This window comes from Xanthomonas sp. GW (assembly GCF_014236815.1).
Taxonomy (GTDB): Bacteria; Pseudomonadota; Gammaproteobacteria; order Xanthomonadales; family Xanthomonadaceae; genus Xanthomonas_A.
On record NZ_CP051189.1, the window covers coordinates 3,121,365 to 3,177,876 of the forward strand.

The 56,512-nt window shown below is 69.6% G+C and carries 51 protein-coding genes and 1 tRNA gene (2 of these 52 only partly in view); 32 read left to right on the plus strand and 20 right to left on the minus strand.

What is annotated here, in order from left to right; genetic code table 11:
* From ccmA to HEP73_RS13475, 11 genes are all read left to right on the plus strand, one after another.
* A protein-coding gene (gene ccmA / locus HEP73_RS13425; RefSeq protein ID WP_047324868.1) for a heme ABC exporter ATP-binding protein CcmA crosses the window boundary here: on the plus strand, window positions 1-430 show its 3' portion. It extends 218 nt beyond the left edge of the window; only the last 430 of its 648 coding nucleotides appear in the window; its start codon lies beyond the left edge, outside the window; its stop codon occupies window positions 428-430.
* On the plus strand, window positions 427-1,122 hold the full coding sequence (gene ccmB / locus HEP73_RS13430) for a heme exporter protein CcmB (RefSeq protein ID WP_179563973.1): 696 nt from the start codon (window positions 427-429) through the stop codon (window positions 1,120-1,122). Before ccmA ends, ccmB begins: the two co-directional genes overlap by 4 nt.
* Before the next feature lie 115 nt (window positions 1,123-1,237).
* The gene (gene ccmC / locus HEP73_RS13435; protein WP_185820359.1) at window positions 1,238-1,987 is read left to right on the plus strand and encodes a heme ABC transporter permease CcmC; all 750 of its coding nucleotides are present in this window, start codon (window positions 1,238-1,240) and stop codon (window positions 1,985-1,987) included.
* Window positions 1,984-2,157: a heme exporter protein CcmD gene (locus HEP73_RS13440; protein WP_003474125.1), complete on the plus strand. Its 174-nt coding sequence runs from the start codon at window positions 1,984-1,986 to the stop codon at window positions 2,155-2,157. The genes ccmC and HEP73_RS13440 overlap by 4 nt, the downstream gene beginning before the upstream one ends.
* A complete protein-coding gene (ccmE, locus tag HEP73_RS13445; protein ID WP_185820360.1) occupies window positions 2,154-2,606 on the plus strand; it encodes a cytochrome c maturation protein CcmE in 453 nt (150 codons plus the stop codon). The genes HEP73_RS13440 and ccmE overlap by 4 nt, the downstream gene beginning before the upstream one ends.
* A 120-nt stretch (window positions 2,607-2,726) precedes the next feature.
* Entirely contained in the window at window positions 2,727-4,661 is a 1,935-nt protein-coding gene (locus HEP73_RS13450; RefSeq protein ID WP_185820361.1) for a heme lyase CcmF/NrfE family subunit, read from the plus strand.
* On the plus strand, window positions 4,661-5,263 hold the full coding sequence (locus HEP73_RS13455; RefSeq protein WP_185820362.1) for a DsbE family thiol:disulfide interchange protein: 603 nt from the start codon (window positions 4,661-4,663) through the stop codon (window positions 5,261-5,263). The genes HEP73_RS13450 and HEP73_RS13455 overlap by 1 nt, the downstream gene beginning before the upstream one ends.
* Complete coding sequence (locus tag HEP73_RS13460) at window positions 5,260-5,706, plus strand: cytochrome c-type biogenesis protein (protein ID WP_185820363.1); 447 nt, start codon at window positions 5,260-5,262, stop codon at window positions 5,704-5,706. The genes HEP73_RS13455 and HEP73_RS13460 overlap by 4 nt, the downstream gene beginning before the upstream one ends.
* A gap of 4 nt (window positions 5,707-5,710) precedes the next feature.
* Window positions 5,711-6,787 carry a tetratricopeptide repeat protein gene (locus HEP73_RS13465; protein WP_185820364.1) on the plus strand — a complete coding sequence of 359 codons (1,077 nt, stop codon included), beginning with the start codon at window positions 5,711-5,713 and terminating at the stop codon, window positions 6,785-6,787.
* Between the two features lie 188 nt (window positions 6,788-6,975).
* Entirely contained in the window at window positions 6,976-8,088 is a 1,113-nt protein-coding gene (metX, locus tag HEP73_RS13470) for a homoserine O-acetyltransferase MetX (RefSeq protein ID WP_185820365.1), read from the plus strand.
* A gap of 26 nt (window positions 8,089-8,114) precedes the next feature.
* Window positions 8,115-8,741: a cold shock and DUF1294 domain-containing protein gene (locus HEP73_RS13475; protein WP_185820366.1), complete on the plus strand. Its 627-nt coding sequence runs from the start codon at window positions 8,115-8,117 to the stop codon at window positions 8,739-8,741.
* Between the two features lie 105 nt (window positions 8,742-8,846).
* On the opposite strand, the gene cydC is transcribed toward HEP73_RS13475, so the two are convergent.
* Both cydC and HEP73_RS13485 read right to left on the minus strand, forming a co-directional pair.
* Window positions 8,847-10,526 (minus strand): thiol reductant ABC exporter subunit CydC, encoded by a 1,680-nt coding sequence (gene cydC / locus HEP73_RS13480; protein ID WP_185820367.1) that lies wholly within the window; start codon window positions 10,524-10,526, stop codon window positions 8,847-8,849.
* Window positions 10,523-12,442, minus strand: a complete 1,920-nt coding sequence (locus HEP73_RS13485) for an ABC transporter ATP-binding protein/permease (RefSeq protein WP_185820368.1) — start codon at window positions 12,440-12,442, stop codon at window positions 10,523-10,525. Before HEP73_RS13485 ends, cydC begins: the two co-directional genes overlap by 4 nt.
* A gap of 201 nt (window positions 12,443-12,643) precedes the next feature.
* Between HEP73_RS13485 and HEP73_RS13490 the strand changes: the two genes are divergently transcribed.
* The 4 genes from HEP73_RS13490 to HEP73_RS13505 all read left to right on the plus strand — a co-directional run bounded on the left by HEP73_RS13490 (window position 12,644) and on the right by HEP73_RS13505 (window position 15,686).
* Complete coding sequence (locus HEP73_RS13490) at window positions 12,644-14,233, plus strand: cytochrome ubiquinol oxidase subunit I (RefSeq protein ID WP_185820369.1); 1,590 nt, start codon at window positions 12,644-12,646, stop codon at window positions 14,231-14,233.
* Window positions 14,234-14,252: 19 nt separating this feature from the next.
* Entirely contained in the window at window positions 14,253-15,404 is a 1,152-nt protein-coding gene (gene cydB, locus HEP73_RS13495) for a cytochrome d ubiquinol oxidase subunit II (RefSeq protein WP_185820370.1), read from the plus strand.
* Window positions 15,405-15,438: 34 nt separating this feature from the next.
* Window positions 15,439-15,549, plus strand: a complete 111-nt coding sequence (cydX, locus tag HEP73_RS13500) for a cytochrome bd-I oxidase subunit CydX (protein ID WP_003470310.1) — start codon at window positions 15,439-15,441, stop codon at window positions 15,547-15,549.
* 60 nt (window positions 15,550-15,609) lie between these two features.
* Window positions 15,610-15,686, plus strand: a tRNA-Pro gene (locus HEP73_RS13505).
* A gap of 374 nt (window positions 15,687-16,060) precedes the next feature.
* Here the strand turns inward: HEP73_RS13505 and HEP73_RS13510 are convergent.
* A complete protein-coding gene (locus HEP73_RS13510) occupies window positions 16,061-17,977 on the minus strand; it encodes a CocE/NonD family hydrolase (RefSeq protein WP_185820371.1) in 1,917 nt (638 codons plus the stop codon).
* 170 nt (window positions 17,978-18,147) lie between these two features.
* On the opposite strand from HEP73_RS13510, the gene HEP73_RS13515 reads away from it, so the two are divergent.
* Complete coding sequence (locus HEP73_RS13515) at window positions 18,148-19,371, plus strand: GGDEF domain-containing protein (RefSeq protein WP_185820372.1); 1,224 nt, start codon at window positions 18,148-18,150, stop codon at window positions 19,369-19,371.
* 47 nt (window positions 19,372-19,418) lie between these two features.
* Here the strand turns inward: HEP73_RS13515 and HEP73_RS13520 are convergent, their stop codons facing one another.
* The 13 genes from HEP73_RS13520 to HEP73_RS13580 all read right to left on the minus strand — a co-directional run bounded on the left by HEP73_RS13520 (window position 19,419) and on the right by HEP73_RS13580 (window position 32,558).
* A complete protein-coding gene (locus tag HEP73_RS13520) occupies window positions 19,419-20,666 on the minus strand; it encodes a glutamate-5-semialdehyde dehydrogenase (RefSeq protein ID WP_185820373.1) in 1,248 nt (415 codons plus the stop codon).
* A 177-nt stretch (window positions 20,667-20,843) separates the two neighbouring features.
* The gene (gene proB / locus HEP73_RS13525; protein ID WP_185820374.1) at window positions 20,844-22,034 is read right to left on the minus strand and encodes a glutamate 5-kinase; all 1,191 of its coding nucleotides are present in this window, start codon (window positions 22,032-22,034) and stop codon (window positions 20,844-20,846) included.
* Window positions 22,035-22,053: 19 nt separating this feature from the next.
* Complete coding sequence (locus tag HEP73_RS13530; RefSeq protein ID WP_185820375.1) at window positions 22,054-22,308, minus strand: YciI family protein; 255 nt, start codon at window positions 22,306-22,308, stop codon at window positions 22,054-22,056.
* A gap of 88 nt (window positions 22,309-22,396) precedes the next feature.
* Window positions 22,397-23,194 carry a hypothetical protein gene (locus HEP73_RS13535; protein ID WP_185820376.1) on the minus strand — a complete coding sequence of 266 codons (798 nt, stop codon included), beginning with the start codon at window positions 23,192-23,194 and terminating at the stop codon, window positions 22,397-22,399.
* A 170-nt stretch (window positions 23,195-23,364) separates the two neighbouring features.
* On the minus strand, window positions 23,365-23,742 hold the full coding sequence (locus tag HEP73_RS13540; protein WP_185820377.1) for a cupin domain-containing protein: 378 nt from the start codon (window positions 23,740-23,742) through the stop codon (window positions 23,365-23,367).
* A 1-nt stretch (window position 23,743) separates the two neighbouring features.
* Window positions 23,744-25,039 carry an argininosuccinate lyase gene (argH, locus tag HEP73_RS13545; RefSeq protein ID WP_185820378.1) on the minus strand — a complete coding sequence of 432 codons (1,296 nt, stop codon included), beginning with the start codon at window positions 25,037-25,039 and terminating at the stop codon, window positions 23,744-23,746.
* Between the two features lie 55 nt (window positions 25,040-25,094).
* Window positions 25,095-26,063, minus strand: coding sequence for an N-acetyl-gamma-glutamyl-phosphate reductase (gene argC, locus HEP73_RS13550; protein ID WP_185820379.1), 969 nt, complete (start codon window positions 26,061-26,063; stop codon window positions 25,095-25,097).
* Window positions 26,060-26,671: a GNAT family N-acetyltransferase gene (locus HEP73_RS13555; protein ID WP_185820380.1), complete on the minus strand. Its 612-nt coding sequence runs from the start codon at window positions 26,669-26,671 to the stop codon at window positions 26,060-26,062. Before HEP73_RS13555 ends, argC begins: the two co-directional genes overlap by 4 nt.
* 5 nt (window positions 26,672-26,676) lie before the next feature.
* A complete protein-coding gene (locus tag HEP73_RS13560) occupies window positions 26,677-27,993 on the minus strand; it encodes an acetylglutamate kinase (protein WP_185820381.1) in 1,317 nt (438 codons plus the stop codon).
* A gap of 59 nt (window positions 27,994-28,052) precedes the next feature.
* A complete protein-coding gene (locus HEP73_RS13565) occupies window positions 28,053-29,150 on the minus strand; it encodes an acetylornithine deacetylase (RefSeq protein WP_185820382.1) in 1,098 nt (365 codons plus the stop codon).
* Between the two features lie 236 nt (window positions 29,151-29,386).
* Complete coding sequence (locus HEP73_RS13570) at window positions 29,387-30,628, minus strand: argininosuccinate synthase (protein WP_185820383.1); 1,242 nt, start codon at window positions 30,626-30,628, stop codon at window positions 29,387-29,389.
* Window positions 30,629-30,701: 73 nt separating this feature from the next.
* Window positions 30,702-31,727 (minus strand): N-acetylornithine carbamoyltransferase, encoded by a 1,026-nt coding sequence (locus HEP73_RS13575; RefSeq protein ID WP_185820384.1) that lies wholly within the window; start codon window positions 31,725-31,727, stop codon window positions 30,702-30,704.
* Window positions 31,728-32,030: 303 nt separating this feature from the next.
* Entirely contained in the window at window positions 32,031-32,558 is a 528-nt protein-coding gene (locus tag HEP73_RS13580; protein ID WP_185823420.1) for a hypothetical protein, read from the minus strand.
* Window positions 32,559-32,944: 386 nt separating this feature from the next.
* Here HEP73_RS13580 and cysS point away from each other — a divergent pair, with 386 nt between their 5' ends.
* The 3 genes from cysS to HEP73_RS13595 all read left to right on the plus strand — a co-directional run bounded on the left by cysS (window position 32,945) and on the right by HEP73_RS13595 (window position 36,258).
* Window positions 32,945-34,372 (plus strand): cysteine--tRNA ligase, encoded by a 1,428-nt coding sequence (gene cysS, locus HEP73_RS13585; protein WP_185820385.1) that lies wholly within the window; start codon window positions 32,945-32,947, stop codon window positions 34,370-34,372.
* Window positions 34,373-34,576: 204 nt separating this feature from the next.
* Window positions 34,577-35,014, plus strand: coding sequence for a SufE family protein (locus tag HEP73_RS13590; RefSeq protein ID WP_185820386.1), 438 nt, complete (start codon window positions 34,577-34,579; stop codon window positions 35,012-35,014).
* Window positions 35,011-36,258: an MFS transporter gene (locus HEP73_RS13595; protein WP_185820387.1), complete on the plus strand. Its 1,248-nt coding sequence runs from the start codon at window positions 35,011-35,013 to the stop codon at window positions 36,256-36,258. Before HEP73_RS13590 ends, HEP73_RS13595 begins: the two co-directional genes overlap by 4 nt.
* Before the next feature lie 25 nt (window positions 36,259-36,283).
* On the opposite strand, the gene HEP73_RS13600 is transcribed toward HEP73_RS13595, so the two are convergent.
* Window positions 36,284-37,405, minus strand: a complete 1,122-nt coding sequence (locus HEP73_RS13600) for an alpha/beta hydrolase (protein WP_185820388.1) — start codon at window positions 37,403-37,405, stop codon at window positions 36,284-36,286.
* A gap of 629 nt (window positions 37,406-38,034) precedes the next feature.
* Here HEP73_RS13600 and HEP73_RS13605 point away from each other — a divergent pair.
* The 9 genes from HEP73_RS13605 (at window position 38,035) to HEP73_RS13645 (ending at window position 48,229) form a co-directional block, all read left to right on the plus strand.
* A complete protein-coding gene (locus tag HEP73_RS13605; RefSeq protein ID WP_255423494.1) occupies window positions 38,035-39,309 on the plus strand; it encodes an HlyD family efflux transporter periplasmic adaptor subunit in 1,275 nt (424 codons plus the stop codon).
* On the plus strand, window positions 39,306-41,519 hold the full coding sequence (locus HEP73_RS13610) for a peptidase domain-containing ABC transporter (protein ID WP_255423495.1): 2,214 nt from the start codon (window positions 39,306-39,308) through the stop codon (window positions 41,517-41,519). Before HEP73_RS13605 ends, HEP73_RS13610 begins: the two co-directional genes overlap by 4 nt.
* Window positions 41,520-41,659: 140 nt before the next feature.
* Window positions 41,660-42,235, plus strand: coding sequence for a 2OG-Fe(II) oxygenase (locus tag HEP73_RS13615; protein WP_185820390.1), 576 nt, complete (start codon window positions 41,660-41,662; stop codon window positions 42,233-42,235).
* 26 nt (window positions 42,236-42,261) lie between these two features.
* On the plus strand, window positions 42,262-43,161 hold the full coding sequence (locus HEP73_RS13620) for a dienelactone hydrolase family protein (RefSeq protein ID WP_255423496.1): 900 nt from the start codon (window positions 42,262-42,264) through the stop codon (window positions 43,159-43,161).
* On the plus strand, window positions 43,158-44,858 hold the full coding sequence (locus tag HEP73_RS13625; RefSeq protein ID WP_255423497.1) for an outer membrane protein assembly factor BamB family protein: 1,701 nt from the start codon (window positions 43,158-43,160) through the stop codon (window positions 44,856-44,858). Before HEP73_RS13620 ends, HEP73_RS13625 begins: the two co-directional genes overlap by 4 nt.
* A gap of 104 nt (window positions 44,859-44,962) precedes the next feature.
* Entirely contained in the window at window positions 44,963-45,826 is an 864-nt protein-coding gene (locus HEP73_RS22640) for a hypothetical protein (RefSeq protein WP_255423498.1), read from the plus strand.
* Between the two features lie 68 nt (window positions 45,827-45,894).
* Window positions 45,895-46,278 carry a hypothetical protein gene (locus HEP73_RS13635; RefSeq protein WP_185820391.1) on the plus strand — a complete coding sequence of 128 codons (384 nt, stop codon included), beginning with the start codon at window positions 45,895-45,897 and terminating at the stop codon, window positions 46,276-46,278.
* A gap of 351 nt (window positions 46,279-46,629) precedes the next feature.
* On the plus strand, window positions 46,630-47,484 hold the full coding sequence (locus tag HEP73_RS13640; protein ID WP_185820392.1) for a hypothetical protein: 855 nt from the start codon (window positions 46,630-46,632) through the stop codon (window positions 47,482-47,484).
* Between the two features lie 70 nt (window positions 47,485-47,554).
* On the plus strand, window positions 47,555-48,229 hold the full coding sequence (locus HEP73_RS13645) for a secreted signal peptide protein (protein ID WP_185820393.1): 675 nt from the start codon (window positions 47,555-47,557) through the stop codon (window positions 48,227-48,229).
* Between the two features lie 293 nt (window positions 48,230-48,522).
* Here the strand turns inward: HEP73_RS13645 and dksA are convergent, their stop codons facing one another.
* Window positions 48,523-49,611: an RNA polymerase-binding protein DksA gene (gene dksA / locus HEP73_RS13650; protein ID WP_185820394.1), complete on the minus strand. Its 1,089-nt coding sequence runs from the start codon at window positions 49,609-49,611 to the stop codon at window positions 48,523-48,525.
* A 131-nt stretch (window positions 49,612-49,742) separates the two neighbouring features.
* Between dksA and yidD the strand changes: the two genes are divergently transcribed.
* From yidD to HEP73_RS13665, 3 genes are read left to right on the plus strand one after another with little or no spacing between them, the layout of a single operon-like run.
* Entirely contained in the window at window positions 49,743-50,015 is a 273-nt protein-coding gene (gene yidD / locus HEP73_RS13655; protein ID WP_185823424.1) for a membrane protein insertion efficiency factor YidD, read from the plus strand.
* Window positions 50,016-51,350, plus strand: coding sequence for a dihydroorotase (locus HEP73_RS13660; protein WP_185820395.1), 1,335 nt, complete (start codon window positions 50,016-50,018; stop codon window positions 51,348-51,350).
* Window positions 51,350-52,210, plus strand: a complete 861-nt coding sequence (locus HEP73_RS13665) for a M23 family metallopeptidase (RefSeq protein ID WP_185820396.1) — start codon at window positions 51,350-51,352, stop codon at window positions 52,208-52,210. Before HEP73_RS13660 ends, HEP73_RS13665 begins: the two co-directional genes overlap by 1 nt.
* 555 nt (window positions 52,211-52,765) lie before the next feature.
* Here HEP73_RS13665 and HEP73_RS13670 read toward each other — a convergent pair.
* Together HEP73_RS13670 and HEP73_RS13675 are read right to left on the minus strand one after the other, a co-directional pair.
* Window positions 52,766-53,722 carry a C40 family peptidase gene (locus HEP73_RS13670; RefSeq protein WP_255423499.1) on the minus strand — a complete coding sequence of 319 codons (957 nt, stop codon included), beginning with the start codon at window positions 53,720-53,722 and terminating at the stop codon, window positions 52,766-52,768.
* Complete coding sequence (locus HEP73_RS13675) at window positions 53,719-55,404, minus strand: sensor domain-containing diguanylate cyclase (RefSeq protein WP_185820397.1); 1,686 nt, start codon at window positions 55,402-55,404, stop codon at window positions 53,719-53,721. The genes HEP73_RS13670 and HEP73_RS13675 overlap by 4 nt, the downstream gene beginning before the upstream one ends.
* A gap of 489 nt (window positions 55,405-55,893) precedes the next feature.
* On the opposite strand from HEP73_RS13675, the gene eat reads away from it, so the two are divergent.
* Window positions 55,894-56,512, plus strand: the 5' end (the start) of a protein-coding gene (gene eat / locus HEP73_RS13680) for an ethanolamine permease (RefSeq protein WP_458309622.1). It continues 749 nt past the right edge of the window; only the first 619 of its 1,368 coding nucleotides appear in the window; it begins with the start codon at window positions 55,894-55,896; its stop codon lies off the right edge, out of view.

Genomic DNA, 56,512 nt, shown 5'->3' on the forward strand with positions numbered 1-56,512 from the left:
CCCGGTGCGCCGCGGCGACCGCGCGCGCTACATGGCCTACCTAGGCCACCTGGGCGCGCTGAAGGCGGACCTGAGCACCCTGGAGAACCTGCACTACCTGTGCGGCCTGCAAGGCCGCCGCGCCAAGCAGATGCCGGGCAGCGCGCTGGCCATCGTCGGCCTGGCCGGCTACGAGGACACCCTGGTGCGGCAGCTGTCGGCCGGGCAGAAGAAGCGCCTGGCGCTGGCCCGGGTGTGGCTGTCGCCGGCGCCGCTGTGGCTGCTCGACGAGCCCTACGCCAACCTCGACCTGGACGGCATCACCCTGGTCAACCGGATGATCGCCGCGCACCTGCGCAGCGGCGGTGCGGCGCTGGTCACCACCCATGGCGCCTACGCCGCGCCGCCGGTGCGCACGCGCATGCTGAGCCTGAGCGGGGTGGCCGCATGAGCCTGGCCGCACCGGTGCCCTCGTTGTGGCAGGCCACCCGCGCGCTGCTGCTGCGCGACCTGCGCCTGCTGTGGCGGCGCCGCGGCGACGCGCTGCAGCCGGCGCTGTTCGCGCTGCTGATCGTGGCCCTGTTCGCGCTGGCGCTGGGCAACCAGCCGCGCCTGCTCGGCGAGGTCGCCGGCGCCGCGCTGTGGCTGGCGGCGCTGCTGGCCGGACTGCTGGCGCTGGACAGCCTGTTCCGCGGCGACGCCGAGGACGGCTCGCTGGAACAGTGGCTGCTGGCGCCGGTGCCGCTGGCCTGGCTGGTGCTGGTGCGGGTGCTGCTGCACTGGCTGACCACCGCGCTGCCGCTGATCGTGGCGACCCCGCTGCTGGGCGAATTGCTGCACCTGCCGCATGACCGCATGCCGGTGCTGCTGGCATCGTTGGCGCTGGGCACGCCGCTGCTGAGCCTGATCGGCGCGGTGGTGGCGGCGCTGACGGTGAGCATGAAGCGCGCCGGGATCCTGGTCGCGCTGCTGGCGCTGCCGCTGTACGTGCCGGTGCTGGTGTTCGGCGCCGGCAGCGTGGCGGCCGCGGCGCAGGGCCTGGATCCCAGCGGCGGCCTGCTGCTGCTGGCGGCCGGGCTGGTGCTGGGCTTGGTGCTGGCGCCGCTGGCGGCGGCGGCGGCGATCCGCATCTCGTTGAGCTGAGCGCATTTGGCGCAGCGCCGGCGCGGCGCGGGCCGTACCATCGTATTGTCCAGGTCCATCGTCGCACCGCTGTCGCCGCACCGTAGCAAGCCCCCCGCCCGCTAGAATCGACCGCATGTCCTCCGTCGTCCGCTGGTTCCACCAACTCGGTTCGCCCCCCGCCTTCGACCGCTTCGCCGCGCGCTGGACGCCGTGGTGCTATCTGGCCGCGCTGCTGCTGGGCGGGCTGGGGATCTGGCAGGCGCTGTTCGTGGTGCCGGCCGACCGCCTGCAGAGCGACGCCTTCCGCATCCTCTACATCCACGTGCCCAGCGCCTGGATGAGCCTGTTCGTGTTCGGGCTGATGGCGCTGTACGCGGCGATCGCGCAGGTGTGGCGGATCAAGCTGTGCGAGGTGCTGGCGATGGCCTGCGCGCCGATCGGCGCCGCCTTCACCGTGATCACCCTGCTGACCGGCAGCATCTGGGGCAAGCCGATGTGGGGCGCCTGGTGGGACTGGGACCCGCGCCTGACCACCGAACTGATCCTGCTGTTCCTGTACATCGGGGTGATGGGCCTGTACCTGGCGATCGAGGATCGCCGCAACGCCGCGCGCGCGGCCGGGCTGCTGGCCATCGTCGGCGTGGTGCTGCTGCCGGTGATCCGCTATTCGGTGGTGTGGTGGAACTCGCTGCACCAGGGCCAGACCATCCGCCTGTTCGGCCAGTCGAGCATGGACCCGAGCATGCTGCCACCGCTGTGGCTGATGGTGGCGGCGACCAAGTTCTGGTTCGCCGGCTCGCTGCTGGCGCGCGCGCGCGCCGACAACCTGCGCCGCGAGGCCGGCAAGGGCTGGGTGGCGAAACTGGCGGAGGCGCGCGGATGAACTACCTGCCCTACGTGATCGGCGCCTATGCGGTGTTCGTCGGCGTGCTGCTGGCCGACTTCGTGCTGGCGCGGCTGCAACTGCGCGGCGCCCTGCGCGCGGCACGGCTGCGCGCGCAGCGCAAGCAGCAGCCCAAGCCCGACCCGGCCACGCTGGACCTGAGCCGATGACCCCGCAACGCAAGCGCCGCCTGCTGCTGTTGATGGTGCTGGTGCTGGCCGCCGGCCTGACCACCACGCTGGTGGCGATGGCCCTGCAGCGCAACACCGCCTACCTGTACACCCCGGCCGAAGTGCTGGCCGGCAAGACCGCCGAGCACGCGCGCTTCCGCCTCGGCGGCATGGTCGAGAAAGGCTCGTTCCAGCGCGCGCCCGGTTCGCTGCTGGCGCGTTTCCGGGTCACCGACGGCGATGCGCAGCTCACCGTCAGCTACGACCGGATCCTGCCCGACCTGTTCCGCGAAGGCCAGGCGGTGGTGGCCACCGGCCGCATGCACGACGGCGTGTTCGTGGCCGAGGACGTGCTGGCCAAGCACGACGAGACCTACATGCCCAAGGAACTGGAAGAGAAGATGGGCAGTGCGCATCGCAAGCACGATGTGGCGGAGGCGGCGCGGTGACTGGAGCTTTTTGCGGGACGCGGGACTCGGGACTGGGGACTCGTAACAGCCGACGCCCAGGCCGCGCGCGGTCCCGCTTTTCCGGGTCCCGAGTCCCGGGTCCCGAGTCCCGGCCCCGCCATGCTCCCTGAACTCGGCCAGATCCTCCTCATCCTGGCCCTGCTCGCCGCGCTGCTGCAGGCGGCGGTGCCGCTGGCCGGCGCGCAGCGCGGCGACGCGCGCTGGATGGCGGTGGCGCGGCCGGCCGCGTTCGCGCAGCTGGCGCTGGTCGCCGGCGCCTTCGCGGTGCTGACCCATGCGTTCCTGGTGCAGGATTTCTCGGTGGCCTACGTGGCCGAGAACTCCAACTCGCTGCTGCCGCTGATCTACCGCTATTCGGCGGTATGGGGCGCGCACGAAGGCTCGCTGCTGCTGTGGACGCTGATCCTGGCGCTGTGGACCGGCGCGGTGGCGCTGTTCTCGCGCAGCCTGCCGGCGCCGGTGGTGGCGCGGGTGATCGGCACGCTGGCGCTGGTCAGCCTGGGATTTCTGGCGTTCCTGCTGTTCACCTCCAACCCGTTCGCGCGGCTGCTGCCGGCGCCGCTGGAAGGCCGCGACCTCAATCCGCTGCTGCAGGACCCGGGCCTGGTGATCCACCCGCCGCTGCTGTACGCCGGCTACGTCGGCTTCGCGGTGCCGTTCGCGTTCGCCATCGCCGCACTGCTCGACGGCCATGTCGATGCGCGCTGGCTGCGCTGGACGCGGCCGTGGACCAACGTGGCCTGGGGTTTCCTGACCATCGGCATCGCGCTGGGCAGCTGGTGGGCGTACTACGAGCTGGGCTGGGGCGGCTGGTGGTTCTGGGACCCGGTGGAGAACGCCAGCTTCATGCCGTGGCTGGCCGGCGCGGCGCTGCTGCATTCGCAGGCGGTGACCGAAAAGCGCGGCAGCTTCACCGCATGGACGCTGCTGCTGGCGATCGCGGCGTTCTCGCTGTCGCTGCTGGGCACGTTCCTGGTGCGCTCGGGGGTGCTGACCAGCGTGCACTCGTTCGCCGCCGATCCTGGCCGCGGCCTGTTCATCCTGGTGTTCCTGAGCCTGGTCTGCGGCGGCGCGCTGCTGCTGTACGCGCTGCGCGGCGGACGCGTCGGCGCCAGCGCCGGCGACGAACGCCAGCGCTTCGCCGCGTCCTCGCGCGAAACCCTGCTGCTGGCCAACAACCTGCTGCTGACCTGCGCCTGCGCGATGGTGCTGCTGGGCACGCTGTATCCGCTGCTGGCCGACGCGCTGGGACTGGGCAAGCTGTCGGTCGGCCCGCCCTACTTCGGCACCCTGTTCTTGGTGCTGATGGCGCCGCTGGTGGCGCTGCTGCCATTCGGCCCGCTGACCCGCTGGCAGCGCGAACAGCCGTCGCGGCCGCTGGCGCTGCTGGCGCCGTGGGCCGGGCTTGCCTTGCTGGCCGGCGTGCTCGGTTTCTTCCTGGCGCCGCAGGGACCGTGGAAGACCGCCGCCGGCGTGGCCGGCGCGGCCTGGGTGCTGCTGGGCACCGCGCGTTTCGTGTGGAGCCGCTTCCAGCTCAAGGGCAGCCGCTTCACCGCCGAGATGCTGGGCATGACCCTGGCGCATGCCGGCATCGCCGTGTTCCTGACCGGCGCGCTGCTGGTGGAAGCGCTGGACCAGCAACGCGAAGTGGCGCTGGCGCCGGGGCAGAGCCTGCAGATGGGCCACTACCGCTTCCAGTTCCAGAGCCTGGACGAGATCCGCGGCCCCAACTACGTGTCCGAACGCGCGCACGTGCAGGTGCTGCGCGACGACCGCCCGCTGGCGCTGCTGCATCCGGAAAAGCGCGTCTACGCCAGCGGCGGGCAGAGCCTGAGCGAGGCCGGCATCCATCCCGGCCTGTTCGGCGACGTCTATATCGCCCTGGGCGAACCGCTGGGCGGCAACGCCTGGGCGATGCGCCTGCATGTCAAACCGTTCGTTCGCTGGATCTGGCTCGGCGCGGCGCTGATGGCGCTGGGTGGCTTCGTCACCGCCGGCGACCGGCGCTTCCGTCGTTCCCCGGAGAAATCCTGATGTCCGCTCCTGCTCCACGCCGCCTGCCGCTCGCCGCCATCGTGCTCGGCGCCCTGTTCTTCCTCGGCCTGCTGGCGCTGATGTTCTATGCGGTGCAGCGTTCCGGGGTGGCCGATCGCGATGCGCTGCCGTCGGCGCTGATCGGCAAGCCGGCGCCGGCGTTTGAACTGCCGGTGCTGCACGATGCGTCGATCCATGTGCGCAGCGCCGAACTGCGCGGCGCGCCGTACGTGCTCAACGTGTGGGGCAGCTGGTGCGCCACCTGCCGCGAGGAACACCCGGTGCTGACCCGCTTCGCGCTGACCAAGCGCGTGCGGGTGATCGGCTACGACTGGAAGGACACCCGCGAAGACGCGCTGCACTGGCTGGAGCAGTTGGGCAATCCGTTCTTCGTGGTGCTGTTCGATCCGGAAGGACGCACCGCGATCGACTGGGGCGTGGCCGCGGCGCCGGAGACCTTCCTGGTCGACGCGCACGGCGTGGTGCGCTGGAAGCATTCGGGCGCATTGACCGACCAGATCGTGCAGGACGAACTGCTGCCGGCGCTGTTGCAGGCCGAGCGCGACGCGCCGGCCGCCAAGCAGGGCCGGGCTGCACCGTGACGCGCCGTTGGCTCGCGCTGCTGCTGGTGCTGCTGGCGTGCGCCGGGCACGCCGGCGCGCAGCCGGTGGCCGATCAGACCCCGCTGGCGTACCGCTCGGCGGCCGAGGAAGCGCGCTTCCATGCGCTGACCGCCGAACTGCGCTGCGTGCAGTGCCAGAATCAGTCGCTGGCCGACTCGCATGCGCAGATCGCGCTGGACCTGCGCCGCGAAGTGCTGCAACTGATGCAGCAGGGGCGTTCGGACGCGGAGATCAAGCGCTTCCTGGTCGATCGCTACGGCGAGTTCGTGCTGTACCGGCCGCAGGTGGAAGCGCGCACCTGGCTGCTGTGGTTCGGGCCGTTGCTGCTGCTCGGCGCCGGTGCGCTGCTCGTGGTCTGGGTGGTGCGCCGCCGCGCGCCGGCCGCCGCTGCGCCGCCGGCGCAGGAGGAACAGGAATGGTGAGGCGATGCTGAGCTGGGGCATGCATGCCGCCGCGGCGGCCCTGGCCGCGCTGGTGTTCGGCGCGGTGTTGTGGCCGTTGCGGCGCAGCCGCGGCGGCGCGCCGCTGCTCGCGGTCGCGGTGCTGGCGCTGGGCGTGGCGGCCGCCGCGCTGTATGCACTGGTCGGCACGCCGCGCGCGCTGCAGGCGCAGAACCGCGAAGCCCCGCGCAACCTGGAAGACGGGGTGGCGCAGTTGCAGGCGGCACTGGCCAAGGATCCCGGTCGCGCCGAAGGCTGGGCGCTGCTGGCGCGCTCGCAGATGTCGCTGGGCCGCCCCAACGAAGCCGCCGCCGCATTCGCACGTGCGGTGCAGCTGGCGCCGGACGCAGCGCAATGGCTGGTGCAGGCGGCCGAAGCGCGCGCGCTGGCCACGCCGCAGCGCCAGTTCGATGCGCAAGGCATCGCCTGGCTGCAGCATGCCTTGCAGGTCGAACCGAACAACGAGCGCGCCGCCTGGTTCCTGGGCATCGCGCAGCGCCAGCGTGGCCAACATGCCGAGGCCGCGGCGACCTGGGAAGCGCTGCTGCCGCGCGTGGATGCCGCCACCGCCGCGGCGCTGCGTCCGCAGATCGATGCTGCGCGTGCCGATGCCGGCTTGCCGGCGCTGCCGGCCGCCGCATCAGGCGCAGCGGCGACGGCTGCGGCAAGCGCAACGGCCGCGCAGAACCCTGCCGCTTCGTCTGCACCCGCCACTGCCGGCACGCTCACCGTTGCGGTGTCGCTGGACCCGGACTTCGCCGCACGCGTGCGCGTGCGCGGCGACGCCAGTGTGTTCGTGATCGCGCGCGTGCCCGGCGGCCCGCCGATGCCAGTCGCGGTGCAGAAGCATCCGCTGCAGTCGCTGCCGCTGCGCGTGACCCTGAGCGACGGCGACAGCCCGATGCCGACGCAGAAGCTGTCGCAGCTCAAGCAGGTGCAGGTGCTGGCGCGGCTCTCCAACAGCGGCAACGCGATGCGCCAGGAAGGCGACCTGGAATCGGCACCGGTCACAGTGACGCTGCCGACGGCGACGCCGGTGGAGTTGGTGCTCGGCAAGCCATAGCTCGGCGTCCCTGTAGGAGCGGCTTCAGCCGCGACAGCAATTTTCCGCAGTCGACACCCTTCCGGTGCCCATGTCGCGGCTGAAGCCGCTCCTACAGGGGGCATCGACCGCGCCCGCATCGCCTCCGCACCGTCCTTCGCCACGCCGCACGCACGCCGCGTCCGCCGCGGCACGGCTAGAATCGGCGCATGACCGAATTCATTCCTCCCGGCAGCCGCTTCCTCGCCCTGCCCTCGCCGTTCCCGATGAAGCGCGGCGGCCAGCTGCGCGATGCGCGCGTCGCCTACGAGACCTGGGGCACGCTGGCGGCGGACCGCGGCAACGCGATCCTGATCGTCACCGGGCTGTCGCCGGACGCGCACGCCGCCGCGCACGCCGACGACCCTAGTCCCGGCTGGTGGGAGGCGATGCTCGGTGCCGGCAAGCCGATCGACACGCAGCGCTGGTTCGTGATCTGCGTGAATTCGCTGGGCAGCTGCAAGGGCTCGACCGGCCCGGCCTCGCCGGATCCGGACGACGCGCAACCGTATCGCCTGCGCTTCCCGGAACTGTCGATCGAAGACGTCGCCGACGCCGCCGCGCACGTGGTGCGCGCGCTGGGCATCGAGCGGCTGGCGTGCGTGATCGGCAACTCGATGGGCGGCATGACCGCGCTGGCGCTGCTGCGCCAGCACCCGGGGCTGGCGCGCAGCCACATCAACATCTCCGGCAGCGCGCAGGCATTGCCGTTCTCGATCGCGATCCGCTCGCTGCAGCGCGAGGCGATCCGCCTGGATCCGAACTGGAACGGCGGCGACTACGACGAGGCCACGTATCCGGAGTCGGGCATGCGCATGGCGCGCAAGCTGGGCGTCATCACCTACCGTTCGGCGCTGGAATGGGATGGCCGCTTCGGCCGCGTGCGGCTGGATTCGGACCAGGCCGACGAGGATCCGTTCGGCCTGGAATTCCAGGTCGAAAGCTACCTGGAAGGCCATGCGCGACGCTTCGTGCGCCGCTTCGACCCGAACTGCTACCTGTATCTGAGCCGTTCGATGGACTGGTTCGACCTGGCCGAATACGCCGGCGGCCACGTGCTCGCCGGGCTGGCGACGATCCGCATCGAACGCGCGCTGGCGATCGGCGCCAACACCGACATCCTGTTCCCGGTGCAGCAACAGCAGCAGATCGCCGACGGCCTGCGCGCCGGCGGCGCCGACGCGCAGTTCCTGGGCCTGGACTCGCCGCAGGGACACGATGCGTTCCTGGTCGATTTCGCGCGTTTCGGGCCGGCGGTGCGCGCGTTCCTGGCGCAATGCTGAGCCGCGACACGCGCGATGCCCGTGCGATGCGCTATCAAGGACGCCTGAGCGATTGGAACGACGCCAGCGGTTTCGGCTTTGTCGTTCCCAACGGCGGCGGCACGCGCGCCTTCGTGCATATCCAGGCGTTCGAGCGGCGCGCGGGACGGCGGCCGCGCGACGGCGATGCGATCACCTACGAAACCGCGACCGATGCGCGTGGGCGCGTGTCCGCCGTGCGTATCCACGCGGTTCGCGCCACGCTGCCGGGCGCACGCCGCGGGGCGGCGCATGCAGCGCCCTGGCTGCCGCGACGCTGGCTCGGTGCCGGCGCCTTGCTGGCCATCGTCGGTGCCGCAGCGAGCGGGCGCGTGCCGTGGTGGCTGGCGGCCTGCTACCTGGGCTGCAGCGCCGCCGCGCTGCTGTTGTATGGCATCGACAAGTCGGCGGCACAGCGCGGCCAGTGGCGGACCCCGGAGGCGACGCTGCAATTGCTGGCGCTGGCCGGCGGCTGGCCAGGCGCGCTGTTCGCGCAGGGCCAGTTTCGGCACAAATCGCGCAAGACCAGCTTTCAGTTCGTGTTCTGGGCCGCGGTGCTGCTCAACCTGTTCGCGCTGGCCTGGCTGCTGCTGGCGGCGGACGCGCAGGCGTTGCGCAATTTGCTGAGCGCGTGATCCGCGCCGCGGCGCGGCCCGTGTGCGCCTGGCGCGGCGCATGCCTGTGCGCTGCGTTCGCCGCAGACGGCACCAATGGCTGACCCGGCACGCTACCGGTGCGGCTCAGCTGAGCGGCACGAGCCGCCCCTGCTGTAACCGATAGCGCGCGTGCACCACGCCATCGGGCAGCGCGTCGTGGCTGATCAGCAGCAGGCTGCGCTGTCCGAGCGCGCTGGTCAGGTCGCGCAGCAAGGCCTGCGCCGTGTCCACGTCCAGGCCCTCGGTGGGCTCGTCCAGCACCAGCAGCGGCGCGTTGCGCAGCAGCGCGCGGGCCAGGGCCAGGCGCCGCGCCTGGCCGGCCGACATGGTCGCGCCGTTCTCGCCCAGCCAGGCGTCCAGGCCGCCGACTTCGTGCAGCCACGCGCCCAGGCGTACGTCGGCGAGCGCGCGCTGCAAGCTGGCGTCGTCGGCATCGATCGCGCCCAGGCGCAGGTTGTCGCGCACGCTGCCGGCGAACACCGGCGCGCCCTGCGGCAGCCAGGCGATACGCTGGTGCCATTGCGCCTGGGCCAGCTCGCGCAGGTCCACGCCGGCATAGCGGACGCTGCCCTGCTGCGGATCCCACAAGCGCAGCAGCAGCGCCGACAACGTGGTCTTGCCGCTGCCGCTGTCGCCGCAGATGGCCACGCGCTCGCCCGGGGCGATGCGCAGGTCGATGCCGTCGAGCACATTCCGGGTCTCGCCGGGCCAGGCGAAGACGACGGCGTCGAACTGCACGTCGCCGACATCGGGCAGCGGTTGCGGCTGCGCGGCGTCGGCCACCGGCGCGCTCTGGCCGGCGATGGCCTGCAGCCGCTGCGCGGCGACGCGGCCGGATTGCAGCGCCTGCCAGGCCAGGCCGGCGCCCGCCCAGACTTCGAGCAGGGCCACGGTGAGGAAGATCAATCCGGCCGCCTGCTCGGCGCCGATCAGATCGGCGCGCGCCGCGCCCAGCGCGATCCACAGCATCGCCAGCAAGCCCAGCGCGGCGCACAGCGCGTGCAGCGCATTGCCGCCGATCAGGCGCTGCCGCTGCTGGCGGTCCTGCGCGCGCAGGTCGTGCGCGCTGGCGTCCACGCGCGCGATCCAGTCGGCCTGCGCGTCCAGCGCGGCCAGGTCGGCGGCACCTTCCAGGCCTTCGTAGGCCAGCGTGCGCAGCGTCTCGCGCTGCTGCGCGCGACGCTGCTCGCGCACGCGGCCGCCGCGCGCGACCAGCCACGGCACGCCGGCGCCGATCGCTACTGCAAGCACCGCCAACAGCAGCGCCGCCGGCCAGTAGATCGCGGCGGCCGCGGCCACGCCGGCCACGCCGACGCCCAACAACGCCGCCAGCGGTGCCAACGCGCGCACCACCAGGCCATCGACCTCGCCGATATCGGACATCAGGCGCGCCAGCAGTTCGCCGGTGCGGCTGGCGCCGAGTTTGGCCGGTGCCAACGGCAGCGCGCGGCGGAAGAACCACACGCGCAGGTCGCGGGCGATGCGCAAGGTAGCGTCATGGCCGACCAGCTTTTCGCCGTAGCGCGAAGCGATGCGCGCGAAGGTCAAGGCACGGATGCCGGCCGAGGGCGAGAAGAAGTTGAAGCCGCTGCCCATGCCGGCCACGCCGGCCAGCGCCGCGGCGGTCAGGAAGCCGCCGGACAGGCCGAGCAGGCCGACCCCGGCCAGCATCGTGCACAGCAGCAGCAGCGCGGTCAGCAGCAGGCGGCCGAGGTGGCGGCCGAACACGCTGCGCAGGTCGTCGTCGCGCGCGGGACCGCTCATGGCGCCGCTCCGATCGCGTCGTCCGTCGCCGCGCGCGCCGGCAGTCGCAGCACGCAGTCGGCCCAACGCATCGCGGCCTCGCTGTGGGTGGCGACGATCATGCTGCGGCCGTGGCTGAAGGCGGCCAGGGTGCGCAGCAGTTCGGTTTCGGTGTCCGGGTCGAGGAAGGCGGTGGGTTCGTCGAGCAGCAACAGTTCGGGATCGCGCAGCAGCAGCCGCGCCAGGCCGATGCGCCGCGCCTCGCCGCCGGACAGGCCGAAGCCGCGCTCGCCGATCACGGTCTCCAGGCCCAGCGGCAGGTGCGCGGCGAAGCGCATGACCTGCGCCGCCTCGGCCGCGGCGTGCAGCTGCGCGGCGCTGGCCCGCGGAGCGGCCAGGCGCAGGTTGTCGGCGATGCTGCCGTGGAACAGGTACGGGCGCTGCCCGGCATAGCCGACGCGCAATCCGGGACGCAGTTGCAGGCTACCGGCGCGCGGCGGCAGCCAGCCGGCCAGCGCTTCGAGCAGCGTGCTCTTGCCGCTGCCGCTGGGTCCGACCAGAGCCAGGCGCTGGCCAGGCTGCAGACTGAAGGACAGATCCTGCAGCGCATCGCAGCGCGCGCCTTGTGGGCGCAGCGTCAGCCCTTCGGCGCGCAGCAGCGGCTGCGCTGGCGCTGCCGGCGTCGCCAGCGCCATGGGCACTGCGGGGACTGAAGGCTTTTCAGGCAGTGCGAGCGTTGCAGGCACCGCAGGCGTCGGCGGTGCTGCAGGCGACGGCACTGCGTACCCATCGGGCGTTGCCGGCATCGCGGGCGCAGGTGGCACAGACACCGGCGGCGCCAGCGATGCGAGCGCCGGCGCGGCAACGGCCGGCGACGACATAGACGGCACCAGCGCTGTCGCCGCATCCGGCAACTCACCAAGCAGGCGCTCCACTTCGGCCGCCGCCGCCAGCGCGTTGGCGCGGTCGTGGTAGTGCGCGGCCAGGCGCCGCAGCGGCGCGTAGAACTCCGGCGCCAGCAGCAGGCAGAACACGCCCACGCCCAGGGTCGGCACCGCCGCATGCAGCGCGATCATGCCCAGGTAGCTCAGGCCCAGGTACATCGCCACCATCGCCACGCTGACCGAGGCGAAGAACTCGAGCACGGTCGAGGACAGGAACGCGATGCGCAACACCTTCAAGGTGCGTTCGCGCACGCCCTCGGCGGCGGCGGCGATGCCGCGCAGTTCGTCCTCGCCGCGGCCGTACAGGCGCAGCAGGCCCAGGCCCTTGAGCCGGTCGGCGAAATGCCCGCCCATCCGCGCCAGCTCGCGCAGCTGACGGCGCCCGGCGGCTTCGGCGCCCCAGCCGACCAGCATCATGAAGATCGGCACCAGCGGCGCGGTGAACAGCAGCAGCAGGCCCACCACCCAGTCGCTGCAGCCGACCGCGAGCAGGATCAGCAACGGCACCACGCTCACTTCCAGCCGCGCCGGCTGGTAGCCGGCGTAGTAGCCGTCCAGCGCGTCGCCGTGGGCCAGCAGCAATTCGCCCAGTTCGCCGTTGCGCTGGCTGCGCAGCCACAGCGGGCCGCGCTGCAGCAGGCGCCGGTACACGCGCCGGCGCAGTTCGAACTTCGCCGCATCGGCGACATCGCCGGCGGCGCGCTGCGCGCAGGCGCCGAGCATCGCGCGCACGACCAGCACCAGCGCCAGGACGGCGAAGGCGGGCAGCGCCTGCGGCAGTTCACTACCCTCCACCAGCAAGGCCTGCAGCAGCCAGGCGATGGCGCCGGCCTGCACGATCAGCAGCGCCCCGGACAGGCTGATCGCGGCCGCGGCCAGCCGTTGCCGCCCACGCGCCGCGCTGGCCAGCGACGCCAGCCAGCGCACGCGTTGCCGCCGCAGGTGCGGCGACTCGGCAGGCGGTATGGCGGACGACTCGGCGGGATCGGTCAAAACGGACTCTGCGCGGCGAACGGGCCGCCATTGTAAGGCGGCATCCGGATGGGGACCGCCGCGTGCCGCCACGATGCCGATCGCGGCCGGCAAGGGCATTGATCTGGATCAAGGCCCCGCGCGCGGCGGAAGCGGAACATCGCCCTCAACCTACCGCCACCCGGCCACCCAGATGCACATTCCCCACGAGGTAGCACAGCCATGATCGACACCACTGTCGTAGAGCTGTCGCGGCTGCAATTCGCCATGACCGCCATGTACCACTTCCTGTTCGTCCCGCTCACCCTCGGCCTGTCCTTCATGATCGCGATCATGGAGAGCGTGTTCGTCATGACCCGCAAGGAAGTCTGGCGGCGCATGGCACTGTTCTGGGGCGTGCTGTTCGGCATCAACTTCGCGATGGGCGTGGCCACCGGCATCGTCATGGAGTTCCAGTTCGGCATGAACTGGTCCTACTACAGCCACTACGTCGGCGACATCTTCGGCGCGCCGCTGGCGATCGAAGGGCTGATGGCGTTCTTCCTGGAAGCCACCTTCATCGGCCTGTTCTTCTTCGGCTGGAACAAGCTGTCGCCGGTCAAGCACCTGATGGTGACCTGGCTGATGGCGCTGGGCACCAACCTGTCGGCAGTGTGGATCCTGATCGCCAACGGCTGGATGCAGAACCCGACCGGCGCGGTGTTCAATCCGGACACGATGCGCATGGAAGTGGTCGATTTCATGGCGGTGGTGTTCAACCCGGTGGCGCAGGCCAAGTTCGTGCACACGGTCAGCGCCGGCTACGTGACCGGCGCGGTGTTCGTGATGTCGATCAGCGCGCTGTTCCTGCTGCGCGGCACGCACCGCGACATCGCGCGGCGCTCGTTCGCGGTGGCCGCCGCGTTCGGCCTGGCGTCCTCGCTGTCGGTGGTGGTGCTCGGCGACGAGAGCGGCTATGCCGCCAACGAGCACCAGAAGATGAAGCTGGCCGCGATCGAGGCGATGTGGGAGACCGAACAGGCGCCGGCCGACTTCACCGCCTTCGGCATTCCCAACCAGGCCACCGGCAAGAACGACTACGCGATCAAGGTGCCGTACCTGATGGGCCTGGTCGCCACGCGCTCGCTGAACACGCCGATTCCCGGCATCCTGGAACTGGTCGGGCGCGCCGAGCACCGCATCCGCGGCGGCCAGATCGCCTACGGCGCGCTGGAACGGCTCAAGGCCGACCGCAACGACGTGCAGGCGCGCGAGGTGTTCGACCGCCACTGGCAGGACCTGGGCCACGGCCTGCTGCTCAAGCGCTATCGCGACGACATCCTCAACGCCACGCCGGAAGAAATCTCCAAGGCCGCGCTCGACACGGTACCGCGCGTACTGCCGCTGTTCTGGACGTTCCGGGTGATGGCCGGCCTGGGCTTCTACCTGATCGCGTTCTTCATCGCCGCGATGTGGTTCTCGTGCAAGCACAACTTCGAGGACAAGCGCTGGTTCCTGAAGCTGGCGCTGTGGTCCCTGCCGGCGCCGTGGATCGCGATCGAATGCGGCTGGTTCGTCGCCGAGTACGGCCGCCAGCCGTGGGCGGTGGAAGGCGTGCTGCCCACGTTCTACGCCGCCTCCGGCCTGGCCCTGCACGAGATCCTGATCACCCTGGCCGGCTTCGTGGCGATCTACACCGTGCTGCTGGTCATCGAAATCAAGCTGATGCTCAAGGCGATCCGCAAGGGCCCGGACCACCTGCCCACGCTGCTGCAGCCGACCCCGCGCCCCGCCGCGCCCCTTGCCGCCACCGCGGCCGCCGGTCAACTCTGATCCCGGCAGGAGAATGACGATGGACTTCATTGCATTGGACTACACCACGCTGCGCCTGATCTGGTGGCTGCTGCTCGGCATCCTGCTGATCGGTTTCGCGGTGATGGACGGTTTCGACCTGGGCGTCGGCGCGCTGCTGCCGTTCGTGGCCAGGAACGACGCCGAACGCCGGCTGGTGGTCAACACCATCGGCCCGGTCTGGGAAGGCAACCAGGTCTGGCTGGTGCTCGGCGGCGGCGCGATCTTCGCCGCCTGGCCGCCGCTGTACGCGGTCAGCTTCTCCGGCTTCTACCTGGCCATGTTCGTGATCCTGTTCGCGCTGATCCTGCGCCCGGTCGGGTTCAAGTTCCGCGGCAAGCTGCCCAGCCAGCGCTGGCGCAACGGCTGGGACTGGGCGCTGTTCGTCGGCGGCTTCATCCCGGCGCTGATCATGGGCGTGGCGGTGGGCAACGTGGTGCTGGGCGTGCCGTTCCACTTCGACGACACGCTGCGGGTGTTCTACACCGGCACGTTCTTCGGCCTGCTGATGCCGTTCGCGCTGCTCGCCGGCCTGCTCAGCGTGAGCATGCTGGTGGCGCACGGCGCGGCGATGCTGGTGCTGAAGACCGACGGCCCGGTAGCCGAGCGCGCGGCCCGCTACGGCAGCGTGGCGGCGCTGGTGGCGTGCGCGCTGTTCGCCGCCGGCGGCGTGTGGGTGGCGCTGGGCCTGCCCGGCTATGAGGTGACCTCGCAAGCGGTCACCGACGGCGCCACCAACCCGCTGCTGAAGACCGCGGTGCTCGGCGAGGTCGGCGGCTGGATGCACAACTACCAGTCGATGCCGCTGACCGCGCTGGCGCCGGTGGCCGGCCTGCTCGGCCTGCTGCTCAGCGCGGTACTGCTGCACAAGCGCCGCGGCGGGCTGGCGTTCCTCGCCTCGGGCGCGGCCATCGCCGGCATCATCCTCACCGTCGGCTTTGCGATCTTCCCGTTCCTGCTGCCCTCCTCCAGCCAGCCCGGCTCCAGCCTGACCGTGTGGGACGCCTCCAGCAGCCGCCTGACCCTGTGGATCATGCTGCTGGCCACCGCGCTGTTCCTGCCGATCATCATCGGCTACACCACCTGGGTGTACCGGGTGCTGAAGGGCAAGGTCAGCGCCGCCTCGCTGGACGACAACCCCAACGCGTACTGAGCGCGTTCAACCCATTCGCATAGGAGATTGCAGCATGTGGTATTTCGCCTGGATTCTCGGTGTTGGCCTGGCCTCCACCGCCGCCATCCTCAACGGCATGTGGTTCGAGGCGCGCGAGGGCGCCGCCCCCGACGCCGCCGACTGAAATTTTTTCGCAAAGGATCTTGCCGAATGCGGGTGACCCCCGTATCATGTGCGGCTCCTTCGGGGTGTAGCTCAGTCTGGTAGAGCGCTACGTTCGGGACGTAGAGGTCGCAGGTTCGAATCCTGTCTCCCCGACCAGTTTTACGGTCACAAGAAGCCTGGAAAACGTCAGTTTTCCGGGTTTTTTTGTGTCTGCGGCAAGGCGCTGGCGCTTGCGCTGCACGCTCATGACGGCGGCCTCGCCTGCTCCGATCCGAAGCCGACATCGCGTCCGTGTAGCCAGGCAAGTGGCGCTCGATGCCTCCCGGCCCATCCGATCGTGCAGGCCCATGCAGGCAGACCCGACTCGCGGCAGGCATCGTCTCGGCGGCGCGTGCCTGCTGCCCGATTTGATATAGCGCGATGCAGCACCGGCATGGCGCGAGCAACGCGTGCTGCGCCGCATCTGTGCGCCGCTCGTCACTGTTGAGAAAGGCCCCGGCGCCCGCCCTAGCGCGCCGGGGACGACGCGCTCAGCGCACCGGCAGACTGATGTAACTCGCCTGCTGCGGCGTGTGCCAGATGCGCTGCGTCGCCTTCTGGTAATCGCCGGGCTTGGCGAAGTAGATGTTGGGCACGTAGGTCTGCGGGTTGCGGTCGTACAGCGGGAACAGGCTGGACTGCACCTGCACCATTACCCGGTGGCCGCGCTGGAAGGTGTGGTTGGCGGTAGGCAGGCCGAAGCTGTAGACCAGTGGCTGGTTCGGCGCGATCGGCTTGGGCGTCTCGAAGCTCTCGCGGTAGCGGCCGCGGAAGATCGCCATCGACACTGCCAGTTCGTAGCCGCCCAGTTTCGGATCGGAGGCCATTTCGTCCGGGTAGACGTCGATCAGCTTCACCACCCAATCGCTGTCGCTGCCGCTGGTGGAGGCCTGCAGGTGCACGTCGGGCACGCCGGCGATGCTAAGCGGCGCGTCCAGCGGCGCGCTGACGAAGGTCAGCACGTCGGGGCGGCCATCGACGAAGCGCTGGTCGTGCACCAGCCAGCTGGTCCACATGTCGCGATCGCCGAAATCGACCGGGCGCGGCACGAACGGCACCGGCTTGGCCGGGTCGGACACGTATTCCTCGTAGTCGCCCTGCCCGGCCGTGGGCGCGTCGAACGACAGCGTGCCGCCGGCGCCCAGGTACAGCGGCTTGCTGCGCGCCGCGCAGCCTTGCTCACAGCTGCGCGGCCAGGCCTGCAGGCGATCCCAGTGGTTCTCGCCGGTGTTGTAGATGAACACCGGCGGCGTGTCGGCCTTGGCCGCGCCATCGACGAGGTACTGGTCGAAGAACGGCTTGAGCACGTCGCGGCGGAACTGCAGCGCGGTGTCGCCGTCGAACTTCAGCGCGCCCAGCGCCGAGCCGTCGTAGTTGACCTGGCTGTGCCGCCACGGCCCCATCACCAGATAGTTCCTGTCGTTGCCGGCGTCGCGCGGCTCCATCGCCTGGTAGCTGTGGATCGCGCCCCACATGTCCTCCTGGTCCCACAGGCCCTGCAGCCACATCGTCGGCACCTTCAGCGCGGTGCGCGCCATCACCTTGTCCAGCGCCTGGCCCTGCCAGAACGCGTCGTAGGCCGGGTGCTCGGTGAGCTTGTGCCACCACGGCAGCTGCTCCAGGCCCGCGGCCTTGGCGTAGTCGCCGGCCGAGCCGGCGCGCAGGAAATTGCTGTAGTCGTCGTGGCCGTGGCGCGGGATGCCGCTGCCCTTGCCGCGCTGGGTCAGCTGGCCGGTGAAGTAGTCGAAGTTGACCTGGCGGAAGGCGCCGTAGTTGAGCCAGTCGTCGCCCATCCAGCCGTCGATCATCGGGCTTTCCGGCGCGGCCACCTTCAGCGCCGGATGCGGGTCGGTCAGCGCCATGACCACGGTGAAGCCTTCGTAGGACGAGCCGATCATGCCGACCTTGCCGTTGGACTCGCGCACGTTCTTGACCAGCCAGTCGATCGTGTCCCAGGCGTCGGTGGCATGGTCGACCTTGCTGCCGTTGAGCGGGCCGCGCAGCGGCCGGGTCATCACGTAGTCGCCCTGCGAACCGTACTTGCCGCGGATGTCCTGGAACACACGGATGTAGCCGCCGTCGACGAACACTTCGTCGCCCTGCGGCAACAGGTCGCGCATATGCGGCGAGGCCATGCGGCTGGCGCGGCCGCTGGCGTCGTAGGGCGTGCGCGTCAGCAGCATCGGCGCGTGCTGCGCGCCCTTGGGCAGCACGATCACCGTGTGCAGCTTGACCCCGTCGCGCATCGGAATCATCACCTCGCGCTTGATGTAGTCGTTGGCCTCGGTCGGGGCGACAAAGGCCTTGCCGGTGATGTCGGGGGTCATCGGCGCGGTCTGCGCCTGGGCGGCGGCGGCCAGCGCGGCGGCAATGACGGTGACGAGCAAGCGGGCGGCGATGGGGCGCATGGAACCTCCGGACAGTGAGATCGCGACTGTAGGCGCAACCGCGGCCCTGGCGGAAGTGTCGCTCCCGCCTCGGCGCGCATGGCGGCTGCGTCGTGAACCTGAAGCGGCGGGCCGCAGCGCGGAACGGCGTCGGCAACGCGCCCCGCACGCGTCGGAACAATGGGGGGATAATGGCGTTTTCCGATAAGGCCTGTCTGGCAACCACCCGCCAGTACAAGGCCTTCGTTGCCGCCATGGTCGATGTCCCCACGCTGCTCGGCTACACCACCGTGGTGCTGCTGTGCCTGTCGTTGCTGGTGCTGGTCGCCCGCCCGCAGGCGGGCAAGCGCCTGTGGCTGGCGATGCCGTTCTTCGCAGGCGCCTGCGGCTGCGCCTTCCTGATCCAGCCGCAGGCGTTTCCCGGCAGGCTCGGTCTGCAACTGGGCGCGTTCTGCATCACCCTCGCCTATGCGTTCGGCTGGCAGGCGATCCGCGCGTTCTACGACCGCCCGCCGCGCTGGGGCTGGCTGCTGCTGCCGGCACTGCTGTGGCTGGGCCTGGCGATCGCCGTGTTCGACCGCTACGGCTGGGCCATGGCCAACGCGGGCCTGCGCGTCGGGCTGGTCTGCCTCTACAGCGCGCTACCGGCGAGAGAACTGTGGCGCCGGCGCAACGGCGGCCTTCCGTCGGCCAGGCTGCTGGCCATCGTATTCGGGGTGGCCGCAGGGCTGGCGGCGCTGGCGGTGGCCTTCGCGCACTGGCTGCCGCAGCCATTGGGCGCGGCGCCCGCGCAGACCTGGGCAGTGGTGTTCTACAACGTGCGGATCCTGCTGCACGTGCTGCTGGCGAGCGCGCTGCTGGTGGCCATGCACAAGGAGCGCGACGCGCTGCGCTACTACGACGACTCGGTGCGCGATCCGATGACCGGCCTGTACAACCGCCGCTTCTTCGAGCAGCGCGCGGAGCAATGGCGCGATCGCGGCGCGCGCCGCCGCTCGGTGCTGTTCTTCGACATCGACCATTTCAAACGCATCAACGACCGCCATGGCCATCGGCTTGGCGACGCGGTCATCGTGCTGGCCGCGCAGGTCGCGCAACGCAGCCTGCGCAAGGGCGACTGGATCTTCCGTTTCGGCGGCGAAGAGTTCGTCTGCGTGCTGCCGGACACCGATCTGGCGCAGGCCAACGCGATGGCCGAGCGGCTGCGCCTTGCGTTCATGGCCGACGCCAGGGAAGTGGAAGGACGCCGCATCGACGCCACCATCAGCATCGGCGTGGCGACCTCGGTCGGCGGCGTGCCGCGGATCGATGCACTGGTGGCGGAAGCCGACCGCATGCTCTACCGGGCCAAGGCCGCAGGACGCAACCGCGTGGTATCCAGCATCAACCAAGATCCGTTGCCGACCGGATCCTAGGCGCTCCGCCTGCCGCGCCGTTACCGCAGCGCAGGCAGGTGCAACGGTCAGTGCCGCACCTGCCCCGCGCCGCGCACCACGAAGCGCTCCACGGTCAGCGCTTCCAGGCCCATCGGGCCGTAGGCGTGCAGGCGCGTGGTGGAGATGCCGATCTCCGCGCCCAGGCCGAGTTCGCCGCCGTCGGAAAAGCGCGAGGAGGCGTTGACCATCACCACCGCCGCGCGCAGCGCCTGCACGAACGCCTCGGCGTTGGCCGCATCGGCGGTGGCGATGACTTCGGTGTGGTCCGAGCCGTAGTGGCGGATGTGCGCGATCGCCGCGTCCAGGTCCGGCACCACGCGAATCGCCAGGATCAGGTCGAGGAATTCGGCGGCGTAGTCGGCATCGCTGGCCGCGTCGATGTCCGGCAGCAGCTCGCGGCTGGCGTCGTCGCCGCGCAGGGCCACGCCGCGCTGCTGCAGCGCCTGCGCCGCCAGCGGCAGGAAGCGCGCGGCGACGTCGGCGTGCACCAGCAGCGTCTCCAGCGAATTGCACGCGGCCGGGCGCGTGGTCTTGCCGTCCACCAGCAGCTTCACCGCCAGTTCCAGGTCCGCCGAGGCGTCCACGAACAGGTGGCATACGCCTTTGTAGTGCTTGATCACCGGCACCCGCGCGTGCTCGGCGACGAAGCGGATCAGGCCCTCGCCGCCGCGCGGGATCGCCAAGTCGACGATGTCGGTGAGCTGCAGCAGTTCCAGCATGGTCTCGCGGCGCAGGTCCTCGACCAGGGTCAGCGCGTCCTCGCCGATCCCGGCTTCGCGCAGCGCGCGCCGCAGCGCGGCGGCGATCGCGGTGTTGGAATGGATCGCTTCGGAGCCGCCGCGCAGGATCACACCGTTGCCGGCCTTGATGCACAGCGCCGCGGCATCGGCGGTGACGTTCGGGCGCGCCTCGTAGATCATCGCGATCACGCCCAGCGGCACCCGCACCTTCTGCACGCGGATGCCGTTCGGGCGCACGTCGTCGCGGGTGACCTGGCCGACCGGATCGGGCAGCGCCGCCACCTCGCGCAACGCCGCGGCGACGCCGGCCAGGCGCTTGCCGTCCAACGCCAGCCGGTCGAGCATCGCAGTGCCGACGTCCCTGGCCCGCGCCGCCTCCAGGTCGCGCGCATTGGCGGCGAGGATCGTCTCCGCATCCGCCTCCAGCGCCGCCGCCATCGCCTCCAGCAAGGCCTGCTTGGCCGCCGAGGACAACTGCGCCAACGCCTGCGCGGCATCGCGGCATTGCAGGGCTTGGATTCGGATCGTGCTCATGGATGGTTCCAGTGTTTAGGCGGGACTCGGGACTCGGGACTCGGGACTCGGAAAGGCTGTGCGAGCGGCGGGAACTGTCAAGCCATCGATGCGAAAGATGTTCGAAGCGTTTTCGCATTTGCCGAAGGTAAGCGATGCGATGGCGTATCGGCCCGGCCATGCGCCGGCCGGCCGCGCTTACACCGGGTCCCGGGTCCCGAGTCCCGAGTCCCGAATCACCACCAGATCGTCGCGGTGAATCACATTCTCTCCATAGCTATACCCCAGGATCGCTTCGATGTCGCGCGAGTGGCGGCGGGCGATGCGGCGCACGTCGGCGGCGGAGTACTGGCTGACGCCGCGCGCCAGGCAGCGCTCGCCGGTGGCGTCGCGCAGGCGCACCTCGACCATGTCGCCGCGGCGGAAGTCGCCTTCGGCGCCGGCCACGCCGCCGGGCAGCAGCGAGGCGCCCTTGTCGGCCAGCGCGTCGGCGGCGCCGGCGTCGACCAGGATCGCGCCGGGTTCCACCGGCACCTGGCGCAGCCAGTACTTGCGCGCGGCGATGCGGGTGCGCGCAGGATGGATGCGGGTGCCGCGCAGGCGGTCCTGGGCCAGGCCGCGCACCACCTCGGCGCTGCGGCCGTTGAACAGATAGGTCTCGATGCCGGCGGCGCCGGCCTTGGCCGCGGCCTCCAGCTTGGTGCGCATGCCGCCGGTGCCGACGCTGCTGGCGCTGCCGCCGGCCATCGCCAGCACCGCCGCGGTCAGCTCGGGGACGTCGTCCAGCGGCTGCGCACGCGGATCGCTGCGCGGATCGGCGGTGTACAGGCCGTCGATGTCGGTGGCGATGAACAGCGCGTCGGCATCGACCAGCGCGGCGACGATGGCCGCGAGATTATCGTTGTCGCCGAGCTTGAGCTCGTCCACCGACACGGTGTCGTTCTCATTGACCACCGGCAGCGCGCCCAGCCGCAACAGCTCGCCCAGGGTGGCGCGCGCGTTGAGGTAGCGGCGGCGGTTGCGCAGGTCGTCGTGGGTCAGCAGCACCTGCGCCACCGGGCGCTCGAAGAAGCGCTGCCACAGCGCGATCAGCTGCGCCTGGCCGAGCGCGGCCAGCGCCTGCCGCGCGGCGATCGCCGCGCCGGCCTCGGCGGCCCGCGGCAGGATCGCGCGGCCGGCGGCGACCGCACCGGAGGACACGATCACCAGTTCGCGCCCGGCCGCCAGGTTGGCCGAGACGAACTGCGCCAGCCCCAGCGCGTAGCGCGGCGACAGCCCGCCGCCGCCATCGGCGGCGAGCAGGCTGCTGCCGACCTTGAGCACCGCGCGCCGCCACGGCGGCAACGCCTGCTCGACGAACGCCGATGCGCCAGCGGTCACGACATTCATCGCCGCCGCGCCCGACTCATTACGCGTTCCATGCATACACGCTCAGTTCCGACGCGTCCTCGATCGCCAGCGGATCCTCGGCGACGATCGCCCGCGCCTGCTCCAGGCTGGCGACATTCTTCAGCAGGTAGGCGCCGCCGCTGCCATCGCCGAAACCGCCGGCCAGTTCCAGCAGCCCGCGTGCGCGCAATGCGGCGAGAAAATCGCGGTGCGGCTGCACCACCGACGGCGGAAAGTCCGGCTTGCGCATCGCCATCACCAGGTACAACGTCATCCCGCTTCTCCTCGATCGACTACGTCACCACCCGGCCAGCGTGGCCGTCCGCCATTCCCGCAGCGCCTGCCAGTGGCCGCTGTCGACACTAGCGCACCACAGCCATGCGCGTCGCCGCGAAGTAGCGCAGCAGGCGCCGCATCTTGTCCTGCGCCGAAGCGTCGCCGCCATCCTCGTCCATCCAGCTGGCGTCAGCTTCGGGATGCGGGCCGGTCAGCAGCACCGTGCCGGCGCCATAGCCGTAGCGAGCCATGGCCACGTCGCCGTTGCGGTAGTGGGCGATCGGCGCATAGCCCGACGCGGCGTTGCCGGTGAAATACGGACCGTCCTGATAGTAGACGCGTTCCAGCGCCCCGTCCCAGCGCACATCGATCGTATGGTCGCCCTCGTCGTCGATACTCGAGCCCGGGCGCCCGACCTCCGATAGCAGCGCCACGTCGACCAGCCCGATCCAGTCGCGGTCGGCGAGATAGGCGCCCATGCACAAGCCGAGGAAGCCCTTGCCGCCGCGCACGAACGCGCGGATCGCCTCGGCACCGTCGTCGCCGATGGCGGCGTAGGCGGCGGGAATGTCCTGCCCGCCGCCGGGCTGGATGTACAGGTCGAATCCGCTCAGCGTGCGCGCGTTCACCTTGAGCGGCTCGCGCTCGCCGACATAGGCGACTTCGAGCTTCAGTCCGCTTCCCTGCAACGACTTCACGACCATTTCCGAACAGCCGCGGCAACCGGCCTTGCCGCGGTACACCGCCACCTTCAGCGCGTCACCGACTGCGGCTGCCGCATGCGCCGGAAAGCACGGCGCCAGCAGCAGCGGCAACAGCAACGCCGCCAGCGCGGCCCAGGCATAGCGCTTGGCTATCTGCGGCAACGCGGTCGATCGGTTCATGCATCCTCCTTCCGATGAAAAGGCAATCCGCTACGCCGCTGCTGGCGGCGAAGCCGCCAACGCATCCATCCGGCCCTCGGCGCGCATCCACGCTAGAAAGGCGCGATGCGGCCCGACCAGCGCGGCAGGAAAATCAGGCTTGCGCATCGCCATCGCCAGGCACAGGGTGTTCATCGACCGTCCTCCGCTGTGCCCATCGAAGCGAGCGGCGCCGGTTCGCGGTCGCCATGGCTATGCGGCGCAGACACGAGCAGAAAACGCAGGTCCGCGGCCGACGCGTTGCGCATCTGGTGCGCGCTGCCTGGCGGCACGTGCAGTCCCTGGCCGGCGTCCAACCTGTGCTGGCGCCCGTCCAGTTCCAGCACCGCCTGCCCGGCCAGCACGTAGAAGAATTGCCGCGCATGACGATGCAGGTGGCGTTGCTCGACGCTGCCGGGCGGCATGCGTTCTTCGATCACGCCCAGGTCGGCGCCACGCAGCAGATGCCAGCCATCGCAAGCGCTACCCCAGGTGTAGTGTTCGGCAGTGGCGGTGTCGACGGCGCCCATCTCAGGCCAGCGCATCCCAGCGCGATTGCAATTCGGCCAGACGCAGGTCGGCGGCAGCACCGGGCGAGACCCGCGCGGCCAGGCTGCCTTCCGGCGTGCGCCCCTGCCCTGCGCTGGCAGCCGACGCAGCCGCCGCCTGGTAGGCCTCGCGGAACGGCACGCCGGCCAGCGCCGCCTCGACCGCGACGTCGGTGGCGTACATGCCCGAGTCGATCGCCGCGCGCAGCCTGTCTTCGCGCCACTCCAGGTTGGCCAGCAGCGCCGGCAGCAGTTCCAGCGCGGCCAGGCCGCGGCCGAAGCCGTGGAAGATCGCGCCCTTGCTGCTTTGCAGGTCGCGGTGGTAGCCGGACGGCAGCGACAGCAGCTGCTCGATCTCGGTACGCGCCGCGGCCACACTGGCGTGGGTGGCGCGCATCAGTTCGATCACGTCCGGGTTGCGCTTGTTGGGCATGATCGAGCTGCCGGTGGTGTACTGCGCCGGCAAGGCGACGAAGCCGAACTCGCCGCTGGTGAACAGCGAAAGATCCCAGGCCAATCGGCGCAGGTCCAGGGTCGCGCTACCCAGCGCTTCCAGCGCGGCCATCTCGAACTTGCCGCGCGACAGTTGCGCGTAGATCGGACTGACCTGCATGCGCGCGAAGCCGAGCGCGGCGGTGGTGTGCTCGCGGTCGAGTTTCAGATTGACACCGTAACCGGCGGCGGTGCCGAGCGGATTGGCGTCGATCAGGCGCAGCGTGTCGTGGGCGCGGATCGCATCGTCGATGAAGGCCTCGGCCCAGCCGGCCCACCACATCCCTGCCGAAGACACCACGGCGCGCTGGATATGCGTGTAGCCCGGCAGCGGCAGCGCCTGCTCGGCCTGCGCGCGGTCCAGCGCGACCTTGGCGATCTCGCGGCTCAACTGCGCCAGTTGCGCCAGCCGTTCCTTCAGCCACAGGCGGGTGGCGACCAGGATCTGGTCGTTGCGGCTGCGCCCGGTGTGGATCTTGCGGCCGGCATCGCCCAGGCGCTCGGTGAGCCGCGCCTCGATCGCCGAATGGCCGTCTTCGAAGCGCTCGTCGAGCACGAACGCGCCGCTGCGGAAATCCTCGGCCAGGATCGCCAGTTCGCGCTGCAGCCCGGCCAGTTCGTCGGCCGACAGGATGCCGATGCGCTGCAGGCCTTCGGCATGCGCGCCGCTGGCGGCAATGTCGTGCAGGAAGAATTCGCGGTCCAGGATCACGTCGTCGCCGGCCAGGAACGCCTGGATCTTGGCATCGACGGCGACGCCGGGTTTTTGCCAGAGGAGATTGGTCATTTTTTGGGGGAATCGGGAATGGGGAATGGGGAGTCGAAAGCCGCGGCAAGGAAGCTCATTGCGTCTGCCCCACCACCGGAATCGCGGTCAATTCGTCCAAGCCGAGCGCCAGGTTGAGATTCTGCATCGCCTGGGTCGCAGCGCCCTTGAGCAAGTTGTCCAGGGTCGCCACCACCACCAGGCGCTTGTTGCCCGGCGCCAGGGTGAAGCCGCCGATCTGCACGCCGTGCTTGCCGGCGATACGGCTGACCCATGGCGCGTCGTCGAGCACCTCGATCAGCGGCTCGCCGGCGTAACGCTCGCGGTAGCGGCGCTGGATCGTGTCCAGGGTGAGCGGTTGCTGCAGCCACAGGTTCACGGTCATGGTGATGCCGCGGAAATGCGGCGCCACATGCGGCATGAACTCCACCGGCACGCCCAGTTGCGCGGACACTTCGCGCTCGTGCATGTGGTCGGTCAGCGCGTACGGCATCAGGTTGTCGCGCAGCAGTTCGGGGTTGTTCTTGTCCGACGGCGTGGTGCCGGCGCCGGAATAGCCGGACACGCCGAAGCACTGCGGCGGGCCGGCCAGCTGGTCGAGCAGCGGCGCGATCGCCAGCTGCATCGCGGTGGCGTAGCAGCCGGGATTGCTGATCCGCTTCTGCCCTGCATAGCGGCCGCGGGTCAGTTCCGGCAGGCCGTAGTACCAGCTGGGATCGAAGCGGTAGTCCGCCGACAGATCGACGACGATGGTCTCGGCCGCCACCGCGTCCAGCGCTGCGACGTAGGGCGCGGCCTTGCCGTTGGGCAGTGCCAGCACCACCGCATCGGCACGTTTGGCCGCCACCGCGTCGGCGTCCAGATTTTCGTAGCGCAATTCGCCGCGGTAATCGGCGCTGTGCTCGGCCACGCGCTGGCCGGCCAGCTCGCGCGAGGACACGAAGGCCAGGTGCAGCCGCGGATGCGCGGCGACCAGCTTGATCAGTTCGGCGCCGGTGTGGCCGCGCGCGCCGACGATGCCGACGCCATGGGTGTTGGAAGTCATGTATGCGAGTCCAGGCGGAACTGCAGGTGGCGTTTCACCCCGGCCCATTCCGTATCGATGATGGAGAACACCACGGTATCGCGCGGCGTGCCGTCGGCGTGGCGCTTGTGGTTGCGCAGCACGCCGTCCTGCTTGGCGCCGAGCCGGGCGATGGCGGCGCGCGAGGTATGGTTGAACCAGCTGGTTTCGAAACCGACGCTGATGCACTGCAAGGTCTCGAACGCGTACTGCAGCAGCATGCGCTTGACCTCGGTATTGACCCCGCTGCGCTGCACGCGCGGCGCATACCAGGTGTAGCCGATCAGCAGCGTCGGCACCTCGGCGTCCAGGCCGTAGAAGCGGGTGCTGCCGACGACCGCGCCGGCCGCATCGCGCACCGCGAACGGCAGCACGCGGCCCTGCGCCTGCGCGTCCAGCGCCGCGGCCACATAGCCATCGACCTGGTCCGGCGCCGGCACGCTGGTGTACCACAGCCGCTCCAGGCCGCTGCCGTGCAGCGCCGCGCGCAAGGCGTCGGCATGCGCATGCTGCAACGGTTCCAGCGACGCATGGAGGCCTTGCAAGGTCGGCACGTCGCGCCACAGCGCAGGCAGCAGGTCCAGGCTCATCGTGCTCAGCCCAGCAGGGTCGGCTTGCGCGTGGCGCAATGCGCCACGCAGTGCTGGATCTGCTCGAAGTTCTCCAGCCCGTACCAGAACACCTTCCACTTCTCCTGCTTGAAGCAGCCGTCGGATTCGGCGTAGTAGAAGATGTTGACCTGGTTGTTGTGGCGCGAGCGCCAGAACAGCTGCGGCGTCTCCTCGCGCATCACGTTCCACACCGCGCGGCCCAGGCCTTCGCCCTGCGCGTCGTCGAGCACGGCGAACTTGTCGAGGTAGGTGTAGCCATCCTCGTTGGTCAGGATCACTGCGGCGCGATAGTTCTCGCTGACGTAAGCGCGCAGCAGCCGGGTCTTGTCGAAATAGTCCGGCACCAGGGTGCGGCCGAAGCTGGATTCGATCAGCGACTTCAGCCGCTGCGTGTCCAGCTCGCTCCACGCCGTGGCGCGCAGCACCTTCTCGCCGCGCCGTACCAGCGTGCCAGAACCCTTGTGGGTGAACAGTTCCTTGGCCAAGTCCGCGGGGCGCGTGATCGACACCGACGATTCCAGCGGCAGGCGGTCCAGCAGATCCTTGATCTGTTCGATCTTGACCCGCATGCCGCCGTTGATCCACGGCTGCTGCATCAGGTGCGCATACTCGGTAGACAGGTTGATCGAATCGATCACCCTGCCCTCCTCGTCGAGCAGCCCGCCGGTGCCGGTGAGGAAGATGATCTTGTACGGCTGCAGTTCCTGCACCAGTTCGTTGGCGGCGAAATCGGCGTTGATGTTGAGGATCTGCCCGCTCGGGGTTTCGCCCAGGCTGGTGATCACCGGGATCGAGCCGGCCTGCAGGCTGGCCTCGATCGGCGCCAGGTTCACCGCCTTGACCTCGCCGACCAGGCCGTAGGTGTCGCGGTCCAGGTACTGCGCCTCGAACACCCCGCCGGTGATCGAGGTAGCGCGCGCGCCGTTCTGTTGCAGCGCTTCGACCAGCTTGAGGTTGGAGGCCTGGAACACCTTGCGCACAATCGCCAGCGCTTCCGGCGAGGTCACCCGCAGGCCGTTGACGGTCTGTTTCTCGATGCCGGCGGCCGACAGCTCCGCATCCAGCTGCGGACCGGCGCCGTGCAGCACGATCGGGGTCAGCCCGACTTCCTGCAGGAACGACAGCGACGAGGTCAGCGCCTCCAGATCGTCGCGCAGCACCGCGCCGCCGACCTTGACCACGGCGAAGCGCTTGGCGTCCAGCTGCGAAAAGCGCTTGAGGTACTGGCTGATCTCCTTGGCGCTGGCCATGCTCGAGAGCAGGCGGACGATGGTCTGGCGGGTTTGCTTGTTGGCGTGCATGGCGGTGATGGCGGTTCCGTGATCCGGGATGGAAGGGCCGTGGCCCCGGCGGCGCGCGCTCAGCGCACGCCGTTGATGATGCGGTCCACCGAGGTGGCGTAGCGCTGCAGCTGCTGCAGCGTCACGAACTCGTCGGCGGTGTGCGCCTGGGCGATGTCGCCCGGGCCGTAGACCAGCGCGGTATAGCCGCCGGCCGAGAACAGCGAGGCCTCGGTCCAGAAGTCCACCGCATTGCCGATCGGCAGGTGCAGCGCATCGGCGACGTCGCGCGCGGCCAGGCGCTTGTCCTCGGCGTGCGCGATATCTCCCGACGGCAGGCTCGGCCCGCGGAAGGTCTCCTCGAAGTGCGAGGCGGCCGGATCGGCGAAACCGGCGAAGGTCGCCAGCAGCGCGTCCACGTCCATCGACGGCAGCGGCCGGAAACCGAACCGCAGTTCGGCGGCCGGCGCGATCATGTTGGCCTTGATGCCGCCCTCGACCCGGCCGATGTTGAAGCGCAAGCCGGTCAGGCCGCCGAAGCGCGCATGCGCCAGCGACTCGACATGGTCCAGCGCCTTGCCGCCCCAGCGCAGCGCCTGGTGCAGCGCGCTGGCCGACGGATCCTGCTTGCCCGACGCATGCCCGGCGCGGCCGGCGAAGCGCATCAGCACCGAACTGATGCCGCGATGCGCCAGTACCGCCTCGCTCATCGTCGGCTCGGCCACCAGCACCGCCTCGTAGGGAATGCGGCGTTCCAGGAACGCGGCGATGCAGCGCGGATCGTTGGCTTCCTCGTCGCTGGAGAACAGGAACGCGGCATCGCCGTCGCCGGCATTGGCCGCCGCGACCAGCGCCGCGGCCGCGCCCTTGATGTCGCACACGCCCAGGCCGATCACGCGGTCGTCGGTACGACGCATGCGATGCGGGTCGGCGCTCCAGTGCGGCGAATCCGGCACCGTGTCCAGGTGCACGTTGAACAGGTACCGGGGCGTGCCGCGCACCGCGTACAGGCTGACCGCGCCGGCGCCATGATCGATCACCTCGACCTGGAATCCGGGCAGCTGCGCACGCAGGTAATCGAAGATGCCATCGGTGCCGATCGCGCGCGGCGGATTGCGGGTATCGAAGGACACCAGCTGCTGCAGGTGCGCGAGGGTGGGTTCGAGCAGATCGGTCATGTCGGTTGCAGCAATGGCCTGGCAAAGGTGCAGAGTCCCTTCTCCCTTCGGGACCATGGCCCCCTTCTCGGGGGAAGGTGCCCCGAAGGGGCGGATGAGGGTACGGGCGAAGCCTGGTGAATCGAATCTCGCGCGAGCGGGTGAAGGTGCGGGGAAGCTTGCGCGGTCGAAACGTTGTGAGGCTGCGCACGTACCCTCACCCCAACCCCTCTCCCGACGGGAGAGGGGCTTTACCTTCAGCGATTGACCTGGGCGTACAGCGTCGAGCTCATCCCGAACAGCTTGATGAAGCCTTCTGCCTCGGCCACGCCCCAGTCCGCCGACTGCGCGTAGGTCGCGCCCTTGGCGTTGAGCAGGTGCGGCGACTTCACCGCCACCGCATCGACGCGGCCGCCGCGGGTCTCCAGCGTCACTTCGCCGTTGACCTTGGCCTGCGAGGAATTCAGGAACGCCTCCAGGTCGGTCTTCAACGGATCGTGGTAGAAGCCTTCATAGACCAGCTCCACCCACTTGCGCGCCACGTCCGGCTTGAAGCGGTTCTGCTGCTTGGTCAGCACCGCGTCTTCCAGCGCGCGGTGCGCGGCCAGCAGCGCGATCAGGCCCGGCGCCTCGAATACGATGCGGCCCTTCAGCCCGATCACGGTGTCGCCGGTGTACATGCCGCGGCCCACGCCGTACGGGGCGAACAGCTTGTTGAGCTTGGCCAGCAGCTTGGCGCCGTCCAGCGGCTTGCCGTCCACCGCCACCGCTTCGCCGTGCTCGAACTTCACCGTCACCGTCAGCGGCTCGATCGGCCACGCGCTGCGCGGCGCGCACCAGCCGCGGGTGCCCTCGCCCGGCGCTTCCCAACGGTCGATCTCGCCGCCGGACATGGTCACGCCGAGCAGGTTCTCGTTGATCGTGTAGGCCTTCTGCTTGGCGCGCACGCCGAAGCCGCGCTCTTCCAGATACTTCTGCTCGTAGGCGCGGGTCTGGGTGTGCTCCTTCTGGATCTCGCGGATCGGGGCGACGATCTCGTAGTCGCCCAGCGCCTTGACCGCCAGGTCGAAGCGCACCTGGTCGTTGCCCATGCCGGTGCAACCGTGCGCGATGATCCGGGTGCCCAGTTCGTCGGCGCGCTTGAGCGCGGCATCGACGATCAGATAGCGGTCGGACACCAGCAGCGGGTACTGGCCCTGATAGCCCTCGCCGGCCCACACGAACGGTTTGACGAAGCCGCTCCAGATCGCCGGACCACCATCGACGGTGACGTGGCTGGCCGCGCCCAGCTCGGCGGCACGCTTCTCGATGAAGTCCCGCTCCTCGTCGTCCACCCCGCCGGTATCGGCGAACACCGTGTGCACGGCGTAGCCCTTGGCCTGCAGATAGGGAATGCAGAAGCTGGTGTCCAGGCCGCCGGAGAAGGCCAGGACGATGTCCTTGGTGCCGGGAGTCGGGATTGGGGATTCGGGATTGGTGGAAGCGGTTTGCTGCGACATGGGGGAATCTCTCTGCGGTTGACTAATTTAAGAGCGGGAAGGGAAGTCGCTGTTGCGAATCCCCAATCCCCAATCACGAATCCCGGCGGCCCTGGCCCGCCAGGGCCGCCATGATCGCCTTCTGCACATGCAGCCGGTTCTCGGCTTCGTCGATGGCGATGCAGTTCGGCGAATCCATCACCGCATCGGTAGCCTTGACGTTGCGACGCAGCGGCAGGCAGTGCGAGAACACGCCGTTGTTGGTCAGCGCCATCTTGCGCTCGTCGACGATGAAGTGCTGGTACTGGTCGCGGATCGGCTTCTCCGGGCCCCAGTTGCCGAAGAACGGCAGTGCGCCCCAGCTCTTGGCGTAGACCACGTCGGCGCCGGCGTAGGCGCTGTCGATGTCGTGGCTGACCTGCAGCGAACCGCCGCTCTCGGCCACGTTCTGCGCCGCCCAGTCCATGTAGCGCTGGTCCAGCACGTAGTCCGGGGTCGGGCACAGCAGGGTCACGTCCATCCCCAAGCGGGTGGCGATGGTCAGCGCCGAATTGGCCACCGCGGTGTTCAGCGGCTTGGGGTGGTAGGTCCAGGTCAGCACGTACTTCTTGCCGCGCAGGTCCTGGGTGCCGAAATGCTCCTGCAGCGCCAGCGCGTGCGCCAGCTCCTGGCACGGATGGGTGATGGTCTCCATGTTGATCACCGGCACCGGCGAGTATTTTGCGAAGCTCTTCAGCACCTGGTCCTCGCGGTCCTTGGCCCAGTCCACGAACTTCGGGAACGCGCGCACCCCGATCAGGTCGACGTAGCGGCCCAGCACCCGCGCCACCTCGGCGATGTGCTCCTCGGTGTCGCCGTCCATCACCGTGCCCAGGTCGAACTCGATCGGCCAGGCGTCCTTGCCCGGCTGCAGCACCACCGCATGCCCGCCCAGCTGGAACGCGCCCAGCTCGAAGCTGGTGCGGGTGCGCATCGACGGGTTGAAGAACACCAGCGCGATCGACTTGCCCTTCAGCTCGCTGCCCAGCTTGTTGCGCTTGAACAGCGCGGCCTGGGTCAACAGCGCGTCCAGCTCGGCCCGGCTCCAGTCCTGGGTGTTCAAGAAGTGCTTCAGAGACATCGGTCCATCCTTTGCTGCGTGGAGCCACCGCGGCGGTGGCGTGCGCGGGACGCGCGGTAGTCAGTTCTTTACGGGTGAAACCTTTCCGGGGTATGAAAACGAAAAAACCCAGCTTCGGGCTGGGTTTTTCAGAACGAACGGCACAGCGTTCCGGTTACCCAGCCAGGATGTGGGATTCCGGTCGACGCGCGCGCGACGTCATGCCCGAAGCCATGCGTGCGGCGCTGAGATCGTGCTGGGGCAGGTTCGCTTTCATCGGCGCGCATCCTCGCACGCGCACGCCGCAGGCGCAAGCGCGCGCGCTCATCGCGGCGGCACCACGACCGCGTCGGGCACGTACGGCGCCACCGACACGCGGATGCGCAGCCGGTTGCCCGGATCCTCCGGCAGCCGCGAGCGGTACTTGGTGCCCTTGTAGACATAGTCCACGTCGTAGGCGATCGGACGCCGGAACTCGCGGCCGACCTCGACGGTGCGGCAGTTGCGCCCGCTCGACGCCGGCACCGGCGCGGCCGCGGCCGGCGCGGGCGCCTCTTCGTGGCGGCGGCTGAAGATGTCCTTGACCGAATCCATCAACCGGTTCAGGCGGCTGTCGTCCTCCGGCTTGACCGGGGCCGGCGCCGGGGCCGGCGTCTGCACCGGGTCGCATTGCTGTTCGGTGCGGGTGGCGCGCAGGGTCTGGTAGACCGGCTCCACGTTCAGCACCTGCGCGTAGTCGAGCTTGACGTTCTCGATCACCACCACGCGGTTGCGCGCCTCGCTGTCCTGCGCCCAGGCCGGCGCGGCGCATGCGAACAGGCCGACCAGCGGCAACAACAGGTACGGACGCATCGGCACCAGGCTTCGAAGGACAGATCGATCAGTGTAGGCATCGCAGCTTGCGTCGGGCTGAACGCGAGCCTACGGTTCGATGGCCTGTCCCGGCTTGGGGTGGGACATGTTCCGTTCCCGGGCAGGTCGCACCGATTTCGTGCGTGCACCGGCAAGGAAGCGCTAGGAAGCCGACACTTACGACAACGCGGCAGCCGGCGCGCGCAAGCGCGGTTCTGCGGATCGGGCCTGGCAGGTCGCCAGCCGGCGCGACGCGACTGGATCCGGCTGCGCCACGCATCGCCCGCTACCAAGTCTGGCGGACACGACGCGGCCCAGCCCGGAAGGGATGAGACGCCCTGGGCCGCTGCCGGTAGAATCGCAAGGCTTCCCCACGCCCGATGCCGATGAGCCTGCGCCTGCACAACAACCTGACCCGCCGGGTCGATGCCTTCGAACCGCTGGATCCGGTCGCCGGTCCCACGCTGTACGTCTGCGGCCCCACCGTCTACAACTACGCGCACATCGGCAACGCGCGCGGCCCGGTGGTGTTCGACGTGCTGGCGGCCCTGCTGCGGCGCCGCTACGGCGCGCTGCGCTACGCGCGTAACATCACCGACGTGGACGACAAGATCAATGCCGCCGCGCAGGCGCAGGGCGTGCCGATCGCCACCATCACCGACCGCTTCGCCGCCATCTACCGGCAGGACATGGCCGCGCTGGGCGTGATGCCGCCGGACCTTGAGCCGGCGGCCACCGCGCACATCCCGCAGATCGTGGCGATGATCGAGCGGCTGGTCGGCAGCGGCCACGCCTATGCCGCCGAGGGCCACGTGCTGTTCGCGGTGGCCAGCTTCGCCGGCTACGGCAAGCTGTCGCGGCGCGACCCGGAAGAGATGCTGGCCGGCGCCCGCGTCGAGGTGGCGCCGTACAAGCGCGACCCGGGCGACTTCGTGCTGTGGAAGCCGTCCAGCGACGACCTGCCGGGCTGGGACTCGCCGTGGGGCCGCGGCCGTCCCGGCTGGCACATCGAATGCTCGGCGATGGCCGCCGCGCACCTGGGGCCGACCATCGACATCCATGCCGGCGGCGTGGACCTGCAGTTCCCGCACCACGAGAACGAGATCGCGCAGAGCGAATGCGCGCACGGCGGCGCCACCTTCGCCCGGTTCTGGCTGCACAACGGCATGCTCAACTTCAGCGGCGCGAAGATGAGCAAGTCGCTGGGCAACATCGAGACCGTGCACGACCTGATCGCCCGGCATCCGCCGGAAGCGCTGCGCTATGCGCTGTTGAGCGCGCACTACCGGCAGCCGCTGGATTGGTCCGAGGCGCTGATCGAGCAGTGCAAGAACACCCTGGACCGGCTGTACGGCACCTTGCGCGATCTGGATGTCTTCGGCTCCCTAGATGACCCAGAACCAATGCGGGAGACGGCCATTCCTGACGAAGTGGAAGCCGCTCTGGATGATGACCTCAATACTCCGCTGGCGTTGTCGGTCCTTGCCAGCATCGCCACCGAGGCACGTGCCGTGCGCAATCAGCTCGCGCACGGTGCCGAACGTTCGGCACACCTTCCTGAATTGCTGGCGCTCCGATCAAAGTTGCTCGGCGCAGGCAAGGCACTGGGCCTGCTGCAGCAGACGCCCGAGGCCTGGTTCAACCGCGGCGTCGGCGACGGCGACGACGCGCGCATCCAGGCGCTGATCGACGCGCGCACCGTCGCAAAGAAGAACCGCGATTTCGCCCGCGCCGACGCGATCCGTCAGGAACTGGCCGAGGAAGGCGTGGTACTGGAAGACACCGCGCAAGGCGTGCGTTGGAAGCGTGGCTGAGCTTTTCCCTTCTCCCACTGGGAGAAGGTGCCCCGAAGGGGCGGATGAGGGTACGGCAACACTCGATAAGGGTACGGACGAAGCGGCTGGCATCAATTTCTAACGAGGCTGCGCCCCTACCCTCGCCCCAACCCCTCTCTCCCACGGGGACTCCCTACGGTCGCCGGAGGGAGAGGGGCTTTACCGCTTGATCTTGGATTTGAGATGACCGATACCGATTTCCCGCTCGAACCCACGCCCGCCGACGCGCAGGCCGCCATCGCCGAGGAATTCGGCTTCTTCGGCGACTGGTCAGAGCGCTACCAGTACCTGATCGATCTTGGCCGCAAGCTGCCGGCGTTCCCCGAGGAGTGGAAGACCGAGCAGCATCGCCTGCACGGTTGCCAGTCGATGGTGTGGATCGTGCCCGAGGGCGACGCGCAGCGGCTGGTGTTCCATGCGATCAGCGATTCGGCGATCGTCTCCGGGCTGATCTACCTGGCGCTGCGGGTCTATTCCGGACGCAGCGCGAAGCAGATCCTGGCCACCGCGCCGGACTTCGTCGCCGCGATCGGCCTGGGCAAGCACCTGTCGCCGACCCGCAGCAACGGCCTGGCCGCGATCCTGGCGTTCATCCAGGACAGTGCGCGCGCACAGGCATGAGCACCCCGCTCCCCCCTGCACAGAGTCTGCGCACGCTGCTGGCGCATCCCGGCTTCGCGCTGGTGCTGGCCTATCGCATCTGCGCGATGCTGTCCTACCAGATCGTCGCGGTCACGGTCGGCTGGCACATCTACGAGATCACCCGCAATCCGTTCTCGCTGGGGCTGATCGGGCTGGCCGAGATCCTGCCGTTCTTCTGCATCGCGCCGTTCGCCGGCTACCTGGTCGATCACCTGCCGCGGCGCCGGCTGGGCATGCTCGCCAGCCTGGGCCTGGTCGCGACCGCGGGGGTGCTGACCGCGCTGACCCACGGCTGGCTGCCGATGCATGGCGTGTGGCCGATCTACGCGGCGATCGCGCTGACCGGCGCGGCGCGCGCGTTCCTGTCGCCGGTGTACAACGCGCTGTTCGCGCGCACGCTGCCGCGCGAGGCCTATGCGCGCGGCGCCAGCATCGGCAGCGTGGTGTTCCAGACAGGCATGGTGATCGGGCCCGCGCTGGGCGGGGTGCTGGTCGGCTGGGGCGGCAAGGGCCTGTCCTACGGCGTGGCCATGGCGGTGGCCGGCGTGGCGATGCTGTCGCTGTTGCTGCTGCGCGTGGCCGAGCCGATCAACGACGGCCCGCGCGCGCCGATCTTCCGCAGCATCGCCGAGGGCGCGCAGTTCGTGTTCTCCAACCAGATCATGCTCGGCGCCATGGCGCTGGACATGTTCTCGGTGCTGCTCGGCGGCGCGGTGTCGATGCTGCCGGCCTTCATCCACGACATCCTGCATTACGGCCCCGAAGGCCTGGGCATCCTGCGCGGCGCGCCGGCGCTGGGGTCGGTGCTGGTCGGGCTGTGGCTGGCGCGGCGCCCGCTGCAGCGCAATGCCGGCCGCGTCCTGCTGCTGGCGGTGACCGGCTTCGGCCTGTGCACCATCGCCTTCGGCCTGTCGCGGCATTTCTGGCTGTCGGCGGCGATCCTGCTGGTCTACGGCATGTGCGACGGGGTGTCGGTGATCGTGCGCTCGACCATCCTGCAGTTGGCCACGCCGGACGCGATGCGTGGGCGAGTGTCTTCGATCAATGGCATCTTCATCGGCTCGTCGAACGAACTTGGCGCGTTCTACGATGGGGTCATGGCACGACTGATCACACTCGTGCCCGCGGTGGTACTGGGCGGATGCGTGACCTTGGTCGTGGCCGGCGTTACCGCCTGGAAAGCGCCGAAGCTGCGCAAGCTGGACCTGCGCGAGTTGCAGTGACGGCCTGATAGCCGCCGCGTCGCGCTCAGTGCGTCGCGGCGGCGTCCAGGCGTTCGTCGGCGTCCCACGCCGCCGCGCAGCCGGGCAGGTTCGCCGGCTGGATCAGCCCGCCCTTGCCGGCCAGGAACCGGCAGGTCGCCGCGAACACCGCCGGCACCGCCTTGGAGCGGATCGGCGAGGCCAGCACGTGATTGCCGGCGCCAGGAAAATCCACCGCCTGGCGCAGCGCCGGCGGCGTGCCCAGTTGCGCGAACATCGCCTGCATCGCCGCCACCGATACCGTCGCGTCCTGGTGCTGCGCGTCGCGATAGTAGTAGCCGAGGAACACCGGCACATGGATCCGCGCATAGGTCGCCGGCAGCATGCCGCCGCGGGTCAGTGCGGCCAGCGCGCGATAACCGTCGACATGGGTGGCGTCGGCCCAGTAGCCGCTGTCGACCGGATAGCGCATGACCGGATCGCCGCCGTTGCGCGACCACAGCAGCAGCTGCGCGCCCCACGGCCACAGCATCGGCTGCAGCTGCTCGCCGTGTTCGCGCACCAGCGGCGACCACAGCACCAGGGCCTGCACCTGCTGCGGGTGCGCGGCCACGGTCTGCAGCGCCAGCGCGCCGCCCATCGAATTGCCGATCACCACCACCCGCCGGCCCAGCACTCGCGCCACCGCCAACGCCTCGGCGGCGCCGCCGAGCAGGCGCGGCGCATCGACGCCGCGCAAGGCGTCGGCGGCGACCAGCCCGTGCCCCGGCAAGCGCGGCAGATACAGATTGCAGCCGAAGCTGCGCGCCAGGCGTTGGTGGGTCGGCGCACCCTCGCCCTGGCTGGCGGTGAAGCCGTGCAGATAGACCATGGCGCAATCGCGGCGTCCCGGATGCGCCGGGTCGGCCCAGACGATGCGCGCCTGGTTGTCCGCACGCAGGCCAGCAGTGGCGCGCTCGCGCGCGTCCAGCCAGGCCTGCAGCGCAAGCGGATCCTGCGGCACGGTCGGCAACGCGCTGCGCGGCAGCACGGTGCCGACCCGCGGACCTAACGCCAGCACCGCCAGCAGCACCAGCAAGAGCAGCAGCGGCCAGCGCGCGTAGCGCCAGACGCGGGACGTGCCTGCGCGTAGCGGCGTCGCCGCGACGGAGACCGGTGTAGCGGTCATGCGCACATGTCCGCGGCCTGCCGCGGACGGCGCCGCGCCCGCGGCGACCGCAGCGGCGTGACTTGCTTAGCGCCCTCGGCGCCGGCAGCACGGACCCGCCACCTCGCAGGAGCGTGCACGGCCACGACAGCCACGCGCTGCGGCGGACAGGGAAGGCGATTGGCGAGCATCGGCAGGCGGCGGCAACGTGGCCGTCCGCCACGCGTCCAGTCTGCGGCGGCGGCATGACAGGCGCATTTAAGCCCGATCGCGATCCGGCGTGCGCGGCAAATGCGTGAAATGCGTGACGGCGCAACCTCGCCCTTTTCGGCTTGCACCTGCGTCGCCGCAGGCAGGTCCAGCGCATTTGTCTACAGGATGCGCCGAGCCGCGTGCGCACGTCCGCTTGCGCTGCTGCGACGCCGATTTCCTTGCGTTGCGGCGGCGAAAGACGCACGCCGTCTCACTCGCTCGCAGCACCCGGCGCATGCGCACGCCATGGCCGGATCGCAGCGACGCGATACCGAAAGGTTCGCGAAAGCCATGCCTGGAACCGTTGCGCCCGGACCAGCCGCAGGGTCCTTGACGGAACGCCAGGTTCGCCGCCTGCCTGCATTTTCCCGTGCGAAGTTCATACGGAAAGAACTGAAATGGAAGGTTCGCTTTTTCGCAGCGAAGTGCTGGACGCCCCCAGCCAGGCATGGCTGGGAACAGTGCGGTTGGCCACGCCGGTCTCGACCCAGGCATGGACGGTCGCCGCGCTGCTCATCGGCGCCTCGATCCTCGCCTGGCTGTTCGCCGGACACTACACGCAGCGCGTGCACGTCACCGGCCTGCTGGTGCCGCGCGCCGGCTTGATCAGCCTGACCGCCAACACCGTCGGCGTGGTCGACCACGTCGCCGCTGCGGAAGGCGATCGCGTCGTCGCCGGGCAGATCCTGGTGTCCCTGTCCGGCGAACACACCAGCAAGGCGCTGGGCAATACCGCGGCCGGCGTCAGCACGCAACTGCAACGGCAGGCCAGCAGCCTGCGCCAGGACATCGGCGATGCGCTCACCCTGCGCGACAGGCAGGCCGAGGACAACCGCACCCAGCAGACCCTGCTGAAGGATCAGCTGGCGCAGATCGACGCGCAGATCGCGATCGAGAAGAAACAGATGGCGCTGGTCCAGGACCTGGTGAACAAGTGGTCCGGGCTGGTGGCCGGCGGCTACATCCCGGCGCTGCAGGTCGAGCAGGAACAATCGGCCCTGCTCGCCGACGAATCGCAATTGCGCTCGCTGCAGCAGCAGCACGCCGGTACGCGCCAACAGCTGAGCGCGCTCGACGACCAGCTGACGCAGCTGCCGTTGGCGGTCTCGGCCAAGCTCAACGAACTGCGCCGGCAACTGGCGCAGGTCGAACAGGCGCTGGCCCAGAACGAAGCGAGCCGCGCCAGCGAACTGCGCGCGCCGGCCAGCGGCGTCGTGTCCTCGCTGCTGGTGAAGCCCGGCGCGTCGGTGTCGCTCGGGCAACCGCTGCTCGCCATCGTGCCCGACGGTTCGCGGCTGCAGGCGCAGCTGCTGGTGCCCAGCCAGGCGGTCGGCTTCGTGCATCCGGGCGTGGATGTCACCCTGCACTACCAGGCCTTCCCGTATCAGAAATTCGGCCTGCAGCATGGCGTGGTGCGCAGCGTCTCGCGCAGCGCGCTGATGCCAGGCGAGGTGACCCTGCTGCTCGGCGGCGGCACGCCGCCATCGACCGACTCGCTGTACCTGGCGCATGTGGATCTGGCCAGCCAGAACGTGCAAGCCTATGGGCAGCAGCAGCCGCTGCGCCCGGGCATGGCGCTGGAGGCGGACATGCTGCTGGACCGGCGCCGCATCGTCGAATGGATCTTCGAACCGCTGTACGGCATGGGGCATCGCTGGAGCAGCGGTTCGTGAGTCTCCGCGCCGAGGATCGCAGCGCGAACGACGACAGCGTGCATGCCGCTCGCGCGCAGGGTACACCGCGGCTGCGTTTCTGGCGCTCGCGCGGCCTGCCGAACGTGCTTCAGTCCGAAGCGGCCGAGTGCGGACTCGCCTGCCTGGCGATGATCGCCGGCTACCACGGCCACCACACCGACCTGGCCGCGCTGCGCCGGCGTTTCACCCTGTCGCTGAAAGGCATGACCGCGCGACGCCTGATCGAGGTCGCGCATGCGCTGGGGCTGCAATGCCGGCCGCTGCGGCTGGAGATGGACGAACTCGGCCAGTTGCAGACGCCGTGCGTGCTGCATTGGGACCTCGACCATTTCGTGGTGCTGCACGAGGTCGGCAGGAACAAGATCACCCTGCACGATCCGGCGGTGGGCGTGCGCACCCTGCCGCTGGCCGAGGTCGCGCGGCATTTCACCGGCGTCGCCATCGAGTTTTCGAAAGGCCCCACGTTCCAGCGCCAGCGCGAGGCGCCGCCGGTCTCGCTGCGCTCGCTCGCCGGCTCGATCCGCGGCCTGGGCCGCGGGCTCGCGCAGATCTTCGGCCTGGCGCTGGTGCTGGAACTGTTCGCCTTGCTCGCGCCGTTGTTCATGCAACTGGTGGTGGACCAGGTCATCGCCGACGGCGATCACGACCTGCTGACCTTCCTCGGGCTCAGCTTCGCCCTGCTGATCGTGCTGGAAACGCTGGTCTCCGCGTTGCGCAGCTGGACGGTGATGTGGCTCAGCACCCACTTCAACCTGGGCTGGACCGGCAACGTGTTCCAGCACCTGATGCGGCTGCCGCACGCCTACTTCGGCGCGCGCCACCTCGGCGACATCGTGTCGCGCTTCGGCGCAATCGACACGATCCAGCAGACCCTGACCACGCGCTTCGTCGAGATCCTGCTCGACGGGCTCATGGCCAGCATCACCCTGGTCGTGCTGTTCGCCTACAGCCCGCTGCTGTCGGCCATCGTGCTGTGTGCGGTGGCCCTGTATGCGGGCCTGCGGCTGCTGTATTTCCGCATCTACCGCGAAGCCAACCTCAGCCAGATCACGGTGACCGCGAAACAGCACAGCCGCTTCCTGGAAGCGGTGCGCGGGGTGCAGACGATCCGCCTGCACAACCAGGAAGCCGAACAGACCGGGCGCTACCTCAATGCGGCGGCCGATACGCTCAACACCTCGATCGCGGTGCAGCGCCTGGACATGCTGTTCACCGCGCTGCAGGGCCTGGCCACCGGCGCGCAACGGCTGGGCGTGCTGTGGCTGGGCGCGTGGCTGGGGCTGAAGGGCCAGTTCACCGTCGGCATGCTGACCGCGTTCGTCGCCTACGGCGACCAGTTCAGCAGCCGCGTCGCCAGCCTGATCGATTACGTGATCGAACTGCGCATGTTGCGCCTGCAGGCCGAGCGCCTGGCCGACATCGTGCTGACTGCGCCGGAAGCCTACGCCAGCAGCGAGCACATCGGCCCGCTGCCGGCACCGGGCGTGGCGTTCAACAAGGTCGGCTTTCGCTATGCCGACGGCGAGCCGTGGATCCTGCGCGAGTGCAGCTTCGAGGTGCGACCGGGCGAATCGGTGGCCATCGTCGGCCCGTCCGGATGCGGCAAGAGCACCTTGATCCGGCTGCTGCTCGGCCTGCTCGATCCGCAGCAGGGATCGATCGAGATCGGCGGCATCGACCTGCGCCGGCTCGGCAAGTCGCGCTATCGCTCGATGACCGCCAGCGTCATGCAGGACGATCACCTGTTCACCGGTTCGATCGCCGAGAACATCAGCCTGTTCGACGCCCTCGCCACGCCGCAGGACATCGAGGACGCGGCGCGCCTGGCCGGCGTGCACGAGGACATCGTGGCCATGCCGATGGGCTATCACAGCCTGGTCGGCGACATGGGCTCGTCCCTCTCCGGCGGACAACAGCAGCGCCTGTTCCTGGCCCGCGCGCTGTATCGCCGGCCGCAGATCCTGGTGCTGGACGAAGCGACCAGCCATCTGGATGTCGCCCTGGAACGGCGACTCAACCACGCCATCAAGGCGCTGAACATCACCCGCATCGTGATCGCGCACCGGCCGGAAACCATCGCGCATGCGGACCGCGTCATCGAGTTGTGCGAAGGGGCGGCCATGACGCGTTCCCCGCCGCGCCACACGGTTCCCGTCGCAGCGACGTCGTCGGTCGGAGACGCGCCATGAGACCAGGTTGGCTTTTGGCTTGCATCGTCGGCGCCGGGGCCCGGCTTCGGCGGCGACGTGGCGCCGCAACCTCCGCCGAAAACATCACGCGTTCGCTCATCCCCGCTTTTTCGCCCTCTCCGAAACCATGAGGTAACGCCGTGTCGTCATCGGAAGCGTCATCCCTGAAGGTCGTCAACAACTTCGTCGACGTGCAGCATCTGCCGGAGCTGGCCAGCGGCCGAGACGGCTGGGCATACGGCGTCTATCCGGGCCTGCTCGGCGACGCGCATCCGTCCTGGCACATCCACCTGTGCGGCAGCCGCAACGCGCAGGACCGGGCCATCCACGACGACGTGCTCAACGCCACGCCGGGGCTGGAATCGCTCAACGACGTGTGGCGGCACATCCGCGAAGAACTGGCGCCCGACTACGGCCTGGTCCGCGCCTACGTCAGCGGCCACACGCATGGACAGGACGGCGCCGCGCATCACTACGCCAAGCCGTCCGACCAGGAGCGGGTCGCCCTGCTCTACACCAGCACCGAGTGGAAGGACGGCTGGGCCGGCGAAACGGTGTTCTACGACGCCGCGCGCGAGTGCATCTCGATCCGCCCGCGTCCCGGCCGACTGGTGCTGTTCGACGGGACCATCGTGCGCGCGTCGCGCGCGCCCGCGCGCGATTGCCCGACGCTGTGCACCACCCTCGCGTTGCACATGCGGCGCATCCGCCGCTAGACCGGCCCAGCGAGAGACGACCTCCGATGCAGACCACCCTGCCACGCGGCGCGCTCGCGATAGCGCTCCTGGCCTTCGCCCTGGCGCCGCACGCGGCTGCGGCGGACGCCTTCGGCCGCAGCCGCGGCGACCTGGGCGAGCCGTTGCGGATCCCGATCGCCGACGACAGCGGACATCCCTGGACGCTGCAAGGACGCCTGTGCCGCCCCGAAGGCGTGCAGCGCCCGCGGCTGGTGGTGATCGCGCACGGCTCGCCGGCGAAAGCGGCGGAGCGGCCGGGCATGACGCTGGAGAGCTGCAGCGGCGAATCCGCGCAATGGTTCCTGCACCGGCACTACGCGGTCGCGCTGGTGCTGCGGCTGGGCTACGGCGCGACCGGCGGTCCCTGGACCGAGGGCTACGACGGCTGCGACCGCGCCGACTACGCCAAGGCCGGCCTGGAGACCGCGCGGCAGCTCAAGACGATCGTGGATTTCGTCACCGCCCTGCCCGGCCTCGACCCAGGCCGCGCCATCGTCGTCGGCCAGTCGGCCGGTGGCTGGGGCACGCTGGCCTACGACAGCATGCCGCATCCGAACGTCGCGGCCTTCGTCAACATGGCCGGCGGCCGTGGCGGCCACTTCCACGACCGCGCCAACAGCAATTGCGCGCCGGAAAAACTGGTCGAGGCCGCAGGCCGCTTCGGCACCAGCGCGAGCACGCCGATGCTGTGGATCTACACCGGCAACGACAGCTTCTTCGACCCGACGCTGGCCGCCGCGCTGCATCGCAGCTTCGTGCAGGCCGGCGGCCGCGCCGAACTGGTCGCGCCCGCCGCTTACGGCGACGACGGACACCACCTGTTCTTCGGCCGCCGCGGCTCCGCGATCTGGGGACCGCCGGTCGCTGCCTACCTCAAGACGCTGGACGCAGCGGCGTCCCCATGACCACCCCGACCATCCGCGCAGAGCACACGATGACCATGCAATCGATCCGGGACATCATCCAGACCATCGGCCTGCACACCGCGGCCGAGAACATTCCGCTGATCACCAAGAAGGGCGGCGCCTACACCTGGCTGTTCGACCTGCGCCGGGTGTTCATGCAGCGCGAGGCGCTCGAGCAGATCGCCCACGCGTTCTGGGAACGCAACGCCGCGCGCGCACCGTTCCAGCTCGGCGGCCTGGAGACGGCGGCGATCCCGCTGCTCACCGCGCTGCTGCTCACCGCGCCGAAGGAGCGTGGCGCGGTCAACGGCTTCATCATCCGCAAGGACCGCAAGACCACCGGCCTGGGCAATGCGATCGAAGGCGAGGTGCTGGATCTGCCGATCGTTCTGGTCGACGACTCGCTCAACTCCGGCAATAGCGCCGAGAAGGCCCGCGCGGTCGTCGCCATGGCCGGCCACCCGCTTGCCGAGGTGTTCGTGGTGGTCGATTTCCTGTCCAAGGCCGGCATGCAATGGCGCAAGACCCACGGCATCACCGTGCAATCGCTGTTCACCCTGAAGGACTTCGACCTTCCGCCGGACCAGAGCATGCCGCACCCCACGCAGGGCTACCGCGAGCTGTGGCGAACGGCGACACCGGGCGGCTTCGCCTATCACGTGGTCCCCAAGTCCGCGCCGCTGCTGGTCGGCGACACCATCTTCCGCGGCTGCGACGCGGCGAAGATGCAGGCGTTCTCCGCCGAGACCGGCGGACTGCTTTGGGAATACCAGGTCACCGGCGCGGCCTACACCAAGAAAGGCATCTGGTCGTGCCCCGCCTATCACGACGGGCGCCTGTACTTCGGCGCCTACAACGGCACCCTCTATTGCCTGGACGCGGAAAGCGGCGAGGAGATCTGGACGCATCCGGACGGCGACTGGATCGGCGCCTCGCCGCTGCTGCTGCCGCAGCACAACCTGCTGTATGTCGGCATCGAGTACGTGCGCCCGTGGGCGCAGGGCAGCCTGGCCGCCTATGACATGGGCACGGGCGAGAAGGTCTGGGAACATCAGGTCGAGAAGCTGCAGCACGGCTCGCCGGGCTATTGGGAAGGCGGCGACCTGGTGATCTGGGGCAGCGCCGATCACGAGACGCTCGCGCTCGAAGCAAAGACCGGCCGCATCGTCTGGCGCTTCCCGACCCGGCGCTCGGTGAAATACGCGCCCGCGGTCGACGAACAGCGCCGGCTGACCGCCTTCGCCTCCTTCGACAAGTCGATCTACATCCTCGACGTGGCCACCGGCGAGAAACGCGGCGAATGGCAGACCGACGAGATCTGCTACACCACGCCGCTGTTCGCCGGCAACAAGCTGTTCTGCGGCTCCGGCGACCGGCATCTGTACGTCATCGACGTGGACACGATGCAGTTGCTCAAGAAGATCAATCTGCGCGCGCGCGTGTACGCCTCGCCCAAGCGCGTGGGCAATCGCGTCATCGTCGGCAGCAACGGCGGCCGCGTCGTCGAGATCGACATCGACACGCTCGAAACCAAGGGCGTGCTGCAACTGCCGGATGCGGTCACCAACGGCGTCGCGGTCTCGCCGGACGGCCGGCGCATCTTCGTCTCCACCTACATGAACCACCTCTACGCGTTCGAGCGTTTGCGCGAGGCAGGGGAAAGCGCGGCCGGCCATGCGCTGGCCGCGTCGTCGTAAGCGCAGCGCGGCAGGATCGATCCGGGCGCGCGGCCAGGCACGGCGAGCGGCCGGATCAACCGACGCGAGGACGGTTTTCCCCGCAAACCTGTCAAAGGATCAACATGAGAACGCTCGATATCATCGAAATCGATATGGTCGCTGGCGGCACGCGCGCGTCGATCGGCGCGCACCCGTTGTCCACCTCGATCCACCACGCCAAGGCGCACAAGAAAGTGCATCACGCCAAGGCCAAGACCCATCACCACCACGCGGCGATGCACAAGTCGACGACGATGCAGAAGGTCGCCGAGTTCGATGCCCCGGTCGAGGCCGAAGGCGGCGGTGGTGAAGGCGGTGAAGGTGGGGAGGGAGGCGAAGGCGGCGAAGGTGGAGAGGGCGGTGAAGGCGGTGAAGGTGGTGAGGGAGGCGAAGGTGGTGAAGGCGGTGAAGGCGGTGAAGGTGGAGAGGGCGGCGAAGGTGGCGAGGGCGACGGCGGAGGCGGTTACGACGACGGCAACGATGCGGACGGCAACGGACCGACCGACACCAACATAGGCAGCAGCCATCAGACGGACGATGGCAGGACCGTGTCGATCACCTACCAGAACACGCAGGACGGTTCCAGCAGCGACAATCCGGTCACGTCCAAGATGGCCTCGGCGTTGAACTCGGTGCTCGACAGCGACGATGGCGTCAACAGCATCGACATCTCCGCGACCACCAACGGCAGCCACAACCCCAATTCTGCCCACTACACCGGCAACGCCGTCGATATCAACATCATCAACGACGTGCATGTCGGAACCAGCGGCACCGGCTTCGACAACGCGCAGGCGCTGGAGAATGCCGCGATGAACGATCCCAACGTCAGCTACGTGGAAGGCCCCGCCGGCAATTTCATCAGGTCCAGCCCCACCGCGGATTGGACCGCCGCCAGCCGAGAAAGCGGCGACACGACGCACGTGCATATCAGCGTCTTCAAGTAAGCCCACTTCCCTCTTCCGGGCCGGAGCCACTCCGGCCCGGAAGACAATCACCTATCGGAGATTCCCCCATGAAGTCCCTCTGGCTGCCGCGCATGTGCATGGCGTCGCTTCTCGTCTTCGCCATGCAAGGATCGTTGCAGGCGATGCAATCCGCGCCCGGCAACGAAGCCGAACAGGCGCTCGCCTATGTCCTGAAGAACGACATCGTCCTGTCGAGGACGTTCGGGGAGTGCCCGAACCTGACATTCACCCGCAGCGCGGCAAAGGGCGCCCACACGTTCCTGATCGAGGGCCGCTGCGACATCAAGAACAATCCCGAGGAAGATGCGGACTGTCCCGCCTACCACGTGCACGCGAGCGGGACGATCGACGCGCCCTCGCATTGGACCGTCCGCCAGCTGGAGTTGAAGCTGGTGTGCTCCAGCGAGGGAGCGGCGGCGCAGCGGATGTGATCGTTCGGCACGCTGCTCGTCCCACCCGCGGAAAGCGCGATTGCCGGAGCCCTCCATGGCACGCGGCAAGCATTGCCAGGTGCCACGTCGCACCGGCCTGACCGCAAGCGACGCTCGGCGTGGCGATGCCCTCCATTTCCCGGGACGCATCGGCATGCCGACCTGCATGAACCATCTCTACGCGTTCAAGCGTTGCGCGCAGCCGAGGAAAGCACGGCCGGCCACGCGCTTGTCGCGTCGCCGCAGCGCAGCGCGCGCGGCAGGATCGATCCGGACGTGCGGCCATGCGCCTGCGGCCGGATCAGCCGAAGCGAGGACGGCTCCTTCCCCGCAACATGTCAAAGGATCTACATGAGAACGCTCGATATCATCGAAATCGATATGGTCGCCGGCGGCACCCGCGCTTCGATCGGCGCGCACCCGCTATCCAGCTCGATCCATCACGCCAAGGCGCACAAGAAGGCGCACCACGCCAAGGCCAAGACCCATCACCACCACCACGCGGCGATGCACAAGGCGGTGGCGATGCAGACCGCCACCGAGTTCGACGCGCCGATCGAGGCCGAAGGCGGTGAAGGTGGCGAGGGCGGTGAAGGAGGAGAAGGTGGTGAAGGAGGAGAAGGCGGTGAAGGTGGCGAAGGTGGTGAGGGAGGCGAAGGCGGAGAAGGCGATGGCGGCGAGGGAGATGGTGGCGACGGTGATGGCGATGGCGACGGCGGCGATGGCAGCGACGGTGGCGAAGGCGACGGTGGTGCCGGCAGCAACGCCAATCCGGCCACGTCCGCATCGGCCAGCGGCACCACGGTGACCTACACCGCCGCGGACGGCTCCACCCAGGAGGTCACCGGCACCCATCCGAACCGCGACAACAACCCGCTCGACATCCGTTCCGGCAACTTTGCCGACGACCACGGTTCGCTCGGCAACGATCGCGGCTTCGCGATCTTCTCCAATCCGCAGGCCGGACTCGACGCTGCGGTGGCCAACATGAACCGCATCAACGACAACAACAACGGCACCGCCACGCTCAGCCAGATCATCAGCACCTGGTCGCCGCCGAGCGAGAACCCGACCTCGGAGATGATCACCACCATCACCACCAATTCGGGCCTGAATCCGACCGACCAGTGGGGCTCGTTGACCAGCGCCCAGCAGAGCGCCTTCGTCACGGCCTATGGCCACCGCGAAGGCTGGCACGGCAACTAATTCAAGCAAACGGCGAGACCGGGATGCGCATCCCGGCCTCGTTCCCCACGACACGCCACGGAGATCCTCCATGACACCCCGATCCCTTTCGCTGTTCGGCCTGCTCGCCTTCGGCATGGCCATCGCGCAGGTCCACGCCGCCGGCACCGACGCCGCCGCCTGCACGCGCGCGTTGCAGCAGGCCTTTGCCGCTTCCGCCAGCGCGGCGACCCTGCCCGCTCCGTGCACGCGCATCGGCCCGGTCGCGCTGGGCATGCGCAAGCAACAGGTCCTGGCCGCGCTCGGCAAGCCGGACGTCACCCGCGCCGATGCCGCACACCCGCAGACGCTCAGCGTCGTATACCTGTACCCACGCGAGCTCAACGCGCAGCTGGCGCGCCATCCGCGTGCGGCCGGCACGCTCGTCCACAGCCAGTTGGCCGTGGGCTTCCGCAACGACCGGGTCACCAGCCTGATCGCCTTGGCCGATCCGAACGCCCCCCTGCCCTTCGACCTGCTCGGCGAGCCGGCCGGCACCCACGTCGACCGCCTGCTACAGGCGATCGGCGGCCGTCCGCAATGGAACGACAGCCGCGACTATGTGCAGTTCGCCGCCATGCCGCTGGGCGTGGACGTGGATCCGGATACCTCGGCCATCGTCGGGCTGAACATCGCAGCCAGCAAGGCGGACCTGGACAGCTTCGGCCTGCCCGGCCTGCAACTGCTCAAGGACGCGAAAAGCGGTTTGGTCAACGGCGTCCGCTGAATGTCGCCGTCGTCCCCGCGGCGCGGTGAGCGGCGTGCGCCGCAGCGCGGCGCCGGGCCGCAGGCACCGGAGCGGCGGCGCCACGAGACCTGCGCACGCGCCATCGCGGACAAGTCAGGCGCAGCGGCCGTGCGTGGCGGGGCGCAGCCGCCATCGCCACTGGCTCCCCGCCGCCATCGCGGCACCGGATCGTAAGCTTTGCTGCAGACCGGCCAGACCGGCGCGATCACCAGAAAGCACAAGGCCCCGCGCGAGCAGGGCCTTGGGCGAACGCAGACGCAGGCGTTGGCGAATCAGTCGCCCTGCTGCTTCTGCAGGTGTTCCCAGCGCTCCTGCGCATCGATGGTGCGCTCGGCGGTCAGGCGCGCCTCCAGGCGCTCCAGGCCGATCTCTTCGCCGGTATCCACGCAGTAGCCGTAGTCGCCGGCATCCAGGCGCTTGAGCGTGCTGTCGATCTTGCCGATCAGCTTGCGATAGCGGTCGCGGGTGCGCAGTTCCAGCGAGTTCTCGGTCTCGCGGGTGGCGCGCTCGGCCTCGTCGCCGATGTCGCGGACTTCGTCGCGCAGGTTCTCGATGGTCTGCTTGGATTCCTCGACCAGGTCGGCACGCCAGTTGAGCAGGCGCTGACGGAAGTACTCCTGCTGCAGCGTGCTCATGTACTCCTCGTCGCCGGCCGGCTTGTAGCCCTTGGGCAGGATCGGACGGCCGGTCGCTTCGTCGGTCTTGTACTCGACCACCTTGTACTTGGCCGGCTTGGCCGGGGTGTTGGACTTGGCGGTCACCGCGACGGCGACCTTGCCGGTCGGCTTGGCGATCGGCGCCTTGGGGGTGGATTCGGATTTGGTGGGGGTTTTCGCGGAGGATTTCGAAACGGACACGGGATTCTTATGTGACGGGGCCGAGGGCGCAGCGGGCTTGGCGGCGACCGGCTGGGAAACCGGGGCTGCGGCGGGCGTGGCGGCCTTGGCCGGGACAGACTTGGCCGGCGCCGGCTTGGCAGCCGGCTTCGGTACGGATTTGGCAACCGCCGGGGCGACCGGGGCGGTGGCCTGCTTTGGTTTCACTGCGGGCGTGGCCTGCTTGGCTGCGGCTGCCTGCTTGGCGACCGGCGCGGCGCTGGATTTGGCGGCGGCTTTCGCTGGCTTGGCGGCCGGCTTGGCCGGGGCCTTCTTGGCCGGCGCGGCGGCAACCGGCTTGGGCGCCGGCTTCTTCGCCACCGCCTTGGCTGGGGCCTTCTTGGCCGGCGCGGGCTTGGCTGCCGGCTTCGCCACCGGTTTCTTCAGCGGCTTGGCAGCAGCGGACGCCGTCGCCTTCTTGGCAACGGGCTGGACGGGCTTCTTGGCGGCCTTGACGGCCTTCTTTGCAGGTTTTTTAGCAGCCACGAATCGCTCTTCCTTGGTTTCCCCGGGGCCCGGGAAAGCGGGCCTTTATAGCCTACCCTACCCCCAGCGGCAACCACACCGTCTACACGCTAGTGAATGGCAGGCCGGCGAACGGCGGCCCCGTTGCGCAACTGGCATATCATGGACGGGTGATCGCCCGCGCTCTCATCGCCTTGCTGCACCTGTACCAGCGCTTCATCAGCCCCCTGCTGGGCCCGCGCTGCCGGTTCGTGCCCAGTTGCTCGGCCTACGCGGTCACCGCCATCGCCCGCTACGGCGCGCTGCGCGGGGGCTGGATGGCCGCCCGCCGCGTCAGCCGCTGCCATCCCTTCCATCCCGGCGGGTTCGACCCGGTGCCCGATCCCGCGGCGCCGCCGGCCTGCCGCTGCCCAGGAAAACACTGAATGTCCTCCTCCACCCTCATCGTCAACGCCCGCCTGGTCAACGAAGGCCAGGAAACCCAGGGCGACCTGCGCATCGCCGACGGCCGCATCGCCGCGATCGCCCCGCAACTGGCCGCCCGCGACGGCGAGACCGTGGTCGACGCCGCCGGGCGCTGGCTGCTGCCCGGCATGATCGACGACCAGGTGCACTTCCGCGAACCCGGCCTGACCCACAAGGGCGACATCGCCAGCGAGTCGGCGGCCGCGGTGGCCGGCGGCCTGACCAGCTTCATGGACATGCCCAACACCAACCCGCCGACTCTGGACGCGGCCGCGCTGCAGGCCAAGTACGACGCCGCCGGCGGCCGCGCCTGGGGCAACTACGGCTTCTACCTGGGCGCCAGCAACGACAATCTGGCGGCGATCCAGACCCTGGACCCGAAGACCGCGCCCGGGATCAAGGTGTTCATGGGCGCCTCCACCGGCAACATGCTGGTCGACAACCCGCAGACGCTGGACGCGATCTTCCGCGACGCGCCGACCCCGATCATCACCCACTGCGAAGACACCCCGACCATCGACGCGACCCTGGCCGCGTTCAAGGAAAAGTACGGCGACGCGCTGACCCCGGAGATGCATCCGGACATCCGCTCGCGCGAGGCCTGCCTCAAATCCTCCCAGTTGGCGGTATCGCTGGCGAAGAAGCACGGCACCCGCCTGCACGTGCTGCACATCTCCACCGCCGACGAACTGGCGCTGTTCGCGCCCGGCCCGATCCAGGGCAAGCGCATCACCGCCGAAACCTGCATCCACTTCCTGCGCTTCGACCGCGCCGACTACGCGACGCTGGGCAACCTGATCAAGTGCAACCCGGCGATCAAGGACGCCAGCGACCGCGAGGCGCTGATCCGCGCCCTGGCCGAGGACGTGATCGACGTGCTCGCCACCGACCACGCGCCGCACACCTGGGAAGAGAAGAGCAAGCCGTATGCGCAGGCGCCGTCGGGCCTGCCGCTGGTGCAGTACGCGCTGGTCGCGGCGCTGGAACTGGTGCACGAAGGCCGGCTCAGCGTGGCCCAGGTGGTGCACAAGTTCGCGCACGCGCCGGCGCTGCTGTTCGACGTGCACCAGCGCGGCTTCCTGCGCGAGGGTTACCACGCCGACCTGGTGCTGATCGACGACACCGCCTTCACCGTGCGCCGCGAGGACATCCTGTCCAAGTGCGGCTGGTCGCCGTTCGAAGGCCGCAGCTTCCGCTCCAAGATCGCCGCGACCTGGGTCAACGGCGAACTGGCCTGGGACGGTACCCGCCTAGTCGGCAGCCCGAACGGGCAGCGCCTGGCGTTCGACCGCTGATGCGGCGCGCACGCGTGCCGGGTGCCGCGCTGGCGCTCGGCCTGCTGGCGTCGGCGCTGGCGATGCCGTCGCTGCAGGCGCAGACCGGCACCGCCGCCAGCGCCGACACGCGCAGCGTGTTCCCGGCCAGCGCCTCGCAGGGTGCGTTGGTGATCGGCAAGGTGGCGCCCGGCAGCCGCGTGCAGTACGCCGGGCGTACGCTGCGGGTCAGCGGCTACGGCAGCGTGGTGTTCGGCATCGGCCGCGACGAACGCGGCCCGCTGCGGCTGCTGGTGCAGCGCGCCGACGGCGGCAGCGAGAGCATCGACATCGCGGTGACCCCACGCGACTGGCCGCTGGAACGCGTCAACGGCGTGCCGCCGAAGACGGTCAACCCGCCACCGGCGATCGCCGAGCGGATCAAGCGCGAACAGGCGCAGGTCACCGCCGCGCGCGACCGCGACGACGACCGCACCGACTTCGCCGCGCCCTTCATCTGGCCGGTGCAGGGCCGCATTAGCGGCCGCTTCGGCAACGCCCGCGTGTACAACGGGCAGCCCGGCGCCGGCCACTCCGGCATGGACATCGCCGTGCCCACCGGCACCCCGGTCAAGGCGCCGGCGGCCGGCGTGGTCACCTTCGCCGCGCCGGACCTGTACCTGACCGGCGGCACCGTGCTGCTCGACCACGGCTACGGGGTCAGCTCCAACTTCCTGCACCTGTCGCGGATCGACGTAAAGGTCGGCGACCGCATCGCCCAGGGCCAGGTACTCGGCGCGGTCGGCGCCACCGGGCGCGCGACCGGGCCGCATCTGCATTGGGGGATGAACTGGTTCGACGTACGCATCGATCCGCTGTTGGTGCTGGAGCGGACGAAGTAACAGCCTGGCGGTTCGCCTGCAGCGGCGCGTTCTTCGATCTCCGTGGCCGAGGCGTTCGTCTTGCGCGGTTCGACGTGCGCATCGATCCGCTGTTGGTGCTGGAGCGCACCAAGTAACAGCCTGGCGGTTCGCCTGCAGCGGCGCGCGGCGGCGCGTTCTTCATCTCCGTGGCCGAGACGTTCGTCTTGCCCGGCTCGATGTGCGCATCGATCGGTTGCTGGCGCTGAAGCGCACGAAGCGACTGCTTTTTTGTGGGAGCGACTTCAGTCGCGACGGGCCTTACTGGTAGAGCCCGTCGCGACTGAAGTCGCTCCCACAGAAGTCGCCTCCACAAATATCGAGGGGCGTTCGCCCCTTTTGTAGAAACGGCTTCAGTCGCGGCCGACGCAGCGGTGAACCTTCGGGCTTCGGACATGACATGGTCGCGGCTGAAGCCGCTCCTACAGTGCACACCGCAAGTACCCGCGCACCTTGTAGGAGCGGCTTCAGCCGCGACAGACACCATCCGCAAACGCACTTTCGCAGCTTACGAAACTCCTGCTTGAGCAGCCGGCGCTACGCCGGCGCATCCTCCGCCTGCAACAGCCGGCCCAGCACCACGTGCGAGGGGCTGTTGGCCAGATCCAGCGGCATCACCAGCTTGGGATTGGGGTGCGGCAGCGGCGTCGGCGTGGCATCGGCGGCCGCTTCCACCAGCAGCGAACCGTCGTCCAGCGCCTGCGTGGTAACAGGCAGCGGCTCCAGGCCCAGCCCGGCGCGCACCGCATTGGCGCGCGCGGCCAGTTCGTCGTCGCCGACCGCGGTCAGCGACGCCGCCAGCATGCCCGCCGGCGCGCCTTCCACCGCGGCCAGGCGCTGCGCCACGTCGCCGAGCGCCTGCTGCCGCTGCGGGTGCAACAACTGCCACACTTCCTCCCACAGCGCCTTCCAGTCCATGTCCGGAAACGGCAGGTGGGTCGGCCCGCTGAGCACGATCTGCGGCGCCAGCCGCCCGCTCGGCTGCGCGTCGCATTCGGCCAGGGCGCGATACACCACCTCGCTGCACACCATGTGCGAGGGATTGTCGCGGACCAGGTGGTCCAGCGCCTCGCGTACCACGATCCGCGCCAGCCAGTGCTGCGGCCACTTGCCGCGGATCGCCACCAGCACGCCCAGGGTGGCCAGGCTGTCGAGCGGATACGGCACGCCGAGCAGCGACTGCGCCTTGGCCAGCACGCTGGCGCGATCGGCATCGTCCAGCGCGACGCCGGCGTAGCTGAGCGGGCGGTAGGCGTCGATCAGCAGATAGTTGCCGGTATCGGCCAACCGTTGCTGCAGCGGATAGCGGCGCACGCCCTTGGCCGCGGCCTCGATGAGGTCGCCCTGGTCGGCCACGATCGCGGCATGGCTGTAGATGCTGTCGCCGCACCAGGCGATCAGTTCCGAAACCGGACCGCGGCCCAGCTGCAGCAAAATGTCGGCGACACGCAGTTGCGTGGAATCGATCGGGGAAACGGCGGGACGTGCGGTCATGGCGGCGACTCCTCGTGGGTGGACGTGATCGGGGATACGCTGACCCGGTTGCGGCCGGCGGCCTTGCTGGCGTAGAGCGCGGCGTCGGCGCGCTGCAGCAGCGACTCGATGCTCTCGCCCGGCTGCCATTGGGCCACGCCGACGCTCAGCGTGCATGACAGGGTCTGCCCGCCGTGCTGCAGCGGCTGTTCGTGCAGATGCCGGCGGATGTCTTCGGCCACGCGCTGCGCCGCGGCGAGCGTGGCGCCCGGCATCAACACCAGCATTTCGTCGCCGCCCTGGCGACCGAGCGTGTCGGTGCTGCGCAGGCGCGCACGGGCGCAGGCGGCGACCCAGCGCAGGCAGTCGTCGCCGGCGCCGTGGCCATGCACGTCGTTGATCCGCTTGAAGTGGTCGATGTCGATATAGGCCACGGCCAGCGGCTGCGCGGCGGCCGTTGCATCCAGCATCGCCTGCGCCAGGCGCTGCTGCATCGCCGCGCGGGTCAGCATGCCGGTGAGGCCGTCCACCGTCGCCAGCCGGTTCACCCGGTCGCGGTCGCGGCGCAGTTCCAGCATCTGCTCGGCCAGGCCGATCGTCACCAGCAGGCACGAAGTGGCCAGCGCCAGGCTGATGCCGTGCGCCACCCAGGGCGTGGCCTGGTCCAGGCGCAGCCATCCGCTCAGCTCCAGGCAGCGCAGCACGCAGAACGCCAGCAGCGGCGCCCACGACGCCAGCAGGTGCCAGGCATAGCGCTGCCCGCGCAAGGCCAGCAGCAGAGAGCACGGCAGCAGCAACATGGCGCTGACGATCAGCGTGAGGTTGCCGAGTAGGCTCAGCCAGGGCGCCGTCGAGACCACGCAGGCCGCGGCGATGCCCAGCAGGAAGGTGGCGCAAGCCCGCAGCACCCGGTCCAGCCGCGGCAGATGCCGGTGCATTTCCAGCTGCCGGCGCTGGAAGTTGATGATGAAGAAGCCGCCCAGCGCCGCCACGATCCGTATCGGCGCCGGCGAGGAAGCGAACAGAATGTCCAGGCCCGGCACCACCCGCGCTTCGCCGCCGATGCCCAGCAGGTACAGCAGCACGCACAGGACGTTGGCGGTGAAATAGCCATAGACCCGCTCGCGCAACCGCGCCCACAGCGCGATCGCCAGGATCGCCAGCACCGCGGTCGAGCCGATGATGAAGGCGCGCCAGCCGACGTAGTGCAGATCGTCGCGGTGCACCTGCGCCAGCGGTGCGATCGACACCGGCATCGGGACCGCCGCCGGCGCGTGTACCCGCAGCCACACCGAGGCGCCCTGCGGCAGGCCGTGCGGCAGCGCGATGACCAGCGCGCGGGTCGAATAGCGCAGGTCGGCGTCGGCGCCGTACAGCGCGTGCCGGGTCGGCGTGGCCTGGCCCGGCACCCAGGCTTCGACCCGGGTCAGATACGGCGCCTGCAGCACCAGTTGCGGATCGCCGTCGCTGCCGATCGCGCGGTCGGCGCGGACGCGCCACCAGGTCGGCGTCTTCAGCGGCTCGTACAGGGCGCTGCCATGCGCACCGTCCTGCAATTGCGCCAGATGCGCCCCCGTCACCACTTCGGCGGCGGGCGGATCGGCCGGCAGGCGTTGCAAGTGCACATGCTGCGCGAACGCGGCTTCGGCCACGCATAGGCACAGCAACAGCAGCCAGCGCGAGCAACGGCACAAACGCGTCATACGTCGATCAGGGCCTGTCGGCGCGACGGGGATGGGCCATGTCGCGGTGTCCGGCGTGCGACCGCTGGCGCCTGCCGCCGCAGCCGGCGCACCGCGCGTCGGCGACGCGCGCCCCCGCCTGGACGACGGCCACGGCAGACCGACGGAACGCGCTTGAGCGCGCCCGATGCGGCGGCATCGTGCGCTCGCTCATCGGCCTACATCCCACTCGGTCTTCCTCGTCGCGTCCGCGCCAACACGGCGTTGCCCGTCCCGCACCGGACTGACGGCCCCCTGAAATCTGCACCCGAGCATAGCGCAGCCGCCGCCACCGATCGTATCCAAATGCGGCCGCGGACCGAACCTGCGGCAGCCATGCTGCTTTGCGGTATAACCGTAAAGCGGCCTGCGTAAAAACGGCCGGCACCGGCGCGCAATGCGCAATCGCAGTCCCCGCGGTGGTTCGCCGCGGCGTTCGCTCTCCCTCCCCCCGTCCAGGAGATGTGCGCAATGACGATCGACAAGCTCAAACCCACCCTCGGCACCCTGCACCTGTGGGGCATTGCCGTAGGCCTGGTGATCTCCGGCGAATACTTCGGCTGGAGCTACGGCTGGGGCGCCGCCGGCACGCTCGGCTTCCTGGTCACCACGGTGCTGGTGGCGGTGATGTACACCTGTTTCATCTTCAGCTTCACCGAATTGACCACCGCCATTCCCAACGCCGGCGGCCCGTTCGCCTACAGCCTGCGCGCGTTCGGCACCGCCGGCGGGATGATCGCCGGCATCGCCACGCTGATCGAGTTCGTGTTCGCGCCGCCGGCGATCGCGATGGCGATCGGCGCCTACCTCAACGTGCAGTTCCCGACCCTGGACCCGCGTCTGGCCGCGGTCGGCGCCTATGCCATCTTCATGACCTTGAACATCCTCGGCGTCGGCATCGCCGCCACCTTCGAACTGATCGTCACCGTGCTGGCGGTGATCGAGCTGCTGGTGTTCATGGGTGTGGTCGCGCCGGGCTTCAGCGTGGCCAACTTCGCGCGCGGCGGCTGGGCCGGGTCGGACAACTTCAGCCTGGCGGCGGTCGGCGGCATCTTCGCCGCAATCCCGTTCGCGATCTGGTTCTTCCTGG

Excerpts from the sequence above, each read along its gene's own strand:
- ccmB (WP_179563973.1), top strand. The coding sequence starts at position 427 with ATGAGCCTGGCCGCACCGGTGCCCTCGTTGTGGCAGGCCACCCGCGCG.
- ccmC (WP_185820359.1), top strand. The coding sequence starts at position 1,238 with ATGTCCTCCGTCGTCCGCTGGTTCCACCAACTCGGTTCGCCCCCCGCC.
- HEP73_RS13440 (WP_003474125.1), top strand. The coding sequence starts at position 1,984 with ATGAACTACCTGCCCTACGTGATCGGCGCCTATGCGGTGTTCGTCGGC.
- ccmE (WP_185820360.1), top strand. The coding sequence starts at position 2,154 with ATGACCCCGCAACGCAAGCGCCGCCTGCTGCTGTTGATGGTGCTGGTG.
- HEP73_RS13450 (WP_185820361.1), top strand. The coding sequence starts at position 2,727 with ATGCTCCCTGAACTCGGCCAGATCCTCCTCATCCTGGCCCTGCTCGCC.
- HEP73_RS13455 (WP_185820362.1), top strand. The coding sequence starts at position 4,661 with ATGTCCGCTCCTGCTCCACGCCGCCTGCCGCTCGCCGCCATCGTGCTC.
- HEP73_RS13465 (WP_185820364.1), top strand. The coding sequence starts at position 5,711 with ATGCTGAGCTGGGGCATGCATGCCGCCGCGGCGGCCCTGGCCGCGCTG.
- metX (WP_185820365.1), top strand. The coding sequence starts at position 6,976 with ATGACCGAATTCATTCCTCCCGGCAGCCGCTTCCTCGCCCTGCCCTCG.
- HEP73_RS13475 (WP_185820366.1), top strand. The coding sequence starts at position 8,115 with ATGCGCTATCAAGGACGCCTGAGCGATTGGAACGACGCCAGCGGTTTC.
- cydC (WP_185820367.1), bottom strand. The coding sequence starts at position 10,526 with ATGAGCGGTCCCGCGCGCGACGACGACCTGCGCAGCGTGTTCGGCCGC.
- HEP73_RS13490 (WP_185820369.1), top strand. The coding sequence starts at position 12,644 with ATGATCGACACCACTGTCGTAGAGCTGTCGCGGCTGCAATTCGCCATG.
- cydB (WP_185820370.1), top strand. The coding sequence starts at position 14,253 with ATGGACTTCATTGCATTGGACTACACCACGCTGCGCCTGATCTGGTGG.
- cydX (WP_003470310.1), top strand. The coding sequence starts at position 15,439 with ATGTGGTATTTCGCCTGGATTCTCGGTGTTGGCCTGGCCTCCACCGCC.
- HEP73_RS13510 (WP_185820371.1), bottom strand. The coding sequence starts at position 17,977 with ATGCGCCCCATCGCCGCCCGCTTGCTCGTCACCGTCATTGCCGCCGCG.
- HEP73_RS13515 (WP_185820372.1), top strand. The coding sequence starts at position 18,148 with ATGGCGTTTTCCGATAAGGCCTGTCTGGCAACCACCCGCCAGTACAAG.
- HEP73_RS13520 (WP_185820373.1), bottom strand. The coding sequence starts at position 20,666 with ATGAGCACGATCCGAATCCAAGCCCTGCAATGCCGCGATGCCGCGCAG.
- proB (WP_185820374.1), bottom strand. The coding sequence starts at position 22,034 with ATGAATGTCGTGACCGCTGGCGCATCGGCGTTCGTCGAGCAGGCGTTG.
- HEP73_RS13530 (WP_185820375.1), bottom strand. The coding sequence starts at position 22,308 with ATGACGTTGTACCTGGTGATGGCGATGCGCAAGCCGGACTTTCCGCCG.
- HEP73_RS13535 (WP_185820376.1), bottom strand. The coding sequence starts at position 23,194 with ATGAACCGATCGACCGCGTTGCCGCAGATAGCCAAGCGCTATGCCTGG.
- HEP73_RS13540 (WP_185820377.1), bottom strand. The coding sequence starts at position 23,742 with ATGGGCGCCGTCGACACCGCCACTGCCGAACACTACACCTGGGGTAGC.
- argH (WP_185820378.1), bottom strand. The coding sequence starts at position 25,039 with ATGACCAATCTCCTCTGGCAAAAACCCGGCGTCGCCGTCGATGCCAAG.
- argC (WP_185820379.1), bottom strand. The coding sequence starts at position 26,063 with ATGACTTCCAACACCCATGGCGTCGGCATCGTCGGCGCGCGCGGCCAC.
- HEP73_RS13555 (WP_185820380.1), bottom strand. The coding sequence starts at position 26,671 with ATGAGCCTGGACCTGCTGCCTGCGCTGTGGCGCGACGTGCCGACCTTG.
- HEP73_RS13560 (WP_185820381.1), bottom strand. The coding sequence starts at position 27,993 with ATGCACGCCAACAAGCAAACCCGCCAGACCATCGTCCGCCTGCTCTCG.
- HEP73_RS13565 (WP_185820382.1), bottom strand. The coding sequence starts at position 29,150 with ATGACCGATCTGCTCGAACCCACCCTCGCGCACCTGCAGCAGCTGGTG.
- HEP73_RS13570 (WP_185820383.1), bottom strand. The coding sequence starts at position 30,628 with ATGTCGCAGCAAACCGCTTCCACCAATCCCGAATCCCCAATCCCGACT.
- HEP73_RS13575 (WP_185820384.1), bottom strand. The coding sequence starts at position 31,727 with ATGTCTCTGAAGCACTTCTTGAACACCCAGGACTGGAGCCGGGCCGAG.
- HEP73_RS13580 (WP_185823420.1), bottom strand. The coding sequence starts at position 32,558 with ATGCGTCCGTACCTGTTGTTGCCGCTGGTCGGCCTGTTCGCATGCGCC.
- cysS (WP_185820385.1), top strand. The coding sequence starts at position 32,945 with ATGAGCCTGCGCCTGCACAACAACCTGACCCGCCGGGTCGATGCCTTC.
- HEP73_RS13590 (WP_185820386.1), top strand. The coding sequence starts at position 34,577 with ATGACCGATACCGATTTCCCGCTCGAACCCACGCCCGCCGACGCGCAG.
- HEP73_RS13595 (WP_185820387.1), top strand. The coding sequence starts at position 35,011 with ATGAGCACCCCGCTCCCCCCTGCACAGAGTCTGCGCACGCTGCTGGCG.
- HEP73_RS13600 (WP_185820388.1), bottom strand. The coding sequence starts at position 37,405 with ATGACCGCTACACCGGTCTCCGTCGCGGCGACGCCGCTACGCGCAGGC.
- HEP73_RS13605 (WP_255423494.1), top strand. The coding sequence starts at position 38,035 with ATGGAAGGTTCGCTTTTTCGCAGCGAAGTGCTGGACGCCCCCAGCCAG.
- HEP73_RS13620 (WP_255423496.1), top strand. The coding sequence starts at position 42,262 with ATGCAGACCACCCTGCCACGCGGCGCGCTCGCGATAGCGCTCCTGGCC.
- HEP73_RS13625 (WP_255423497.1), top strand. The coding sequence starts at position 43,158 with ATGACCACCCCGACCATCCGCGCAGAGCACACGATGACCATGCAATCG.
- HEP73_RS22640 (WP_255423498.1), top strand. The coding sequence starts at position 44,963 with ATGAGAACGCTCGATATCATCGAAATCGATATGGTCGCTGGCGGCACG.
- HEP73_RS13635 (WP_185820391.1), top strand. The coding sequence starts at position 45,895 with ATGAAGTCCCTCTGGCTGCCGCGCATGTGCATGGCGTCGCTTCTCGTC.
- HEP73_RS13640 (WP_185820392.1), top strand. The coding sequence starts at position 46,630 with ATGAGAACGCTCGATATCATCGAAATCGATATGGTCGCCGGCGGCACC.
- HEP73_RS13645 (WP_185820393.1), top strand. The coding sequence starts at position 47,555 with ATGACACCCCGATCCCTTTCGCTGTTCGGCCTGCTCGCCTTCGGCATG.
- HEP73_RS13660 (WP_185820395.1), top strand. The coding sequence starts at position 50,016 with ATGTCCTCCTCCACCCTCATCGTCAACGCCCGCCTGGTCAACGAAGGC.
- HEP73_RS13665 (WP_185820396.1), top strand. The coding sequence starts at position 51,350 with ATGCGGCGCGCACGCGTGCCGGGTGCCGCGCTGGCGCTCGGCCTGCTG.
- HEP73_RS13670 (WP_255423499.1), bottom strand. The coding sequence starts at position 53,722 with ATGACCGCACGTCCCGCCGTTTCCCCGATCGATTCCACGCAACTGCGT.
- HEP73_RS13675 (WP_185820397.1), bottom strand. The coding sequence starts at position 55,404 with ATGACGCGTTTGTGCCGTTGCTCGCGCTGGCTGCTGTTGCTGTGCCTA.